This is a genomic window from Cupriavidus sp. 291-E7, assembly GCF_057798835.1.
Map to the genome: position 1 here is coordinate 1 of NZ_JBYOJV010000003.1, position 55715 is coordinate 55715.

General features: G+C 62.7%; 52 protein-coding genes and 2 pseudogenes (1 of these 54 running past the window's edge). 25 read left to right on the forward strand and 29 right to left on the reverse strand.

Going from position 1 to position 55715, the window contains the following annotated elements; translation table 11 throughout:
- The coding region (locus tag AC3FLX_RS05940; RefSeq protein WP_488694740.1) for an autotransporter outer membrane beta-barrel domain-containing protein at positions 1 to 981 on the forward strand (981 nt) is incomplete at its 5' end.
- Positions 982 to 1459: 478 nt separating this feature from the next.
- A complete protein-coding gene (locus tag AC3FLX_RS05945) occupies positions 1460 to 3220 on the forward strand; it encodes a methyl-accepting chemotaxis protein (protein ID WP_488694742.1) in 1761 nt (586 codons plus the stop codon).
- A gap of 75 nt (positions 3221 to 3295) precedes the next feature.
- On the opposite strand, the gene AC3FLX_RS05950 is transcribed toward AC3FLX_RS05945, so the two are convergent.
- Positions 3296 to 3730, reverse strand: a complete 435-nt coding sequence (locus tag AC3FLX_RS05950) for an ester cyclase (RefSeq protein ID WP_488694744.1) — start codon at positions 3728 to 3730, stop codon at positions 3296 to 3298.
- Between the two features lie 85 nt (positions 3731 to 3815).
- Positions 3816 to 4595 carry an SDR family NAD(P)-dependent oxidoreductase gene (locus tag AC3FLX_RS05955; RefSeq protein WP_488694746.1) on the reverse strand — a complete coding sequence of 260 codons (780 nt, stop codon included), beginning with the start codon at positions 4593 to 4595 and terminating at the stop codon, positions 3816 to 3818.
- Between the two features lie 209 nt (positions 4596 to 4804).
- On the opposite strand from AC3FLX_RS05955, the gene AC3FLX_RS05960 reads away from it, so the two are divergent.
- The 6 genes from AC3FLX_RS05960 to AC3FLX_RS05985 all read left to right on the forward strand — a co-directional run bounded on the left by AC3FLX_RS05960 (position 4805) and on the right by AC3FLX_RS05985 (position 10542).
- Complete coding sequence (locus AC3FLX_RS05960; RefSeq protein ID WP_488694748.1) at positions 4805 to 5347, forward strand: VOC family protein; 543 nt, start codon at positions 4805 to 4807, stop codon at positions 5345 to 5347.
- Between the two features lie 175 nt (positions 5348 to 5522).
- On the forward strand, positions 5523 to 6554 hold the full coding sequence (locus AC3FLX_RS05965; protein WP_488694750.1) for a LacI family DNA-binding transcriptional regulator: 1032 nt from the start codon (positions 5523 to 5525) through the stop codon (positions 6552 to 6554).
- Between the two features lie 161 nt (positions 6555 to 6715).
- Entirely contained in the window at positions 6716 to 7693 is a 978-nt protein-coding gene (locus tag AC3FLX_RS05970; RefSeq protein WP_488694752.1) for a zinc-binding dehydrogenase, read from the forward strand.
- Positions 7694 to 7933: 240 nt separating this feature from the next.
- A complete protein-coding gene (locus AC3FLX_RS05975) occupies positions 7934 to 8902 on the forward strand; it encodes a Bug family tripartite tricarboxylate transporter substrate binding protein (protein ID WP_488694754.1) in 969 nt (322 codons plus the stop codon).
- A gap of 55 nt (positions 8903 to 8957) precedes the next feature.
- Entirely contained in the window at positions 8958 to 9470 is a 513-nt protein-coding gene (locus AC3FLX_RS05980; protein WP_488694756.1) for a 2,4'-dihydroxyacetophenone dioxygenase family protein, read from the forward strand.
- A gap of 100 nt (positions 9471 to 9570) precedes the next feature.
- A complete protein-coding gene (locus AC3FLX_RS05985) occupies positions 9571 to 10542 on the forward strand; it encodes a Bug family tripartite tricarboxylate transporter substrate binding protein (RefSeq protein ID WP_488694758.1) in 972 nt (323 codons plus the stop codon).
- Between the two features lie 63 nt (positions 10543 to 10605).
- Here AC3FLX_RS05985 and AC3FLX_RS05990 read toward each other — a convergent pair whose 3' ends face one another.
- The 9 genes and pseudogenes from AC3FLX_RS05990 to urtA all read right to left on the reverse strand — a co-directional run bounded on the left by AC3FLX_RS05990 (position 10606) and on the right by urtA (position 19156).
- Entirely contained in the window at positions 10606 to 11040 is a 435-nt protein-coding gene (locus AC3FLX_RS05990) for a hypothetical protein (protein WP_488694760.1), read from the reverse strand.
- A 213-nt stretch (positions 11041 to 11253) separates the two neighbouring features.
- Positions 11254 to 12480, reverse strand: coding sequence for an MFS transporter (locus AC3FLX_RS05995; RefSeq protein WP_488694762.1), 1227 nt, complete (start codon positions 12478 to 12480; stop codon positions 11254 to 11256).
- Between the two features lie 376 nt (positions 12481 to 12856).
- A pseudogene (locus tag AC3FLX_RS06000) lies at positions 12857 to 12979 on the reverse strand (zinc ribbon domain-containing protein); the annotation flags it as partial.
- Positions 12980 to 13003: 24 nt separating this feature from the next.
- The gene (fmdA, locus tag AC3FLX_RS06005) at positions 13004 to 14236 is read right to left on the reverse strand and encodes a formamidase (RefSeq protein WP_488694764.1); all 1233 of its coding nucleotides are present in this window, start codon (positions 14234 to 14236) and stop codon (positions 13004 to 13006) included.
- A gap of 47 nt (positions 14237 to 14283) precedes the next feature.
- Entirely contained in the window at positions 14284 to 14973 is a 690-nt protein-coding gene (gene urtE / locus AC3FLX_RS06010) for an urea ABC transporter ATP-binding subunit UrtE (RefSeq protein ID WP_488694766.1), read from the reverse strand.
- 30 nt (positions 14974 to 15003) lie between these two features.
- Complete coding sequence (urtD, locus tag AC3FLX_RS06015; protein ID WP_488694768.1) at positions 15004 to 15747, reverse strand: urea ABC transporter ATP-binding protein UrtD; 744 nt, start codon at positions 15745 to 15747, stop codon at positions 15004 to 15006.
- A gap of 12 nt (positions 15748 to 15759) precedes the next feature.
- Positions 15760 to 16896: an urea ABC transporter permease subunit UrtC gene (gene urtC / locus AC3FLX_RS06020; RefSeq protein WP_488694770.1), complete on the reverse strand. Its 1137-nt coding sequence runs from the start codon at positions 16894 to 16896 to the stop codon at positions 15760 to 15762.
- A gap of 26 nt (positions 16897 to 16922) precedes the next feature.
- Positions 16923 to 17837 (reverse strand): urea ABC transporter permease subunit UrtB, encoded by a 915-nt coding sequence (urtB, locus tag AC3FLX_RS06025; RefSeq protein ID WP_488694772.1) that lies wholly within the window; start codon positions 17835 to 17837, stop codon positions 16923 to 16925.
- Positions 17838 to 17860: 23 nt separating this feature from the next.
- On the reverse strand, positions 17861 to 19156 hold the full coding sequence (gene urtA, locus AC3FLX_RS06030) for an urea ABC transporter substrate-binding protein (protein ID WP_488694774.1): 1296 nt from the start codon (positions 19154 to 19156) through the stop codon (positions 17861 to 17863).
- A 222-nt stretch (positions 19157 to 19378) separates the two neighbouring features.
- Between urtA and AC3FLX_RS06035 the strand changes: the two genes are divergently transcribed.
- Both AC3FLX_RS06035 and AC3FLX_RS06040 read left to right on the forward strand, forming a co-directional pair.
- Positions 19379 to 22726 carry a hybrid sensor histidine kinase/response regulator gene (locus AC3FLX_RS06035; RefSeq protein ID WP_488694776.1) on the forward strand — a complete coding sequence of 1116 codons (3348 nt, stop codon included), beginning with the start codon at positions 19379 to 19381 and terminating at the stop codon, positions 22724 to 22726.
- The gene (locus AC3FLX_RS06040) at positions 22710 to 23645 is read left to right on the forward strand and encodes a response regulator (protein WP_488694778.1); all 936 of its coding nucleotides are present in this window, start codon (positions 22710 to 22712) and stop codon (positions 23643 to 23645) included. Before AC3FLX_RS06035 ends, AC3FLX_RS06040 begins: the two co-directional genes overlap by 17 nt.
- Before the next feature lie 25 nt (positions 23646 to 23670).
- Here AC3FLX_RS06040 and aroQ read toward each other — a convergent pair whose 3' ends face one another.
- Both aroQ and AC3FLX_RS06050 read right to left on the reverse strand, forming a co-directional pair.
- Positions 23671 to 24123, reverse strand: a complete 453-nt coding sequence (gene aroQ / locus AC3FLX_RS06045; RefSeq protein WP_488694780.1) for a type II 3-dehydroquinate dehydratase — start codon at positions 24121 to 24123, stop codon at positions 23671 to 23673.
- Positions 24124 to 24143: 20 nt separating this feature from the next.
- Complete coding sequence (locus AC3FLX_RS06050) at positions 24144 to 25208, reverse strand: Gfo/Idh/MocA family protein (RefSeq protein ID WP_488694782.1); 1065 nt, start codon at positions 25206 to 25208, stop codon at positions 24144 to 24146.
- A 92-nt stretch (positions 25209 to 25300) separates the two neighbouring features.
- Here AC3FLX_RS06050 and AC3FLX_RS06055 point away from each other — a divergent pair, with 92 nt between their 5' ends.
- Positions 25301 to 26251: a LysR family transcriptional regulator gene (locus AC3FLX_RS06055; protein ID WP_488694784.1), complete on the forward strand. Its 951-nt coding sequence runs from the start codon at positions 25301 to 25303 to the stop codon at positions 26249 to 26251.
- Between the two features lie 17 nt (positions 26252 to 26268).
- Here the strand turns inward: AC3FLX_RS06055 and AC3FLX_RS06060 are convergent, their stop codons facing one another.
- Genes AC3FLX_RS06060 through AC3FLX_RS06070 form a run of 3 tightly spaced genes read right to left on the reverse strand, consistent with a single transcriptional unit; the run spans position 26269 to position 31362 of the window.
- Positions 26269 to 28239 carry an alkyl/aryl-sulfatase gene (locus tag AC3FLX_RS06060; RefSeq protein WP_488694786.1) on the reverse strand — a complete coding sequence of 657 codons (1971 nt, stop codon included), beginning with the start codon at positions 28237 to 28239 and terminating at the stop codon, positions 26269 to 26271.
- 50 nt (positions 28240 to 28289) lie between these two features.
- On the reverse strand, positions 28290 to 29879 hold the full coding sequence (locus AC3FLX_RS06065) for a GMC family oxidoreductase (RefSeq protein ID WP_488694788.1): 1590 nt from the start codon (positions 29877 to 29879) through the stop codon (positions 28290 to 28292).
- Positions 29880 to 29898: 19 nt separating this feature from the next.
- Positions 29899 to 31362, reverse strand: coding sequence for a coniferyl aldehyde dehydrogenase (locus AC3FLX_RS06070; protein ID WP_488694790.1), 1464 nt, complete (start codon positions 31360 to 31362; stop codon positions 29899 to 29901).
- Positions 31363 to 31523: 161 nt separating this feature from the next.
- On the opposite strand from AC3FLX_RS06070, the gene AC3FLX_RS06075 reads away from it, so the two are divergent.
- Complete coding sequence (locus AC3FLX_RS06075) at positions 31524 to 32153, forward strand: TetR/AcrR family transcriptional regulator (RefSeq protein WP_488694792.1); 630 nt, start codon at positions 31524 to 31526, stop codon at positions 32151 to 32153.
- A 52-nt stretch (positions 32154 to 32205) separates the two neighbouring features.
- Here AC3FLX_RS06075 and AC3FLX_RS06080 read toward each other — a convergent pair whose 3' ends face one another.
- From AC3FLX_RS06080 to AC3FLX_RS06095, 4 genes are all read right to left on the reverse strand, one after another.
- Positions 32206 to 33711 (reverse strand): DASS family sodium-coupled anion symporter, encoded by a 1506-nt coding sequence (locus tag AC3FLX_RS06080; RefSeq protein WP_488694794.1) that lies wholly within the window; start codon positions 33709 to 33711, stop codon positions 32206 to 32208.
- A 306-nt stretch (positions 33712 to 34017) separates the two neighbouring features.
- Positions 34018 to 34248 carry a YMGG-like glycine zipper-containing protein gene (locus AC3FLX_RS06085; protein WP_488694796.1) on the reverse strand — a complete coding sequence of 77 codons (231 nt, stop codon included), beginning with the start codon at positions 34246 to 34248 and terminating at the stop codon, positions 34018 to 34020.
- A 9-nt stretch (positions 34249 to 34257) separates the two neighbouring features.
- Positions 34258 to 34638, reverse strand: coding sequence for a hypothetical protein (locus tag AC3FLX_RS06090; protein WP_488694798.1), 381 nt, complete (start codon positions 34636 to 34638; stop codon positions 34258 to 34260).
- A gap of 348 nt (positions 34639 to 34986) precedes the next feature.
- Positions 34987 to 35217, reverse strand: coding sequence for a hypothetical protein (locus AC3FLX_RS06095; RefSeq protein ID WP_488694800.1), 231 nt, complete (start codon positions 35215 to 35217; stop codon positions 34987 to 34989).
- Positions 35218 to 35271: 54 nt separating this feature from the next.
- On the opposite strand from AC3FLX_RS06095, the gene AC3FLX_RS06100 reads away from it, so the two are divergent.
- Positions 35272 to 36243, forward strand: a complete 972-nt coding sequence (locus AC3FLX_RS06100) for a tetratricopeptide repeat protein (RefSeq protein WP_488694801.1) — start codon at positions 35272 to 35274, stop codon at positions 36241 to 36243.
- 13 nt (positions 36244 to 36256) lie between these two features.
- On the opposite strand, the gene AC3FLX_RS06105 is transcribed toward AC3FLX_RS06100, so the two are convergent.
- The gene (locus AC3FLX_RS06105) at positions 36257 to 37015 is read right to left on the reverse strand and encodes a sulfite exporter TauE/SafE family protein (protein ID WP_488694803.1); all 759 of its coding nucleotides are present in this window, start codon (positions 37013 to 37015) and stop codon (positions 36257 to 36259) included.
- A gap of 177 nt (positions 37016 to 37192) precedes the next feature.
- On the opposite strand from AC3FLX_RS06105, the gene AC3FLX_RS06110 reads away from it, so the two are divergent.
- On the forward strand, positions 37193 to 37627 hold the full coding sequence (locus AC3FLX_RS06110) for a MarR family winged helix-turn-helix transcriptional regulator (RefSeq protein WP_488694805.1): 435 nt from the start codon (positions 37193 to 37195) through the stop codon (positions 37625 to 37627).
- A gap of 32 nt (positions 37628 to 37659) precedes the next feature.
- On the opposite strand, the gene AC3FLX_RS06115 is transcribed toward AC3FLX_RS06110, so the two are convergent.
- Positions 37660 to 38436, reverse strand: a complete 777-nt coding sequence (locus AC3FLX_RS06115) for an enoyl-CoA hydratase (protein WP_488695586.1) — start codon at positions 38434 to 38436, stop codon at positions 37660 to 37662.
- Positions 38437 to 38650: 214 nt separating this feature from the next.
- On the opposite strand from AC3FLX_RS06115, the gene AC3FLX_RS06120 reads away from it, so the two are divergent.
- Positions 38651 to 39985: an aminotransferase-like domain-containing protein gene (locus tag AC3FLX_RS06120; protein ID WP_488694807.1), complete on the forward strand. Its 1335-nt coding sequence runs from the start codon at positions 38651 to 38653 to the stop codon at positions 39983 to 39985.
- A 172-nt stretch (positions 39986 to 40157) separates the two neighbouring features.
- On the opposite strand, the gene AC3FLX_RS06125 is transcribed toward AC3FLX_RS06120, so the two are convergent.
- The 4 genes from AC3FLX_RS06125 to tauA form a co-directional block, all read right to left on the reverse strand.
- Complete coding sequence (locus AC3FLX_RS06125) at positions 40158 to 40991, reverse strand: class II aldolase/adducin family protein (RefSeq protein ID WP_488694809.1); 834 nt, start codon at positions 40989 to 40991, stop codon at positions 40158 to 40160.
- A 100-nt stretch (positions 40992 to 41091) separates the two neighbouring features.
- Positions 41092 to 41949: an ABC transporter permease subunit gene (locus AC3FLX_RS06130; RefSeq protein WP_488694810.1), complete on the reverse strand. Its 858-nt coding sequence runs from the start codon at positions 41947 to 41949 to the stop codon at positions 41092 to 41094.
- A complete protein-coding gene (locus tag AC3FLX_RS06135; protein WP_488694812.1) occupies positions 41946 to 42773 on the reverse strand; it encodes a taurine ABC transporter ATP-binding protein in 828 nt (275 codons plus the stop codon). The genes AC3FLX_RS06130 and AC3FLX_RS06135 overlap by 4 nt, the downstream gene beginning before the upstream one ends.
- On the reverse strand, positions 42749 to 43744 hold the full coding sequence (gene tauA, locus AC3FLX_RS06140) for a taurine ABC transporter substrate-binding protein (protein ID WP_488694814.1): 996 nt from the start codon (positions 43742 to 43744) through the stop codon (positions 42749 to 42751). The genes AC3FLX_RS06135 and tauA overlap by 25 nt, the downstream gene beginning before the upstream one ends.
- A gap of 220 nt (positions 43745 to 43964) precedes the next feature.
- Here tauA and AC3FLX_RS06145 point away from each other — a divergent pair, with 220 nt between their 5' ends.
- From AC3FLX_RS06145 to AC3FLX_RS06160, 4 genes and pseudogenes are all read left to right on the forward strand, one after another.
- Positions 43965 to 45305, forward strand: a complete 1341-nt coding sequence (locus AC3FLX_RS06145) for an LLM class flavin-dependent oxidoreductase (RefSeq protein WP_488694816.1) — start codon at positions 43965 to 43967, stop codon at positions 45303 to 45305.
- An 87-nt stretch (positions 45306 to 45392) separates the two neighbouring features.
- Entirely contained in the window at positions 45393 to 46217 is an 825-nt protein-coding gene (locus tag AC3FLX_RS06150; protein ID WP_488694818.1) for a MetQ/NlpA family ABC transporter substrate-binding protein, read from the forward strand.
- Between the two features lie 31 nt (positions 46218 to 46248).
- Positions 46249 to 47034: pseudogene (locus tag AC3FLX_RS06155) on the forward strand (methionine ABC transporter ATP-binding protein); the annotation flags it as partial.
- Positions 47035 to 47065: 31 nt separating this feature from the next.
- On the forward strand, positions 47066 to 47710 hold the full coding sequence (locus tag AC3FLX_RS06160; protein ID WP_488694820.1) for a methionine ABC transporter permease: 645 nt from the start codon (positions 47066 to 47068) through the stop codon (positions 47708 to 47710).
- Positions 47711 to 47748: 38 nt separating this feature from the next.
- On the opposite strand, the gene AC3FLX_RS06165 is transcribed toward AC3FLX_RS06160, so the two are convergent.
- Entirely contained in the window at positions 47749 to 49005 is a 1257-nt protein-coding gene (locus AC3FLX_RS06165; protein ID WP_488694821.1) for an acyl-CoA dehydrogenase family protein, read from the reverse strand.
- 97 nt (positions 49006 to 49102) lie between these two features.
- Entirely contained in the window at positions 49103 to 49750 is a 648-nt protein-coding gene (gene pcp / locus AC3FLX_RS06170; protein ID WP_488694823.1) for a pyroglutamyl-peptidase I, read from the reverse strand.
- Positions 49751 to 49889: 139 nt separating this feature from the next.
- Here pcp and AC3FLX_RS06175 point away from each other — a divergent pair, with 139 nt between their 5' ends.
- On the forward strand, positions 49890 to 50792 hold the full coding sequence (locus AC3FLX_RS06175; RefSeq protein WP_488694825.1) for a LysR family transcriptional regulator: 903 nt from the start codon (positions 49890 to 49892) through the stop codon (positions 50790 to 50792).
- A gap of 105 nt (positions 50793 to 50897) precedes the next feature.
- Here the strand turns inward: AC3FLX_RS06175 and AC3FLX_RS06180 are convergent, their stop codons facing one another.
- Complete coding sequence (locus AC3FLX_RS06180) at positions 50898 to 51896, reverse strand: GlxA family transcriptional regulator (RefSeq protein WP_488694826.1); 999 nt, start codon at positions 51894 to 51896, stop codon at positions 50898 to 50900.
- A 332-nt stretch (positions 51897 to 52228) separates the two neighbouring features.
- Between AC3FLX_RS06180 and AC3FLX_RS06185 the strand changes: the two genes are divergently transcribed.
- The 5 genes from AC3FLX_RS06185 to AC3FLX_RS06205 all read left to right on the forward strand — a co-directional run.
- The gene (locus tag AC3FLX_RS06185) at positions 52229 to 52825 is read left to right on the forward strand and encodes a carbonic anhydrase (RefSeq protein WP_488694828.1); all 597 of its coding nucleotides are present in this window, start codon (positions 52229 to 52231) and stop codon (positions 52823 to 52825) included.
- Positions 52826 to 52854: 29 nt separating this feature from the next.
- The gene (locus AC3FLX_RS06190; protein ID WP_488694830.1) at positions 52855 to 53472 is read left to right on the forward strand and encodes a glutathione S-transferase family protein; all 618 of its coding nucleotides are present in this window, start codon (positions 52855 to 52857) and stop codon (positions 53470 to 53472) included.
- Positions 53473 to 53579: 107 nt separating this feature from the next.
- The gene (locus AC3FLX_RS06195) at positions 53580 to 54152 is read left to right on the forward strand and encodes a TetR/AcrR family transcriptional regulator (RefSeq protein WP_488694832.1); all 573 of its coding nucleotides are present in this window, start codon (positions 53580 to 53582) and stop codon (positions 54150 to 54152) included.
- A 34-nt stretch (positions 54153 to 54186) separates the two neighbouring features.
- Positions 54187 to 55068, forward strand: coding sequence for an NmrA family NAD(P)-binding protein (locus AC3FLX_RS06200; RefSeq protein WP_488694834.1), 882 nt, complete (start codon positions 54187 to 54189; stop codon positions 55066 to 55068).
- A gap of 23 nt (positions 55069 to 55091) precedes the next feature.
- Positions 55092 to 55715, forward strand: the 5' portion of a protein-coding gene (locus AC3FLX_RS06205; RefSeq protein WP_488694836.1) for an HD domain-containing protein. 18 nt of this gene lie beyond the right edge of the window; the window shows 624 of its 642 coding nt (coding positions 1–624); it begins with the start codon at positions 55092 to 55094; its stop codon lies beyond the right edge, outside the window.

Here is a 55715-nt window from a genome sequence, read left to right on the forward strand (position 1 = left end):
GTGCAGGCCGAGCAGGATGCCGGCAAGCCGATCATCGGCCGCGGTGCCTGGGCGCGCGTGGAAGGTTCGAACACCCATATCGATCCGTCGACCAGCACGACCGGCGCCAGCTACAACGTGCGCATGTGGAAGTTCGAAGGCGGCGTGGATGCACCGGTCATCGAGAACCAGTCCGGCACGCTGGTGGTAGGTCCGACGTTCCACTACGGCATCGCCAACTCCAACGTGTCGTCGATGTTCGGCAACGGCGCGATCGATGCCACCGGTTATGGCTTCGGCGGTACGGCAACGTGGTACGGCAACAATGGTTCGTATGTCGATGCCCGCGCCACGGTGACGTGGTACGACACCGACATCCGCTCGTCGACGCTGGCAACCAAGCTCGCCAATGGCAATCGCGGCAGCGGTGTGGCCACCAGCGTGGAAGCCGGCCACCAGCTCGCGCTGGGCGGCAACTGGTCTGTCACGCCGCAGGCGCAGCTCGCGTGGTCGCAGGTGCGTTTCGACGCGTTCACCGACCAGTACGGCGCCAATGTCTCGCGCGACAACGGCAACAGCCTGGTCTCGCGCCTGGGCGTCTCGCTCGATCATGAGACGAAGTGGATGGCGGCTAACGGCAAGACGCAGCGCTCGCACGTGTACGGCATCACCAACCTGTACTACGACTTCCTGCACGGCACTTCGGCCCGAGTGGCGGACATCAGCGTGGTCAGCAAGGAGCAGGCGCTGTGGGCTGGCCTGGGTGTCGGCGCATCGCTGAACTGGGACGATGACCGCTACACAGCGTGCAGAACTTTGGCGATAGCAACGCGATTGGCGCCAAGTTCGGCTTCCGCTACCGCTGGTAAGGCGTCGGTGGAGCGCATGGCCCGCGTTATCGTGCGCGGGCCAGAGAATCGTCGTGGCGCGTCCCCCTGGCTGGTCGCAATGGCCATCGCCGCTATGGTTCGGGATACCCCGTTCGCATGTAGTGGTTTCTAGCAATCGACTACGAACGTTTTAAAGGTTTGAGCGGTGAGCCACTTCCTTTCGGAAGTGGTTTTTTTGCACGCTTATTGGTGAGTGAACGAACGGCGCTGCGCTCGCGCGCGCCTGATCTCGGGCGATCGTGCCCCGATCCATCGCCGTCGGCGAAGCTCGCGGCCCCGTGGCGAACGGGCTTCCATCCCGCTCTGCAGCGCCTGTTCCTTGTCGCGCGGCACTTTTCCCGAAAGCCGCTACCTATTTTGCTGCGCGGAACCCGCAGCGGACGGCATGTGCGCCGCACAAATTTATCGGTGCAAATAACTATTGACCGGGATGTACCCACCGGAGTCTAGTCACTGAGACTCTCTTCCCATTTTGCTTTCCAGTTGTTGGGTCAGGGAAGGAGAGCGTCGGCGGCAATTAGCCGGCTCGGAAGCGCGCAGCGCGAACGTCCCATATCAATACAAGATCGACGGGAATCGCGATTTGCCGGATGCGGATAGATGCCAGGTTTCTCGGAAGTGAAGCAGTCTTGATCGGCCATTTTGCCCAGGCACCAGACCATTGCGTCCTTGGGCAGGAATTCCTTGGGGAGCATTTGATGAAGTTGGCGGACACACGGGTCAGTACCCGGCTGGTGGCAGGTTTCCTCTTTGTACTCATCCTGTTGGCGATCATCGTTGGCATTGCCTGGTGGCGCCTGCAAGCCAGCTCCGGCGTCATGACGACGATGATGGACGACGTGCTCGTGAAGGAGCGCCTGGCATCCGAATGGGCGGCCAGCACCAATTCCAATGGCGCGCGCACCATGATTCTCGTGGAAACCGCGGACCCGGAGCGGAAGAAACAGATTCAGGCTCAGATCAAGCAAACCAGCGGCAGGATCAGCGAGATTCAGAAGCGGCTGGAAGCGGTCGCGGAAGGGGCGGAGGAAAGCAGCCTGTTCGCAACGATCGCTGAAAAGCGTAGTGCCTATCTTGCCGTGAGGGACCGCGTATTCAAGGAACAGGCCGTCAATGAAGACAATGCCCGCAATCTGATGCGCTCGGGTCTGGAGCCGGTATTGAACGATTACGTGGCCACGATCGGGAAAATGACGGCCTATCACTCGGCGCGCAGCACGCGCATGAGTGAAGAGATCTTGCGCCTCTCACGCGCATCGCAGCAGCAAGTGCTGATCCTGGGCGGCGTTGCGGTGCTCCTGGGCCTGGGCATCGCGTTTGTCATTTCCAGCAGCATCAGGAAGCAACTGGGCGGCGAGCCAGCGTATGCGGTCAAGGTTGCGAACCGCATCGCCGCCGGCGATCTGACCAGCACCATCCGCGCCGCGGGCGGATCGGAAGAAAACCTGTTGAACGCGATGGAAACCATGCAGGGAAGCCTGGTGCAGATCGTCGGCGATGTGCGCAACGGTACGGACACCATCGCCACCGCATCGAACCAGATTGCCGCAGGCAATCTCGAACTCTCGTCGCGTACCGAGGAGCAGGCGGCCTCGCTGGAGGAGACTGCCGCGTCGATCGAGGAACTGACCGGCACGATTCGCCAAAACACCGAAAACGCCAGACAGGCCAGCCAGTTGGCGGTGACGGTCTCGGAAGTGGCGGTGAAGGGTGGGGCCGTGGTGTCGCAGGTCGTGGATACGATGGGATCGATCAATGAGTCCTCCAGGAAGGTTGTGGACATCATCGGCGTGATCGAGAGCATCGCGTTCCAGACTAACATCCTGGCGCTCAACGCGGCGGTGGAAGCTGCGCGGGCTGGCGAGCAAGGCCGGGGGTTTGCTGTCGTGGCGGGGGAGGTGCGCGCGCTGGCGCAGCGGTCCGCGGCAGCGGCGAAAGAGATCAAGACGTTGATCGACGACTCGGTGGCGAAGGTCGATCAGGGCAATCAGCTTGTCGGGGAGGCGGGGGCCACGATGGGAGAGATCGTCTCGGGCGTCAAGCGTGTGACGGACCTCATGGGCGAGATCACGGCGGCCACGCAGGAACAGTTCGCGGGGATTGAGCAGGTCAACCAGGCGATTGCGCAGATCGATGAGGTCACGCAGCAGAACGCCGCCCTGGTGGAGCAGGCATCCGCGGCGGCGCAGTCCATGCAGGAACAGGCGCGCACCTTGGCCCAGGCCGTAAGGGTGTTCAAACTTGAAGCGGGCGCATCGTCGATCGCGGCCCCCGATGCAGCGTCGAACTTCCGCACCCGACCCAGGACCGTGGCTTCAGCACAATGGAAAGAGCAGCGGCTTTTGCGGTGACAGCGGCCAGGTACTCCGGCGTCCACGGGGCTGAGGCTTGGCGTGGACGCCGGGGATGTGTCTTCGCGCGTGCGGTCAGACGAGTCCCAGCGCGCGGAGCTTGGCATCCGTAGCCGAGTACGGACGCTCGCAGATGATCTTGTCCGAGTCCTTGGCGAACTCGAACGTTGCCGCCATGCGGACGCGGAACTTGCGGCCAGTTGGCGGGAAGATCTTGCCATTCGCCTTCAGGTTGCCCAAGTGCGTGCCGGAGAGCCAGAACTCGACCAGAACGGTATCGTCGGCAGCGGCAATGGCGATGATTTCGTTGGCCAGATCCGGGAAGCTCTCGCGCGACGAATCGAAGTAGCCGCGCACCTCTTCTTCGCCGTCGAACACCGCGCCGGTGGCATGCATTTCGTACCTCGGGTGCTGGAAGGTATCGATGACCGCATCCCATTCATGGGTGCATTCCAGGGCCATGTGGTCGCGCACGGTTTGGATACGCGCGGCGTTCAGTGCTTCAGACATTGTTGATACTCCATCATCGAGATTTATGGGGAAACTGCTCGGCAGCGCTGCGCTGCCGAATCTGAGGGATTTGCCGCAGGGCGTTCTAGCGCAGCAGGCGCCAGCCGCCATCGACCGTGAATTCGCCGCCGGTGATATAGCCGGACTCGTCCGATGCCAGGAAGGCGATCAGGTGCGCAACGTCTTCTGCCTTGCCTTCATCGCCAAGTGGAATGCGCCGGCCCGCCGGGCGCGGGTCGACGCCGCCGGCAGCCTGCCGTTGTCGATACTGGTCGAAGATCGTTTCCAGCATGGGCGTGGCCGTCTTGCCCGGGTGGACCGAGTTGCAGCGGATCTGGTTGCCGTTCTCGGCACCGGCCAGCGCCACGGTCTTGGTGAGCTGGGTCACGGCGCCCTTGCTGGCGCCATAGGCCACGCTTTGCGTAGTGGGGTAGTACGCTCCCACGGACGCAAGATTGACGATGGCCCCGGTGCCGTGCTTCCGCATGGCCGCCAGTGATTCCTTACAGCCGAGGAAGGTGCCGTCCAGGTTGACCGACATTACCCGACGAAATTCGGCCAGCGTGGTATTGGCAATCGTTCCATTCACCACGTCGCCAACGATCCCGGCAGCATTCACCAGAACATCCAGGCGTCCCTGCCGGTCAAGGATGGTCTGGACGGCCTGAGACCAGGCCGCTTCGCTGGTGACGTCCAGCGCCAGGAACGTGCCGCCAATTTCGGTGGCCATCTTCTCGCCATTTCCGCCCGCCAGGTCGCCGATGAAGACCGTTGCGCCGCGCTGCGCGAGTAGCCGGGCCGTTGCCGCGCCGATTCCACTGGCACCGCCTGTCACCAACACCACTTTTTCCGAAAACTGGGTCATTCGTTTGTCTCCCATATGGATGTTTAGTCGCTTCTTATCGCAACTTGTGGAGTTTATGAAGAAACGTTTCCACACCGCAGAAACATTGTTGTTCCTTGTGCTATAAAGGAGCAATCATGGTTAACACCAACCTGCATTCGCGTATGCCGCTGCTATAGTGTGAAAACGTTTCTTCAAGAGCGGGCGAGATTTTTTACAAGGAGACAGCAATGAGTTTTCTGTTTGGAGGCGTGCGACAGCTTGGCTACGTCGTGACGGACATCGAGCGGGCGATGGACCACTGGTCGAAGAAGTTGGGCGTTGGACCGTGGTTCTATAAAGAGGATGTGGGCACGACCGAATTCCGTTACTACGGCAAGGTCGCGACGCCGCCCAAGCTATCCATTGCCCTGGCAAATTCCGGCGATCTGCAGATCGAACTGATTCAGCAGCGCGACGATTCGCCTTCGCTGTACCTCGATTCCCTGAAGCGCGGCGGCGAGGGTGCCCAGCACATCGCCTACTGGACGGAAGACCGTTTCGACGAAATCGTTGCCCACTTGCTGGAAGCCGGCTATGTCGAAGGGCATGGCGGACGCATGGGATCGCGCGGTCGATTTGCGTACTTCGTCAACCCGGAACTGCCAAGCGGCATGTTCGAGCTTTCGGAAATGGCTGGCGGCAAGGCGGAATATTTTGCGGAAGTGCGGCAGGCGGGTCTGGCGTGGGACGGCACGGGCGAGCACACCCGCCGTATCGGCGCGCCGCGCTAGGCCGCGAGACGCCACCTGGTAAGCGGATAGGCTTCTCCTGCTGCGCTAGAATGCGCGACGCCCCATCGAACAGCGCTGGGGCGTCAAGAATAGATTGGCTTGGCCATCACCGTGGCTGTGCCGAAAAAGGGAGAAAGTCGATGTTGCGAATGGAGTTGCATGGAGGATGCCAGACATGACGTCGCGCATCACCATTCGAGAGGTCGCCAAGGAGGCGGGCGTTTCCATTGGCACGGCATCGCGTGCGTTGAACCGGGCAGGGCGCGTCAGTGAAGCCGCGATCGCGGCAGTCACGAAGGCGGCCCGCCGTCTGGGATATGAGCCGGATGCGATTGCGCAGAGCATGCGGACGCGCTCCTCCGGCGCCGTAGGGTTGCTGGTCTCCGATCTGGCCAATCCGCTGTACGCACAGATCATTACGGCCGTGGAAGAGGCGCTGCAAGCGGCAGGCTACGCGCTCCTTATCGCGAGCACGCACAACGACGGCAAGCGGGAAAAAAATCTGATTGATCTCTTTCGCCGGCGGCGCGTCGACGGATTGATCCTGGGGCCTTGCGAATCGGAAAATCCCAAGCTGCTCGAGCAGATTGCCGAGCATATGCCGGTGGTCGTCCTGGACCGCGATTTCGGGCCATCCGGTACTGGCGTGCAGGTCGATCACTTTGCGGGCGCGATGCAGGCGACCCAGTACCTGCTGAACCTTGGCCATACGCGCATCGCACTGCTGACGCCCGGAACCATGCTGCGCCCCGGGCGTGAACGCATCGCCGGATTCGAGGCTGCCTATGCGCAACATGGGCTGAAGCCCGTGCCAAAGCTGATACGGTCAGAGAAGTCCGCGATGGAGTTCGCGTTCAGCGAGGCGCTATCGCTGATGTCCGGTCCCGACGCCCCCACCGCGTTTCTTTGTCTGGGTACCCGGATTCTTGCGGGGGTGCTCCAGGGCATGCGCCATACCGGGCGGGTCGTGCCGGGGGACGTCAGCGTGATCAGTATTGGGGATACGGATCTTTCGCAACTGTTCAGTCCGTCGATTACTTCGCTCACATGGGATCTCTCCGTCGTGGGCACCGCCCTTGCGCAACTGATGCTGAAGCGGCTGGAACGAGACGCGGAGGTCGAGCCGGAGTCGATCGTTATCGCAACGCAGCTTGTACTGCGGGAATCGTGCGGGCCGGTCATGGAGCGAAAGAAAGCCAGGGCTTGACCGACGCTCATCAGGTGCGCTGAAGCCGCTTCGGGAGAAGCGGCTTTTTTATTGCGCTGTTTGACTTGCGTTTACCGTAGAAACGTTTCTACAATGATTCGAATTTCATGCGGTGCGATTCGGGTACTGCGTGTAAAGCAATGACTACGGAGAGAGACGTAATGAAAGCAGCAATCCGCGGTGAGTCCGGCCTGGTCTTCATCGAAACCGCCATCCCGCGCCCCAAAGCCACCGAGATACTTGTGAAGGTTCGTGCGAGTTCGCTGAATCGTGCTGACCTGGCTCTGGTTGACGGCAAGGCGCATGGCACGGCCGGCGGGACGGGAACGCCGCTGGGGCTTGAGTGGTCGGGCGATGTGGTCGAAGTCGGCAGTGAAGTCACCGCCTACAAGGTGGGCGACAAGGTGATGTGCTCGGGTCTCGGCGCATTCGCCGAGTATGCCGTGGCTGACTGGCGTCGCGCTTTCCCGTTCCCCTCACAGGATATGGACTACGAGACCGCTGCCTGCCTGTCCGTGGCCTTGCGGACCACGCACACGGCCATGCGCCACGTGGCGAAGCTGGAGGCGGGGCAGACCGTAATGGTGCTGGGTGCTTCGTCCGGCGTTGGCCTGATGGCTCTCCAGGTGGCCAAACACTTCGGCGCGAAACTTGTCATCGGCACATCCACGAAAGCAGATCGGCGCGAGCGCCTTGCGGAGTTCGGGGCCGACGTCGCGCTCGATAGCAACGATCCCGAATGGTCCAGGAAGGTGCTGGCCTGTACCGAAGAGCAAGGCGTTGACCTGCTGGTGGATTTTCTGGCGGGGCCTTTCATCAACGACAGCATGCGCGCGGTGCGTATCGGCGGCCGTATCGTGAACATCGGCCGAATGGCAGGGGAGACCGGCGAGTTCGACTTCGATCTGCACTCGATGCGGCGTATCGAGTATCTCGGTATGACATTCCGGACGCGAACGCTGGAAGACTTTGGCGACATTGCCGGGCGGGTCCAGCGCGATTTCTGGCCCGCGCTGCGTGAAGGCCGACTGCGCTTGCCCATCGATGCGCGCCTGCCGTTGGCCCAAGCCGCGGAGGCCTGCGAAATGATGCGTAAGAACACCCATTTCGGGAAGATCGTGCTGATCCAGGATGCGTAACGCCTGAAGTACGCCAGCGTTAAAGGGGCGTCGCCGCACGCCCCCCGAAGTCTCACGTCCATTGTTGCCGGGCGCCGCGCCGTTGCCGCGACGCCTATCGCACACATCACGCAGTCAGTCACGGGTTAACCACCATTTGCTCAGCCGGACCTGCGACACACAATGAATGGAAACGTTTCTGCAATTCCGCAAAGAGCGGCGGAAAACGTGACAGCCTCACAAAATAGTTGGAGACAAGACATGAAGACATTTGCCGCCCTCACGCTGCTCGCCGCTCTGGTGGCGGCGCCGCTTTCGACCGTACGCGCTGAGGGTGCATACCCGAACAAGCCGATTCGCCTGATCGTGCCGACGGCCCCCGGAGGCGGCGGCGATGTGTTTGCACGGATTCTGGCGGATCAGCTTGGCCGGCGCCTGAAGCAGCCGCTGGTCGTTGAAAACAACGCGGGCGCCGCGGGAACCATCGCAATCGGCCAACTCGCACGGTCGACGCCCGACGGCTACACGATCGGTCTCGGCACGATGACCAGCACCACGCTGGCGCCCGCCGTGTACCACAACCTGCCTTACGACCCCGTCAAAGACCTCACCACCATCGCCCGGGTCGGCACCTCGCCAATCATCCTGGTCGCAACGAAGGACTTTCCCGCGAACAACCTGAAAGAACTCGTCGAAGTGGCGAAGAAGAGTTCCACCCCGTTGCAGTTCGGCACCTGGGGGCTTGGCTCCACCGGACATTTCTGCGCGGAGGTGCTGGCGCAGAAGACAGGCATCAAGCTTGATCACATTCCGTTCAAGGGATCGTCGCCGGTCGTGACGGCCATGCTGGGTGGCGTGGTGAAGGTAGGCTTCCTCGATATTGGCAGTGGCACTTCCGCCGTCAAGACCGGAAAGATCAAGGCGCTGGCGATGTGCACGCGCCGCACCGCCAATTTCCCGAACGTGGCGACCTACAAGGAGCAAGGCGTGGACTTCGACCAGTGGACGGGTTGGGCGATGTTCGCGCCGGCGGGACTGCCCCGGCCGATTGCCGACAAGCTGACCGCCGCAGTCAGGGACACGCTCAAAGACCCTGCCGTCACGAGCAAGATGGCCGATCTCGGCATCACGCCAGATTTCGTAACCGGTAGTGAACAGGCAAGCGTCAATGCGCGCGACGTCCAGGTATGGAAGCGCATCGCGCAGGACGCCAACATCAGGCTGGATTGATGGCCAGGGCGCCGTCACAACGTTATTCCCCACAAAAAATTCTTGGAGATTTGCAATGGCATTGCCGAAGGTTGTGACACACCAGGACCGCCTGCTGTCGGTCAACATCCACGATTCGCACGAGTTTCCCGGGTCCGAGCCGGGTTCCACGATCATCCCGCTGTTCCTCGATCGGGAAAACGGCATCTGGGTGCTGTATGGAAAGTTCGAGCCGGGTACCCGACTGCCTGCGCATTTCCATACGGGTACGGTCCACTTCTTCACCACCAAGGGGCAGTGGAACTACGTCGAATACCCCGAAGATCCGCAGACGGCCGGCAGCTACCTGTACGAGCCGGGCGGCTCCGTCCATACGTTTTCGGTCCCGGCGGACGCCAAAGAGGCCGCCGAAGGCTTCATGGTCGTGTATGGCGCCAATGTCATCTTCGACGAAGAGGGCCAGTTTCAGAGTGTCCGGGATGCCGGTGCGATCGAAGAAGGCATTCTTGCCGCTGCCCGAAAGGCAGGCTTACCCATTCCCCGCTATATCCGGCCGAAAGGGGGTGCGGAGATCACGGGCAATAAGTAAATCCGCACCGGAGCAGCGGATCACCCGTGCGGAGGATGCGACAAGTTTTTCCATAAATAGAAAGCAAAATTAAAAAGCGAAAGCAAACGGAGACATTCCCATGAAGCGAGGTTTGCACTATGGCCTGCTGGCCATCGGCATGTTCGTTGTCGCAGGTGCTGGCGCTGCCGATTCCGGCAGCAACTACCCGAATCGTCCGATCAGACTGATCGTCCCATCCGCTGCGGGCGGCGGTGCGGATGCCTTCGGCCGTCTGCTCGGGGAGCAACTGGGGAAGCGGCTCAAGCAATCGTTCGTCGTCGAGAACATCGCGGGTGCTGCCGGCACAATCGCAATCGGTCAGTTGGCGCATGCGAAACCGGATGGTTATACGATCGCCCTCGGTACGATGACGACGACGACCCTGGCTCCGGCGGTGTACCAGCAGTTGCCGTATGACCCGACCAAGCTGGCGACCATTGCTCGCGTGGGGACGTCTCCCATCATCCTGGTCGCGACGAACGATCTCCCCGCCAACAATCTTTCCGAACTTGTGGAACTGGCCAAACGCAGCCAGAAGCCCATTCAGTACGGCACCTGGGGCCAGGGCTCGACCGGACACTTCTGCGCGGAAGTCCTGTCGCAGAAGGCTGGCATCAAGCTTGATCATATCCCGTTCAAAGGCGGTGCGGCCGTCATGACCGCGATGATGGGCGACGTGATCAAGGTAGGTTGGCTAGATATCGGGTCAGGTACTGCTGCCGTGAAGACCGGGAAGATCAAGGCGCTGGCGATGTGTACGCGGCGCACCTCGAATTTCCCTAACGTGAAGACGTACAAGGAGCAGGGCGTCGACTTCGATCAATGGACCGGCTGGGCGATGTACGCACCTCCTGGAACACCCAAGCCGATCACCGACAAGCTTTCCGCCGCGTTGAAGGAGACGCTGGAGGACGCATCCGTCAAGTCGAAGATGAACGATTGGGGCATCACCCCGGACTACCTTGGCGGTCCGGAGCAAGCCGCGGTGAATCTCCGCGAAATCGAAGTCTGGAAGGGCGTGGCAAAGGAGGCCAATATCAGCCTCGATTGATTCGATGGATTCGATTGATGCTTGAGCGGATGGAGCGGCGACAGGCTTTGTCGCCGCAAGAGACTACGCCGCGGCCAATTCGCTGGCGGCTTCGCTAGCCAGTGCGACTTCCGTCTCGTCGGTCACCATGCTTTCCGTTATCGCGTTGTCGACTTCGGAAACCATATCGCCCAGACCAATGGCAACCGTGACATTCGGCGTCCAGTTCTTGCGGTCGGCGCTGGCCTCCGCAAACGTGGTCACCGTCGCGGTGTAGCCCTGCGTTCTGAGGTCGTCGGCAAGGCGTTGCGCTCGCGGTTCCAGCGCTGCTTGCGGATTTTCTTCGTTGATATCGAGTACCAGGCTGGTCTCGAACTCTTCCTTGCCCCTCTGGATCGCCGTCTGCATTGCCTTGAGTTGCTTGTTCGCGAGCGCGACGAGCTTGCTGTACCTGGATTCTTCCTGGCTGGCGCGCAGTGCCTTGGCGGCGTTGATGATTTCGGTGCGGTCCACGAACATGATTACCTTTCGAGGTGGGGGAAAGAAGGCGCGGTCGCCGCACGGGCTTGGCTACGGGAGCCAGCTTTTCCGGGGTGCGGCGACAACTGTATAAATATACAGTGGTTGCCCGCTGGCCCGCAAGAACTAAAAAGGGGGAAAGTCAGTGGCGGCCGAGCATCTGGCGCGTTGCCTCGGCTTGTTCAACGTTTGCGCCGACTGGCGCGGATTCCGTCAGTTCGACGGTTTTATGTGCCTGAAGGCGGCCAGAAGGGTCAGGTCATAGCCGATCTTCAACAAGCCGCAGGCCAGTAGTGGCGCACCCGTCCAGCCTAGTGCCATGAGTCCACCAGCAAGCACCGGGCTGATGGCGGCGGCGAGACTGCGCGGCACCGCCGTCAGACTTGCTGCCGCGCTTCGCTCGGCGGGGGTTACCACTGCCATCACGAACGCCGTCCGCGTTGGCACATCCATTTGAGACAGTGCGCTGCGCGCCAGCAGCAACAGCAACGTCAGCGGCAACGACGGCGCGAATGCGGCGGCAATCAGAAACGCGCTGGACGGGATGTGCGTGAACACCATCGTGTTCAATAGCCCGATTTTGCGGGCGAGCGGGACGGCCGCAAGCTGGGACGCGGTGGTCAGTAGTCCCGCCCAGAAGAAGAACTGTCCCGCCGCCCCGGGAGACAAGCCGAAACGCTGCATCAGCCAAAGCGATAGCAGGGCATTGACGACCAGGCCACCCGCGAATGCGTCCACGCTGAACAGCATCGCCAGCCGCACGACAATGCGGCGTGACGGCCCCAGCGGCGCGGGTGTCGACGTCGACTGCGGATGTGGATCGGGCAGCCTCGCATAGAGTGCCCAGAGTGCGATGCCTGACACGGTGTAGACGGCGAACATCAGACGCACGGCGTCCAGAAACGACAGGCCGGCATGGCTGGCGATCCAACCCGGAATTGCGGCGGCCAGCGCCCCAAACGCGGCGGACAGGGAACCCGCAAGGCCGTAGCGCGCGAACAGCGCTGTGCGTGAATCGGGCGTCGCGGCCTCGGCCAGTCGTGCCTGCTCCAATGGCAGGAACACGCTGACGTCCCCCGAACTTGGGTTCAGGGTGCCGACGAAGGCGATGATCAATAGCGGCCAGAGCGATGACTGGCACGCAAAGGCCGCACCAGTGACCGCCATCAGGACGGCCGCGGACATCAGCAGGCGCCGTTGCTGGAAGCGATGCCCGATGAGTCCGACCAGGATCGTGGCAAGCGCGGAGCCGATCAGCGTGGCGCTACTGATCAGCCCCACCGCGAGTTGGTCGAAGCCGAGGGCTAGCAGGTACGCGGGCAGGAGCACTGCAATGAAGCCATCGCAGAAGCCACGCAACGACCGTCCGGCAAGCAGCGGGATGATGCTCGCGTCGGTTCGGGGCGGCAGCACAAGACCTGAAGGCGTGGAGCGATTCACGCGGCACCCATTGGGGAAAGATTGAACAGGAGTCGTTCGCCCAGCTTAGTGGGTCGTAGTCCCCGTTTCAACGCTGTGGAGATCTCTACAGATATAGCGAACTCACCGCGCAAGTGCCTGACATATCGCATGTTCCGGCATCGACTGCGCCTTCAGTCGCGGGCGATGCCGAAAAACGCGCCGATCAATGACTGATCATCCAGGGCCTGCCTTCGGATTGCCTGACCGCGTCCGGCGGCCTGGCCACCTTTGCCGTCTTGCAGCACCCACATCCGGCGCCATGCAAGGTCCTTTCCTTCGGTGACGATGCGCTGCGCTCGTTGAGCGAGTGGGCAGCACGGGCCGCCGTGCTCAGCCTGCCGAGCGCAGGCGCGGCTATCAGCGCGCGCGGGGCGGCCGTGCCGCAGCCGGGGCAGGGCGCCGGCTCGTCACGCCGCGTCATCGGACGTAGCACGGTGAACGTGCCACAGTCATCGCATTGATAGTCATAGGTAGGCATATCGGCTCCGGCAGGGCGGCGGTGTCAGGTAAGGTCCGGCGAGAGCGGCAGATCCACGGTGCCCTGGATCATCTTCGTGGGTCCGCTCGCGCTTGGCCGAATGTCGAAGTCAAAGATCTGCGTCGGCAACCATAGCGTGGCGCAGGCGTTCGGCACATCGACCACGCCACTGATGTGGCCCTGGACCGGCGCGGTTCCCAGGATCGAATACGCCTGCGCGCGCGAGTAGCCGAATTTGGTGAGGTACTCGATCGCGTTGAGGCAGGCCTGGCGGTAGGCGACGTTCACGTCCAGGAAATGCCGCTTGCCCGATTCATCCACCGAAATGCCTTCGAAGATCAGGTAGTCGTTATAGCTCGGCGTGATCGGGCTGGGTTTGAAGATCGGATTGCGAATGCCGTACTTGGCCATGCCGTCCTTGATTAGCGTGACGCGCATGTGGACCCAGCCGGCCATTTCGATCGCGCCACAGAACGTGATTTCGCCATCGCCCTGCGAGAAGTGAAGGTCGCCCACCGACAGGCCGGCGCCGTCCACGTAGACCGGGAAATAGACCTTGGCACCGCGCGAGAGATCCTTGATGTCGCAGTTGCCGCCATGTTCGCGTGGGGGCACGGTGCGGGCGCCCGTGGCTGCCGCCTGGTTGCGCGCATCGCCCTGCAGCTTGCCCATGTGCGCCGTGGCGGCGAAAGGCGGATTGGCCAACGCCGGTACACGGTTCGGGTCCGTGGCAAGCAGATCGGCCTCGCGCTTGTTCCAGGTCTCAAGCATGGCCTTGTCGGGCAGGCAACCAATCAGGCCGGGGTGAATCAGTCCGGCAAAGTTCACGCCGGGGATATGGCGCGAAGACGTGAACATGCCATGAAAGTCCCAGATGGATTTCTGCGCCTGCGGGAAGTGGTCGGTCAGGAAACCGCCGCCGTTCTGCTTCGAAAAGAAACCATTGAAGCCCCACTGACTGTCGGGCTTGGCACCGATGTCGAGCAGGTCCACCACCAGCAGGTCGCCGGGCTCCGCACCTTCGACGCCCACGGGGCCGGACAGGAAGTGGACGATCGACAGGTCGATATCACGCACGTCATCGGCGGAATCGTTGTTCTTGATAAAGCCGCCTGTCCAGTCGTAGGTCTCCAGAATAAAGTCGTCGCCTGGCTTGACCCAGCACGTCATGGGGATATCGGGGTGCCACCGGTTGTGGACGTTCGGATTCTCGTAGGGCGATTGGGCGAGATCGACCTGGATCAGCGTATCGGTCATGACATTGCCTCCTGGTTAAGTGCGGGGATGGATAGAAGCTGGCGGGATCAGACGGACAGGTATTCGCGGATGTGCGCCACGTCGGTGCCGTGACGTGGCGTCTCATGTACGAAGCGTCCGCCCTCGATGACGAACAGGCGGTCCGCTACATCCAGCGCGAAACTCAGGACCTGTTCGGAAAACACGATCGTGATGTCGCGCGTGCGCCGGATTTCGTTGAGCGCTCGCGCAATGTCCTTGACGATCGATGGCTGGATGCCCTCGGTAGGCTCATCGAGCAGCAACACCTTCGGGTTGGATACCAGCGCGCGCGCGATGGCCAGTTGCTGCTGCTGGCCGCCGGACAGGTTGCCGCCTTTGCGGCGACGCATATCGAACAGCACCGGGAACATGGCAAAAATCTCGTCGGGAATGCGCCGCGTCTTGCCCTGCTCCATGCCGGTCAAGATGTTTTCCTCGACGGTCAGGTGCGAGAAGATCATGCGTCCCTGCGGTACATAGCCGATGCCGGCGCGCACGCGCCTGTAGCTTTCATCGCGCGAGACGTCGTGGCCGTTCACGCAGACCTGGCCCGTGCGCAACGGAAGCATGCCGATCATGGCCTTGAAGAGTGTGGTCTTGCCCATGCCGTTGCGGCCCATGATGGCAACGGTCTCGCCTTGCGCGGCGGTGAACGAGACGCCGTGCAGCGCCTCGCTCTGGCCGTAGTTCACTACCACGTTGTCGACGGTCAGCATGTGAATGTCCTCCGTTCCATTGCGGGGCGCTCAGTGGCCCAGGTAGACGTCAATGACGCGCGGGTCGTTCTGGACCTGCGCCATCGATCCTTCCGCCAGGATCTTTCCCTGGTGCATCACGGTGACCTTGTCCGCGATCTGCTGTACGAAATCCATGTCATGCTCGATCACGATCACGGCGCGTCCCTTGCTGATGCGTTTGAGCAGCTCCGCCGTGAGTTCGCGTTCGCGCACGCTCATGCCGGCGATCGGCTCGTCAAGCATCAGCAATTGCGGTTCCTGCATCAGCAGCATGCCGATCTCCAGCCATTGCTTCTGGCCGTGGGACAGCTGCGCGGCCTCGCGGTCCAGCGCGTCGCGCAGGCCGATCTCGGTGGCCACGTCGTCCACACGCTGGCGCACCTCATCACTTGTGCGGAATGCCAGGGCGCCAAAAACGCCGCGTCCGCGTGGAAACGACACCGCCAGGTTCTGGAACACGCTGAGGTTTTCGTAGATCGAAGGCGTTTGAAACTTGCGGCCCACCCCGGCGCGCACGATCTCGTACTCGGGCAGACCCGTCATTTCACGGTTTGCGAACTTGATGCTGCCGCCGCTCGCGCGGGTCTTGCCGCACACCAGGTCAAGTAATGTGGTCTTGCCCGCGCCGTTCGGGCCAATAATCACGCGCAGTTCGTCCCGGTCGACATACAGCGTAAGGTTGTCGATGGCCTTGAATCCGTCGAACGACACGGAAAGGTCCTCCACAGCCAGCATGAAATCGGTGTTGCTCATGGTCGCTCCCGGTCAGGCCGTCTTCGCCGGCATGTCTTTGGCAGGCCCGGTTCGTTTGCCGGTGCGGCGGCGGCCCAGGTACTTGTGGTAGAGGCCGGCCAGTCCGTCGGGGAATGCAACGACCACGCCGATGAATAGCGTCGCCATCAGGAACAGCCACAAATCCGGGAAGCTCTCCGAGAAGTAGGTCTTTCCGGCATTGACCAGCAGCGTGCCCCAGACCGCGCCAACCAGACTCATGCGGCCGCCCACCGCCGCGAAAATCACCATTTCGATCGATGGCACGATCCCGACGAACGAGGGCGACATGAAGCCGACCTGCAGCGTGAACATGGCGCCGCCGATGGCGGACAGTGCAGCGGCCAGGCAGAACACGAAGACCTTGAACATCGAGACGTCGTATCCGGAAAACCGCACGCGGTCCTCCTTGTCGCGCATGGCAAGCAGCAGCACGCCAAGCTTGGTGTGCTGGATCCAGCGACATAGCAGCATCGTGCCAAACAGCAGCGCAACGTTGACGAAGTAGAGAACCAGCTTGGCGTTGTCGGTGCGGATGTCCCAGCCGAGCATCGTCTTGAGGTCCGTGATGCCGTTGACGCCGCCTGTATAGCCCTGCTGGCCGATGATCAGTACCGACAGAATCAGCGCCACGGCCTGCGTGATGATCGCGAAGTACACGCCACCCACGCGGCGCCGGAACATGGCGAAGCTGACGACAAAGGCCAGCAGCACAGGCACGGCGATCACACCGATCAGCGCAAACGGCAAGTGCCGGAACGGCTCCCACCACCAGGGCAGCGCGGTGAGCTGGTTCCAGTCCATGAAGTCGGGAATGCCGGGCGTGGACTGGATCGCAGTGCTCTTCGGGTCAGAGGCTTCGAGCTTCAGGAACATCGCCATGACATAGCCGCCAAGGCCGAAGAAGACGCCCTGTCCCAGGCTCAGCACGCCGCCGTAGCCCCAGAGCATGACCAGCCCGACCGCCACGAAGGCGTAGCACAGGTATTTGCCGATGAGGTTCAGGCGGAAGACGTCGAGCGTCAGTGGCATGACGACCACCAGCACCAGCGCCAGCAGTGCGTAGCCGATCCACTCGCCGCCGAGCGCGCCCACCCGCTGGCGCAGCGGAAGTGATTTCGTGGGAGACATTGTCGAACTCCGTGAAGGGGAAAGGGTCAGCGCCGCACCGCCGGTGCGAAAAGGCCTTGCGGGCGGATCATCAGGATCGTCACGATCAGCAGCAGCGTCAGCACGCGCGCCATCGAACCTGTCATGAAGAACTCGGTGATCGATTGCGTTTGGGCGATACCGAAGGCCGATGCCACCGTACCGGCCAAACTGGCCGCGCCGCCGAAAGTCACTACCAGGAAGGAGTCGACGATATATAGCGCGCCGCTGGTGGGGCCGGTCGAGCCGATGGTGGTGAATGCCGCGCCCGCCACGCCCGCAATGCCACAACCGATGGCGAACGTCAGTCGGTCCGTTTGCTTTGTATTGATGCCGGCGGCATTGGCCATCGCGCGATTTGCCGTGGTGGCGCGCACGCGCAGCCCCCACCGTGACCGATACAGAGCCAGCCACACCAGCCCGGCCACAGCCAGCGTCAGCGCCATCACGAACAGACCGTTGATTGGAATATCCAGGCCCGGCGCCGGCGCCCACGAACCCATGAGCCAGTCGGGCAAGGTCGGGCTGACTTCCTTGGGGCCGAAGATCGAGCGGAACATCTGCTGCATGCCTAACGAAAGGCCCCAGGTAGCCAGCAAGGTATCGAGCGGGCGCTTGTAAAGGTGCCGGATCAGCGCCCATTCGGCCAGCCATCCGGCAACGAACGCGATGCAGAAAGCCGCGCCGATGGCCAGCGGGAAGTACCAGCCCATCCATGTCGGCGCCAGCCGTTCCACTGTGGTCGATGCCAGGAAGATCGTGTAGGCGCCGATGGTCATGAACTCGCCGTGGGCCATGTTGATGACGCCCATCTGCCCGAAGATGATGGCAAGCCCGAGCGCCATCAGCAGCAGCACCGAGAACAGGCTCAGGCCCGCAAAGCCCTGCATAAGGCCGATGTTCAGCATGTCGGAAAGATTCATGACCGTGCTCCCGCGTTGATGTTTTACTGGTAACCCTTGGGGAACGGGTTCGGCGGAATCAGCTGCGGCGATTCCGCCACGACCTTGAATTGCCCATCCAGCTGGGCCAGCCCGACGCGGGTCTTGCTCCAGAGGTGATGGTTCGGGTCGACCTTTACATACCCTTCCGGCGCGGTCTTCAGTTCGATGCCGGGAGATGCCGCCACGACCTTGTCGATATCGAAGCTGCCGGCCTTTTCCACCGCGGCCTTCCATAGCCACGGCCCGAGATAGGCCGCCTGCGTGACGTCGCCGATAACGGACTTCGCGCCGAACTTGGCCTTGAAGGCGTCCACGAACTGCTTGTTATTGGGGTTGTCCAGCGACTGGAAGTACTTCATCGCGGCGTAGTAGCCGGCGATGTTCTCGCCGCCGATGCCAAGCACTTCGTCCTCGGTCACGGAGATGGTCAGCAGGAATTGCTTGTCCGCCGTGATGCCGGCTGCCTTGAGCTGTTTGTAGAACGCCACGTTGGAGCCACCAACCACGATGGCGTAGATGCAGTCGGGCTTGGCGACCTTGATCTTGTTGATCAGCGAATTGAAATTGGTGTGGCCCAGCGGGTAGTATTCCTCGCCCACCACCTTGAGCTTCTGGAAATTCTCGATGTGCTTGCGCGCGATCTTGTTCGACGTGCGCGGCCAGATGTAGTCCGATCCGATCAGGAAGAAGCTCTTGGCATTCTTCTGCTTGGCGGCCCAGTCCAGACCCCAGATGATCTGCTGCGTGGCTTCCTGCCCGGTGTAGATGACGTTCTTCGACTGCTCCAGACCTTCGTAGAAGGTGGGGTAGTAGAGCAGGCCGTTTTCCTTTTCGAAGACCGGCAGCACGGCCTTGCGCGATGCGGAAGTCCAGCAGCCGAACACGGCCGCGACGCGATCGTTGACAAGCAGCTTCTTCGATTTCTCGGCGAACGTGGGCCAGTCCGACGCGCCATCCTCCTTGATGATCTTGATCTTGCGCCCCAGGATGCCGCCGGCCGCGTTGATCTGGTCGATGGCCAGTTGCTCGGCCTGGATCGAACCGGTCTCGGAGATTGCCATCGTGCCCGTGGCCGAATGAAGCTGGCCGACCGTGACCTCGGTATCGGTCACCGCCAGCTTCGTCGTGTTGACGGCCGACGTGGGCAGGTTGGCGCCGTAGGCCTGCGTCGCCATGCCAGCCAGCGGCAACGCTGGCAGCGCGGCGAGGCCCTGCATGAGGCGGCGCCGGTTCAGCGATACCGACTGGCTTTCATCGGACGCCGCCGGAGACGACCCGTTTTCGTTCTTGTCACGCATGTTCAACGCTCCTAGGAGGGCAGGTGAGGGTGGGTGCTGCGTTGGGCGGATCTTGCGGCGGGCGTACGCAGGACGGAATACGTCATTCAACGTACAGGCGGGTACATGCAGGCTCGTGGGTTCGTGGCAATGCGCGGGCGCCTGTGCCCGCAAACGGGGACAGCGCGGACACGGCACAGCTTTTGCATTCGTACGCCGGTTCGACCTTGCCAAATCCCCGATATGTCGAGTGCCCGCCCACCCGTGCAGCGCATCAGCAAGATCCGGCGCGACTACAACCGCTGGGTCGCCGACGAGACGCTTGAGGACTACGCGTTGCGTTATGCACCAAGGTCGTTCCGCAAATGGAGCGCCTTTCGGGTAGCCAATACCGCTTTTGGTGCAGTGGCATTCCTGGCGCTGGAAGCCATCGGCGCGGCCATTACGCTGAGCTACGGCTTTACCAATGCGATGTGGGCCATCGCCGCAGTGAGTGTTGTCATCTTCCTCACCGGGCTGCCCATCTCCTACCATGCGGCGCGTGATGGGCTGGACATGGACTTGCTGGCGCGCGGCGCCGGATTCGGCTACCTCGGGTCCACCATCACGTCGCTGATTTATGCGACGTTCACCTTCATCTTCTTCGCGCTTGAGGCGGCCATCATGGCGCAGGCCTTCGAGCTGCTGTTCGGCCTGCCGCGCTGGATCGGCTACCTGTTGTCGTCGGTACTCGTGATACCGCTCGTCATGCACGGCGTGACGCTCTTGTCGCGTATCCAGCTATGGACGCAGCCGCTCTGGCTGGTGCTGCTCCTGCTGCCCTATGCGTTGATACTGTGGCGCGAGCCGCAGCATTACACGGCCTTCCTGACGTTGAATGGGCGCCTGGCGGACGGCGACGGTTTCTCCTGGCATGCCTTCGGTGCCGCCGCAACGGTGGCGGCCGCGTTGATCGGACAGATTGCCGAGCAGGTGGATTTCCTGCGGTTCATGCCACCGCTGACGCGTAGCAACCGGGTTCGCTGGTGGAGCGCGCTGATTGCCGCCGGGCCGGGCTGGATCGTCCTCGGTGCCGCCAAGATGGCAGGCGGCGCCTTTTTGGCGTTTATCGTGTTGCAGTCGGAACTGCCGATCGCTCACGCGCTGGAGCCCACGCAAATGTACCTGGCAGGTTTCGCGCGCGGACTTGGCAGCGGATGGCCGGCGTGGGCACCGGTGCTGCTGACGGGGCTGCTGGTGCTGGTCTCGCAGACCAAGATCAACATTACCAATGCCTACGCCGGATCGCTGGCGTGGTCGAATGTGTTTGCCCGGCTCACGCACAGCCATCCCGGGCGCGTGGTCTGGCTGGCATTCAATGTGCTGATCGCCGTGATGCTGATGGCAATGGGTGTGTTCGAGGCGATGGAGCAGGTGCTGGCCCTGTATGCGCATCTGGCCGTCGCCTGGGTCGGCGCGATTTTTGGCGACCTGGTCATCAGCAAACCACTGGGCCTTTCGCCGCACCATGTCGAATTCCGGCGGGCATACCTGTTCGATATCAATCCAGCCGGATTCGGGAGTATGGCGCTGGCGTCGGGACTTTCGTTGCTGATGCACATGGGCGTGTTCGGCGACATGCTGCGGCCAGCGTCGATCGGCGTTTCGCTGGTGTTGTCGACGGTGTTGCCGCCGTTGATCGCGCTGGTGACGCACAGCCGCTATTTCATTGCGCGTACGCCGGTGGACTTCGGCGAGCGCCACAAGATTGTCCGTTGCGCGATCTGCCGCAATCCATTTGAACGCGAGGACATGGCGGGTTGCCCCGCGTATCGGGGGCCGATCTGCTCGCTATGCTGCACGCTCGATGCGCGATGCGGGGATCGCTGCAAGCCCGGCGCAAGCGCGCAGGAACAGATCGCCACGGCGCTCACACGCGTACTGCCGGCTGGCACGCCACCGGTCACGGCGCGCCGCATCGGTCAGTTCGTGCTGGTGCTGGCCGGCATGGTGTTCGCGTTCGGCACATTGCTCTGGCTGCTCTATACCCAGGGGAAGTTGACGAGCCAGCTCGCACCGGCTGCGGTGCCAGGCTCCGCGCTATTCCTGAAAATCGGCGCCGGGCTGGCATTGCTGGCAGCGGTGGCCGCCTGGTGGCTGGTACTGGTCAATGAAAGCCGCACCGTCGCGCAGGAGGAATCGGAACGCCAGAACCTGCTGCTGCAAAAGGAAATCGACGCGCATCGCCAGACCGACGCACTCCTCCAGCATGCCAAGGAAGTGGCCGAGCAAGCCAATCTGGCCAAGAGTCGCTTCATCACCGGCATGAGCCATGAAATGCGCGCGGGCCTGAACTCGATTCTTGGGTACTCGCAATTGCTGCTGCGTGCGCCGACGCTGCCGATGACGTACCGCGAGGATGTGCGCACCATCGGTCGCGCCGGAGAACACTTGTCGAGCCTGGTGGACGGTCTGCTGGAGTTGTCGCGGATCGAAGCCGGAAAGCTGCGACTGGAGCTGGAGGCGGTGTCGCTCGAATCCCTGTTCGATGATCTGGTACGGATGTTCCGGCCGCTAGCCACGGCGCGCGGCCTGGCGTTCCACTATCGCGTTTCGGGAAAGCTCCCCTTGCACGTGCATGGCGATTCAAAGCGCTTGCGGCAGATCGTTATCAATCTGGTCAGCAATGCAATCAAGTTCACGGAGCAGGGGTCCGTCACACTGGCCGTACGTCACCAGCGCGAGCTGGCCACCATCAGCGTCAGTGACACCGGCGCCGGCATCTCCATCGAAGACCAGTCGCGCATTTTCGATCCGTTCGAACGTGGCACCCAACACGACGACCGCGAGGGAATCGGGCTGGGACTTGCGATTGTGCGGCTGCTCGCGGAATTGATGGGTGGCGATATCCACGTACGCAGCGTGCCGGGCGAGGGCAGTGAGTTCATTGTGCGTCTCTACCTGCCGGCTGTGTCTGCCGTGGCGGCCCCCGGCAAAGCAGCGCCGTCGATGCCGCTACCAGCGAACGCACGCATTCTGATCGTCGATGACCGCGCCGAGCATCGCGCCGTGCTGCGCGGGTTCCTGGCGCCACTGGGTCTGATGGTGCACGAAGTGTGCGAAGGCGCGCAGGTACTGCCCACGTTGCGCGAATGGCGTCCGCATCTGGTGTTGCTGGACCTGAATCTTCCTGATGCCTCGGGTTGGGAGCTGTGTCGACAGATTCGCGCCGAGCCATCGGCGCCGGAGGTGGTCATCGTGTCCGCCAATGCGCACGAGAATACCGAAGAGGCCCGTCACATGCATGGTTGCGCCGGCTTCATCAGCAAGCCCGTACGAGCGGCCGAACTGATCAGCATCGTGCATCGGGTGCTGGCGGCGGTGCCGGTCCCGGTGCCACAGGCGGCGCCGCCTGATCCCGAAATACTGCGAGAGCTGCTGGCGATGGGCGCGACGGGGCGCTTGCGCGCCGCGGAAGCGCATTTGGCCGAGATGGCGGAGGGCGATGGCGCTGTTGCAGCCTGGGCGCTCCAGATGTTGCCACTGGCGCGCACGGATGCCGCTGCGCTGACCGAGTCCCTAGGTGAGGCACTACATGCAACCCGATCCTGATAACCGGCACGCATCCTCCGCCATCGCAACACGTGTGATGGTGGTGGACGACAGCCCCGACGCCCGTGGCTTCCTCAGCCGCGCGCTGGGTGACGAAGCCATGCTCGTACACGCTGCGTCCAGCGGCAATGCCGCGTTGGATGCGTTGGCGTTCTTTGTGCCTGATGCCGTGTTGCTCGATGTGGACATGCCGGGCATGGATGGCTTTGCAACGTGCGAAGCGCTGATGGGGCGCCACGCCGACCTGCCCGTCATCTTCATGACCGGCCTGGGCGACACCAGTCACATCGTCCGGGGATTTGAAGTCGGTGCGTGCGACTATGTCACCAAGCCCGTTGTCATTGCCGAAGTCGTGGCACGAGTGCGTTCGCACGCCAGCAAGGCGCGATTGGCGCGCAGCGCGCGCGAGGCGGTATTGAGCAGTGCGACGCCGATGTTCGCGGCGGACGTGAACGGTCGTTGGCTCTGGAGCAATGGGACCGCCACGCAGCTGCTGCAGGCTCAGGGTTGGCAGGTCCCGGCAGCGGGGGCGGCGTTGCCGCTACCGCTGGCCGATGCATTGCAAGCGCTAAGGCTCACCGTGCAGATCGCTCTCGATGGTCTGTGCCTGCGCCGGCTGACCGGCCAGGACTCGGACTGGATGGCGATCGAAATGACGTCGGCCGTACCGGCGGGAGGGCCCGCATCAGAGGCGGCCGTCGGCAAGTGCGGCCCGTTGCTGACAGTCCGAGAGGCCGAGGTCATCACCTGGGTGGCGCGCGGCAAGACCAATCGTGACGTCGCGGAGATATTGGGGATGAGCCCGCGTACGGTGAACAAACACCTTGAGCACATCTACGAGAAGCTGGGCGTGGAGACGCGAACAGCCGCTGTGGCGGCGGCGCAGCGGCACGTCGGCCAGCTTCAGGCAACGGAGTAGGCCGGAGGCAAGGAAGCGCGGCTCGCTATCCCGCCTTCGTTGCCATCGTGGCGGTCACTGCGGCGCGCAAGGCAAGCAGATAGCTATCGACGCCGAATCCACAGATCTGCCCTTTCACAATCTCGGAAAACACGGAGTGATGCCGGAATGGTTCGCGGGCGTGGATATTGGACATATGAACCTCGACCACCGGCACGGTCAGAATCGCCAGCGCGTCTCGAATGCCGTAGCTGTAGTGGGTCCACGCCCCGGCATTGATGAGTACCGCATCGACACCATCGACGAAGGCCTGGTGAATGCGTTCACACATGTCGCCCTCATGGTTGATCTGGTAGCTGTCAACGGACACGCCCAGTTCGCGTCCCAATGCATGCAACTGGCTGTCGATTTCCGCAAGCGTGATCGTTCCATACTGAGTGGGATCGCGCTTGCCGAACATGTTGTGATTGATTCCGTGCAGCATCAGTATCGTTGTCACGTTGTCTTCCTTTTTCATCGCTACGCGGTTGCGCAATCACGTGCCGTGGTGACGATCTCGCCCGTACGGGCAGCCTCGGCGATCGCTTCCGTGATGCGGAGGTTTTGCAAGCCGTCGTGCACCGTTACGAGTGGCAACGCCGTGCCGGCGATGACGTCGCAGAAGTGGTCGAGCTGCAATGCAAGCGGGTCGGCGCGTTCGACTTCCTCGGCGCCGATCTGGAACGGCTTCCACCACGAGCGGTCTTCCTTGCGTGCGTAGGTCTTGAGGCGCATCGTCGGAACGGACAGCGAACCCATGTCACCCGCGATGACGTAGCAGTCTTCATCGCCATAGGAGGGATAGCTCTTGTTTTCCTGAGACGTCTGTTCCCAGCTACGCGCGGCGGCGGCAGTGTCGGACAGCAGGAAGGTGCCGATCGCACCGCACGCGAAGCGTAGATTGATCGCGACCGTGTCCTCCACCGGAAACGCGCGCGTTGCGTGCGACGCCAGCGCTTGAACCGCGACGATCTCGCCGCACAGGGAGCGAAGGTTCCCGATCTCGTGAATCATGTTGATGAGGATCGGACCGCCACCCACCTGACGACGCCACGGCGCAATGTCGAAGTAATCGTCGGGCTTGTAGAACACCGCGCTTCCCATCACGCTCACCACCTTTCCGAGCCGCCCCTGCCCGATGATCTCGCGCGCCTTGGCGAGAATCGGGCTGTGCGCGCGGTGATGACCGACGAGCAACGGGACACGACTCTGCTCGGCGGCGGCAAGCAGCCGTTCACCTTCCGCAAGGCAATGGGCCACCGGCTTTTCGATCAGGGCCGGCACACCCGCGGCGATGCATTCCAGTGCCTGCTCGACGTGTAACTGGTTTGGCGTGGCGAGGACGATTCCGTCCGGATGGCGTTCGTTGAAAAGCTGATCGAGCGTCTGGTAGTACGGCACGCCGGCAGTGTCCGCGATCTCCCTGGCAGCGGGACTCGGATCGACGATGGCCGCGAGCTGACAGCGGTTGCTGGCCAGTATCAGTTCGATGTGGCGTCGGCCGATGAGTCCTGCCCCGGCAACAGCCAGCTGAATTTGTCTCATGTGATCTCGGGGTGATCTTGGGCGCCCCCATTGGACGACCTCGTGATTTGAGACTAGATTACTCATGACTCTGACAACGATAATCAGCGAAAATGGAAAATCACCATGCGCTAATAGCCAACAATGACGGCTTCCTGCGTGATCTCCAGCTCTTCTGCACGGTCGCTTTGCGATCCAGCTTCATCACGGCATCGACAGAGACCGGCATTTCGCCGTCGCACGTAAGCAAGCGCATCGCCTTGCTGGAGGCGACGCTCGGGGTCAAGCTGTTTTCGCGTACAACGCGGCGTGTGACGATCACCAGCGATGGCGAAGCAGCGTTCCAGTGGGCGCAGAAAATCCTTGATGACGTTCAGGGAATGACTGACGCGCTGGCGGGTCCCAAAGGCGATCCGCGCGGTCTTATCCGCATCAGCACGAGCTTGCGGCTTGGGCGCGAGCATGTGTCGCCGATACTCTCGCTATTGCGGCAAAAGTTCGGCGGACTCGAAGTCTGGCTGGAACTGCTCGACCGCCGTGTCGACCTTGTCAGCGAGAGTTTCGACATCGACGTTCGCGTCGGCGAGGTTGAGGAGCCTCATCTGATTCCGCACAAGATCGTCGATAGCGCCCGCATCCTGTGCGCGGCGCCGGCGTACCTGGCTCGCAAAGGCAGCCCCAAATGCCTGGCGGACCTTGCCCAGCATGATTGCCTGCCGTTTCGCGGGCGCGACCAGCGCTTTGGCGTATGGCGCCTGACAGGGCCGAATGGGGAAGAGGCTGTGAAAGTAACGGGGCCGGTCGCGTCCAATCACAGCGATATCGTCCGGCAATGGGCGCTCGAAGGCTATGGCGTCATCATGGCCTCGGTGTGGGACGTGGCATCGAGTCTTCAGTCAGGCGCACTGGTGCGTATTCTGCCCGCCTACTCGCAGCGTGCCGATGTCTGGGCCGTGACATCGGCACGTTCATCCTCCTCGCCAAAGGTCCGGGTCTGCGTGGATTTTCTCAAGGAACAATTGACGAGCGGGCCTTTCGCGTTGGTCGTGCAGGGCTTTGCATGAACGCGGCGGCCCGCGCGCTACGGCGTCACCAACTCGAACTTCGGATCGAACTGGTCGAGCATGCCCAGCCATGCCTGCAACGCGGTTGGGTCGCCGTCGATCTTCGCATGACCGGCCTGCACGGCCGCCTGTAGCGTGGTCTGGCCAAGGAGCGTGCCGATCAGCACCGCGCGCGGCGCAGTCAGCGTGACTTGCGCGTTCGCGTGCTGTCGTCCGGACTTGTAGAGGAAGACTGAGTTCTCCGCGCTGAGCGCGTATTGCTTGCCGGTATCGGGCTGCACCCAGTTGATCCGCATATCGTGGCCCACCGAACGATCGCTGTTGAGCCGCACCGCGAGCAGGTCGAGCAGCATCGAATCGGTCATGGCGCGCACCATATCCGGGCTCGACGTTTGCGTGCCCTGGGCCTTGGATACACCGTTGCGCAGTTCGTGGGCGCCCATCAGATAAGCGCTGCGCCACGAGGCGGATTCCGCCTGATAGCCAAGCTGCTCCAATGCATCGGCTTCGAGGTTGCGGGCTGCCTGGTTGCCGGGATCGGCGAACACGACATGCTTGACCACTTCGGCCACCCAGCGATAGTCGCCTTGTGCGTACGACTGGCGCGCCTGGGCCAATACCTTGTCCGCGCCGCCCATGAATTTCACGTAGCGCTGCGCCGACTCTTCGGGCGGCAGCGGATGCAGGTCGGCCGGATTGCCGCTATACCAGCCCAGATAGCGCTGATACACGGCCTTGGCGTTGTGGTTGACCGTGCCGTAGTAGCTGCGCAGGTCCCACTGGCTGGCCAGGGTCGGCGGCAGTTTCAGGCGCTCCGCGATTTCGGTCATCGTGTAGCCCTGATTGGCCAGGCGCAGCGATTGATCGTGGATGAACTTGTAGCCGTCACGCTGGCGCGAGAGGAATGCCGCGATATTCTGCTGGCCCCACTTGGGCCAATGGTGCTGGGCGAACAGTACTTCGGTGCGGGCGCCAAAGCGGTCGGCGGTCTCGTCCAGCGCGCGCCACCACTGGTTGGCGTCACGCACCTGCGCGCCCCGGATCGTGTACAGGTTGTGGAGGTTGTGGGTGGCATCCTCGGCGGCACACAGCGCTTTCCATTGCGGGAAGTAGACCAGCATCTCGGCCGGCGCCTCGCTGCCGGGCGCCATCTGGAATTCCATCCGCACGCCGTCGATCGTGCGTGTCTCGCCGGACTTCGTCACGAGTTCCGTGGGGGCGATCAACGTGATGGTGCCCAGTGACACGGTCTTGCCCAGGCCGGCATCGACCTGCCCCTTGGGACCCTTGGGCAGCAGCGCACCATACATGTATTGCGCCCGTCGGCTCATGGCGTTGCCGGCGTAGATGTTCTCGCTGACCGCTTCCTCCATGAACCCTTCCGGCGCCAGAATTCGAACGCGGCCAGCTTTGACGTCGGCCTCGTCGACCACGCCCTTTACGCCGCCAAAATGGTCGGCGTGGCTATGCGTGTAGATCACGGCCACGACCGGCTTGCGCGGGCGATGCTTGTAGTAGAGATCGAGCGCGGCGTGCGCCGTTTCCGACGTCAGCAGCGGATCGATCACGATCAGGCCGGTGTCGCCCTCGATCAGCGTCATGTTCGACAGATCGAATCCGCGCACCTGGTAGATGCGGTCCGTCACCTGGAACAGGCCATGTTTCAGGTTGAGCTGGGCCTGGCGCCAGAGACTCGGGTTGACCGTGGCCGGCGCTGTCTGGTTTGCCAGGAACGCATAGCTGTTCAGATCCCATACCACGCGGCCCTGGGCGTTGCGGATTTCGCCGGCTTCCAGCGTGCCGATCCATCCGCGCTGCGCATCTTCATAGTCCTGGCGATTGGCGAACGGCAGTTGCTGCAGCACATTGGCATTGGCCGTCTGCGTGGCCGACGTGGCATCGCCGGGTACCGGCGGGGCTTCGATAGCCAGTGCATTGCCAAACATCAGTGCCGCGACGGCGCTCATCACGGCGGATTTGCGAAACATGTCAGTCTCCTTTTTATCTGTCTATTCGTGCGTTTGGGCGACGGCGGGGCCTAGCGCCAGTCCTGGGCGATCATGTGCGCGCCTTTCTCTCCGATCATGATCGACGGTGCATTGGTATTGCCGCCGACGAGCGTGGGCATGATCGAGGCATCGACCACGCGCAGGCGCTCCATGCCGCGCACGCGCAGGCGATGGTCGACCACGGCCGCTTCATCGTTGCCCATGCGGCAGGTGCCCACCGGGTGATAGATGCTGTCCGTGCGCTGGCGCAGGAGGTGCACCAGTTCGTCGTCGGAGCGGACGTTCTTCACATAAAGTTCGCGTGGCGCGTAACGTGCCATTGGTCCGCTGGACATGATCTCGCGCGAGAGCTTGTAGCCCTTGAGCAGCCGCGCCACGTCGTCGTCGTCGCCGAGGAAGTTGGGATCGATACGCGGCGCCGCCAGCGGATTGGCCGATTGCAGACCAACCGATCCTCGGCTCTTTGGGCGCAGCACGCATACGTGGCAGCTCATGCCGTGGCCCAGGTGCTGCTTGCGGTTGTGGTCGTCCACGATGCCGGTCACCCAGTGAAGCTGGACGTCAGGGCGCGCCAGCGTCGGGTCCGTGCGCAGGAACGCGCCAGCCTCGCCAAAGTTGCTGGCCAGCAGACCCGTCTGGTGCTTGCGATATTCGAAGAATGCGCGCGTCATCGTGGTGGCACCGCGCAGCGATAGCCCCATCAGCGTCTTGTCGTGCGTCTTGTAGGGCAGCACATAGTCGGGATGATCGACGAGCCCCTGGCCCACACCCGGCAGCGCGTGACGCAGCGGAATGCGGTGCGGCTTCAGTGCGGCCTCGTCGCCAATGCCGGACAGCAGCAGCAACTGCGGAGACCCGAACGCGCCGGCGGCCACGATGGTTTCGCGCTTGGCCATCACGTCCACGGGCCGGCCCTTGACGCGGACGGTGACCCCTTGCGCCACGTTGCCGCGCAGGATCAGCCCGGTGGCGTGCGCGCCGGTCAATACCGTGAGATTGGGCCGATCCGCGCGCAGCGGATGCAGGAAGGCTACCGCCGCGCTACAGCGCCGGCCATCGCGGATCGTCACGTGATAGTGGCCGACGCCTTCCTGGTCGGCCCCGTTGAAGTCGTCATTGACCTGGTGGCCCGCGGCGCGTCCGGCTTCGACGAATGCGTGCGTGGCGGGATGGGCATCAAGCTGGCTGACGCGCAGTTCGCCGCCGGCACCGTGATAGGCGCTGGCGCCGCCAAAGAAGTCTTCGGACTGACGGAACCACGGCAGCACATCGTCATAGGCCCAGCCGGGATTGCCCAGCGCGGCCCAGTCGTCATAGTCGGTGCGATGGCCACGGATGTAGATCATCGCGTTGATGGCGCTGCTGCCGCCGAGCGTCTTGCCGCGCGGCTGATAACCGAGGCGGCCGTTCAGGCCCCGTTGCGGCACGGTCTTGAAGGCCCAGTTGACATGGCGCGTGGGCAGGATGCCGATGATGCCGGCCGGCGTGTGGATCAGCGGCGAGCGGTCGGTCGGGCCTGCTTCGATCAGGCAGACGCGCACGGCGGGATCGGCGCTCAGGCGGTTGGCCAGCACGCAGCCGGCCGAACCCGCGCCCACGATTACGTAGTCGAATTCCATGATGTGAACGGTGTGTGGATCAGTCCTGGCGCGCCGGGGTATGCGTGGGCGCGGTGGGTTGGTGGGAATGTTGGGAGGGAGCGGCGGGCGTGGCGCCGAGGAACAGGCGCAGCGCCATCCGCTGGACGAACGTGCCGTATGGGGGATGGAACAGTTCGATCGGGAACCACTGGCGCTCCGCAAACACCGCCTTGGCATGCGACAACTCGCGGAAGCCTTCCGCGCCGTGATAGTTGCCCATCCCCGAGGTGCCGGTTCCACCAAACGGCAGGTCGTGATTGAGCACGTGCCAGCCCCAGTCGTTGAGGGTCACGCCGCCGGCGTGGGTCCGCTGCAGCAGCGTTTCGGTCTCGGCCTTGTCCTTGCCGAAGTAGTACATCGCCAGCGGCCGGGTACCGGCACGGACGTGCGCGATGACATCGCCAAAATCGCGGTACGTGAACACCGGCAGGATCGGACCGAAGATTTCTTCCTGCGCGATGCGCATCCTGGGCGTGACGCCAAGCACGACGTGCAGCGGCAGCCGTCGTCCGTCTTCCGGCATGGCCGCGCGCATGACGTGGGCACCGTGAGCGCGGGCGTTATCGAGCAGTTCCTGCATGCGCCGGTAGGCGCGCTCATGAATGACCGATGTGTAGTCGGCGCCGTCGGCCGGGAACAACTGCGCGGCTTGGGCGATGACTTCGGTGGCAAAGCGGGCGGCGTCGGCCTCGGGTACCAGGGCGTAGTCAGGCGCCACGCAGATCTGGCCCGCGTTGACGGTCTTGCCATGCGCGATGCGCCGCGCGGCCGTTGACAGGTCTGCGGTGCGCGACACGATTGCCGGCGACTTGCCGCCCAGTTCCAGCGTCACCGGCGTCAGATGCTCGGCAGCGGCGCGCATGACATGGCGGCCGACCTCGGGGGACCCGGTGAAGACCAGGTGGTCGAACGGTAGTGCCGTGAACTGGCGCGCGACGTCGGCATCGCCTTCCACCAGGGCCACTTCGTCTTCAGCAAATACGTCGGCCAGCAGTGCGCGCAGTGCGGCCGAGGTGTGCGGCGCGAACTCGGACGTTTTGATCATGCAGCGATTGCCGGCGGCCAGCGCGGTTGCCAGTGGCCCCAGCGCCAGATAGATCGGAAAGTTCCACGGCACCACGACGCCGACCACGCCCTTGGGCTGGTATCGGACGCTCGCGCGGTTACCCAGGAACAGCCATTCCACATGGCGGCGCGAGGGACGCATCCATCGGCGCAGGCCGCCGAGCAGGTGATTGATATGGAGGACGGACGGCAGCACATCGACCGTCATCGTCTCCGCGTGCGCGCGCCCGCCGAAATCACGATCCGCGGCAACGGCCAGGTGGCCGGCGTGCTCGCGCACGGCAGCCCGCAACTTGCGCAAGGCCGCCTTGCGCGTGGCGAGTGATGGATAGGGCGTGTCGGCAAACGCCGCCCGCTGCGCGGTGAGCAGATTTTCCAGTTCTTGCGGCGTTGTCATCACAATAAAAGCCCTTAAATTAAACTGAACGATCAGTACAATTTCAGTGTCGGGTTGATGGCAACCGCATGTCAAGGCTGCATGGCGGGACTTAGGGCAAGTCCGGAGAGGCGCTATGGCGCCGCTGCTACAATTTGCGACACCTTCAATCGGTGAATTTGATGAGCGCAAGTGAAACCGGCGACGCTGTCGCCACCCCGTCTGGGCCGACGAAGTACCGCCGGGGGTTGGAGACCCGCAATCGCGTGATCACGCTCACCAAGCAGCTGATTGCCGAGCATGGCTATACCGAAGTGACGCTCGACCGGATTTCGGCACAGGCCAATGTGGCAAAGAGCAGCCTGCTGTGGCATTTCGGCAGCAAGGAGATGTTGCTGGCCGAGGCGGCGATCAGCCTGTTCCAGGAAATCGAACTGGAGCTGGATCCGCTGGATCTGGTCGGCAAGTCGACCACCGAGCGCGTCGATGAAGTGTTTGCCCGCGTGGCGGACTACTTCACGCGCAACCCCGAAACCAAGGGGGTGGTGCTGGCATTGCTGTTCTCCGCCACGACGCCCCAGACCGTGCGCGAGCACATCCGCGAGGGATGGGACGGGCACGTTCGGGTTCTGGTGGATGCGCTGGGCACGGCGGAGCGGCCGCTGCCGGTGCCGATGGCGCGCACCGTGCTGGCGCTGTTCCACGGGGCCTATTGCCACTGGTACGCGAATGGACGTACCCAGCCGATCGAAACCTACTTCGATCCAGCGCGCGAACTCGTGATGCACTGGCTGGTGCAGCCAGCGGCCTGATCAAGGTTCAAAGTTGCGGCGGAATGCGCGGTCAGGCTGCGGGACCGCTGGTTCACCAGTAGCCCAGAACCTTCCACCAAAGGCCGCCGGCCACGGTGAAGATCAGCAGGTTCACCACGCACATCACGAATCCGACACGCCACCAGGTTCCCATCGAGACGTAACCGCTGCCGAAGATGATTGGCGAGGTGCCCGTCGCATAGTGAGTCAGCGTCATCATGATCGCCGAGCCTGCCGCCATCAACAGCATGAACGGCACCACATAGGCGGGCGGGATGAGGTGAACGCCGACTGTCAGGAAGGCGAGCATCATGGCGCTGATATGAGCGGTAGTGCTTGCGAACAGATAGTGCGAGAAAACAAAGACCGCCACCAGGATCGCGGCCGTGCCGCCCCAGCCGACGCCGCTGGCCTCGATGGCGTTGCTCATGCCCTTGGAGAACCAGCCAATCACGCCTTGCTTGTTCAATTGCTCGGCCAGCATGATCAGCGCGCCGAACCAGATCAGCGTGTCCCAGGCGCTCTTTTCCGATAGCACGTCATCCCAGTCAATCGTGCCAGTGATGATCAGCGCGAAAAGACCGACAAAGGCGACAACCGTCGGGTCCAACGTGAACGCCGGCCCGAATATGAATGCCGGAATGTTGGCCCACAGCACCAGCAGCAGCGCGAACGTCCCCATCATGACTTTTTCTTTTGGCGACACGGGACCCATCCTCGCCATTTCATTGCGCGCATACTCGACGGCATTGGGTGTGACCTTGAGTTGCGGGGGTGATAGCACGTAAATCACCAGTGGCATCGCCAGCATGCACAACAGACCGGGCAGCAGCATGCAGAGCGCCCAGCTTGTCCAGCTCAGGTGCAGATTCTGATTGGTCGCTTTGGCGATGTAGTCCACCACCAGGGGATTGGGGGCGGTGGCGGTGACGAACATCGCGGAAGAAATCGGATTGGCGTGATAGTTGACCAACGCCAGGTAGGTGCCGACTTTGGCTTCCGTACCTTTGGCCGGGTCCGAGTCGAATGCATTGGCGATCGACTTCATGATCGGATGCACGATGCCGCCGCCGCGCGCGGTGTTGCTCGGCGTGAACGGTGCCAGCACCAACTCACAGGTGGCCAGGCCATATCCGATGCCTATCGTTCGCTTTCCCATTAGCGAGATAAACATCAGGCCGATGCGGGTACCCAATCCAGTCTTTTTTAGTCCGCGAGAGATCAGGATCGCCGCGACGATCAGCCATATCAGCGGATTGTCGTAGGCGGTCAGGGCATCGGCGATCGCCCCTTTGGACGAGGTCGACGTAACCTGCGACAACGACAGGATCACGATGGCCATTAATGCCATTACCCCGATCGGCATGACCTTCAAAATGATCGCGACGATCGTTGTCAGAAAGATGGCAACCAGGCCCCATGCCTTTGGCGTTAGCCCTTCTGGCACAGGTATCAACCACAGAATGATCAGGACGGCCGTAGCGATCAAAGCGGGGCCGAGCCGAAACGGGACAACGCTGTTGAAGTAGCGGAACACCGCTTTTAATGTTGTGAGCATCCCAATCCATCCCAGAGAGGTTTGAGGGAGTCAATGTCCTTCCACGCTATGGTTTATATGACCTTTTTGGTAGAAATGCCAGTTGTAGAGCGCTTTATATGGGCGTGCTCCGTCGGCTAACCAATAGCGCAACAGAAATCCGTTTCGATTCGGTAGAACAGGCAGCAGCACTACGATGCTGCAATGTCGATAACCTCGATAGTCATGAATGACTACGGATTGCGCCAGGCAGTAAGGCAGGTAACGAGGAAATACTGAATCGTCTTCGACGGTATTCGCAGAATCCGTCAAGTGCGACTGAGCGGGTCACCACGGCTGTTGTTTGCTTCCCTTGATGTTGCCCGCAACGCCGCCCGCGATGGCGCCGATCGCCGCGCCTGTCCAGCCACTACCGCCTGCAATGGCAGCGATACCCGCACCCGCCGCGGCGCCTATGCCGGCACCGGTCACGGTGCCTTGCTGCTGCGGTGTCATGTTCGTGCATCCTGCAGCGCCGGCGGCCACCAGAATGACGGCAAGCGATTGAAATCGTTTCATGGCATCACCTTACTTCTTGGGCTGCAGACCGGGAACAACCATTTCGAACCAGATCGTTTCAATGACCGGCCGCTGCAACTGGTCAGGATGTGTCGCGTACCAGCGATCCACGCCCTGGCGCACTGAGTCGAGCGAATGGCCCTTGATTCCTCTTGCGAAGCGAGGAATGATGCTTTGCGAGTCGGGCGGTGGCTTGCCTTCGTGAAAGGCGATATCAACCTGGACCAGATTGGCAATGCCTACGAGGTACGCCTTTTTTGCCTGTTCAGAAGAGTCTGTCCAGTGCTTGCCGGTAATTAGCGGAATGTCATCGGCGCGGGAGCTGGCCGACAAGGTTAGTGCCATTAGTGCCGTAGCCATCACTGCAAGCCGGCTTAGTCTTCTTGCCATTGCGGTCTCCCTTAGCATTTCAGCGTTGCGTTACCCCACAGCAGCAGTGCTGGTGTTCATATTAGGCGCTATTCGGGTATCCGGGTCCGGTGTGAAAGGTGGGGGTCGTTGCGAATCAAGCCAATGCAGTTGTTCGTGTTTTTCGGCTGTCGGACTCACGGCGTTTGAGACATGTACCATCCTGCCGCTCCTCCGCATAGACTTCTTCCCATGATAGGTGCGGTACACGAAGAAGCAGCGGTGGGTCGCGGCACCTTGAGACGTGTCGAAGTCCCGGACGTTTTGGGGTGTCAGCGCGAGGAGTGAGCCATGCTCGAAGATCGTTTTGGGTTGCAGCTGTCCACGACGTCAGCGTTGGCACGCGATGCGTACATTGCCGGCGTCGATAGCGTGATAGCCGGTGTTGCCGGGTTTCGAGAGCACCTTGCGGAATCGCGGAGTCATGACCCGTCCTTTGCACTCGCAACGATTGCGCTGGCGCGAGGCCGTTTTCTCGATGGCGAGGTTGTGGCTGGCCGTGAACTGGCGGCGGCGGCCCGCGATCAGGTAGCCAACCAATCGCCCCGGGAGCGCAGTCACGTCAACGTACTGGCACTGGGTATCGACGGTAAGCCCACGGAGGCCATGCGGGCCATGCACGAACATCTCGAGAATTGGCCGCGAGATGTCATGGTGCTGGCACCGGCCACCAGTGTCTTCGGTCTCTACGGTTTCAGCGGAGATCCGGACCACGAGGAGAAGCTGTACCAGTTCCTGTCGTCGCTCGCATCGGCCTATGGGCAAGACTGGTGGTTCGACGCGGTTCTGGGCTTTGCCGCCTGCGAAACCGGACGGCTGGATGAAGCCTGGACGCTGTTGGAGCGCGCACTTGCGGGAAATCCTCGCCATGCGCATGCCGCTCACTTTCGGGCGCACGTCATGTACGAGCGAGGCGAATCGGCGGAGATCTTTGATTTTCTCGACGGTTGGATGCCCCGGCACGATCCACGTAGCCTGACGCATTGCCACCTCTCGTGGCATGTTGCCTTGGCCGCGCTGGCTGTAGGCAAGCTCGATCGTGCGTGGCAGGCGTTTCGAAGCGGCGTGCGCCCAGGCGCGGCCTGGGGGCCTCCCATCAATGTCGTGACCGATGGCGTGTCATTTCTCTGGCGCGCGGAGCTGGCGGGTTTGCCGCGCGACGCGGATGCCTGGCGCGAACTTCACGCCCACGCCCTGCGGTGCTACCCCAAGGCGGGTCTGGGCTATGCAGACACCCATGCACTGATCGCCTGCATCGTCGCTGAAGACAATGCATCTCTAAACCTACGGCTTTCCGAAATCAGCGAGCGCATCAAGGCGCAAAACTACCCGGTGGGAGAATCCGTAATCCGGATCACGGAAGGGTTTGCAGCGTATGCCGCCGGAGATTGGGAAGGCGCCATTCAGGCCCTCACGTCCGCATGGCCGCTCACTGTACGCATCGGAGGAAGCCGCGCCCAACGGGATCTCGTGGCGCTGACGTTGGTCGCCGCCTATCTCAAGGCTGGGCAGCCTGATGCCGCCCGGGCGATGATCGAGAGCCAGCACGGCAGGAGCGCAGCGGTCGTGGTGGCTGGGTACAGTTGAGCCTCCGCAACAGCTAGTGCAGGTACCCTGCGACGCCGTCCCACAACAGCTTTAGCGCGGTGACAACCAGCAACGCATAGCACGCACGATACATCTGGCGCTGATCCAACCTTCCATGCAAGCGCCAGCCCAGCCAGACGCCGGAAGGCACGGCGAGCAGACTGATGGCCATCAGCGTCCAGACGGCGCCCACGGGCCGGGCTAGTGCCAGCCACGGCGCTGCCTTGAGGATGTTGCCTACCGTAAAGAACATGCTGGTGGTTCCCGCATAGACCTGTTTGCTGAGGCCAAGCGGCAACAGGTACATGGCAAGCGGCGGACCGCCAGAGTGCGCGACCATCGTGGTGATCCCCGACGTCAGCCCCGCGGCGACGGCCTTGGGCGAGGAGCGCGGCTGCACCGCGACGCTTCCGCCACGCAGCAGCCACAGGCCGACAAACGCCAACGTGACCGCTGCCATGACGATGGATATCGCGCGGTGGTCCAGCACCCGAAACAGGAAGTAGCCGACGCCAATGCCGGCCACCAATCCAGGCACCAGCAAAACCAGGTCAGGTCTGGACCATGTGGAGGGCTTCCAGTAGCGCAGGCTGAAAAGATCCATCGCGATAAAGAGTGGCGCAAGCAGACCGCCTGCTTCCACGGGGCTCATCACGAGCGATAGCAGCGGAATACCGACGATGGCAAAGCCCCCACCGAAGGCCCCCTTCATGAAACAGATCAGAAAGACTCCGGCAAAGGTGACAAGGATGGTAGTGACGTTCAGTTCCATAACGGTCTTCGACAAGGACTATCAGCAGGAAACCATCGTAGGTGGGGCGATCAATACAATCAAATCATTGTCATGGATACAACTTACCTGGCCGTCCATGTAGCGCCCCAGGGATGTCTATGGCGCATGATATGATTCGCACGCGAAATAAACCGATCAACGTTGCCGGCCCTGAACATGAAGCATCGCCTCGTATATCTTCTGAACGTTGGGCAGCGTCGCCTGCAACGCTGGTCACAAGCGCGTGCCGCGCGTGGTGGCGTAACGGCGGCGCAGGCGGGGCTCTTGTTCTTTCTGGGCACGCACAACGGCGCGTTGATGAGCGAGGCCGCGGCCGCGCTGGACCTGGGAGCGCCAGGCATGAGTGGCCTGGCTGACCGCACGGAGAGAGCTGGTTTGATCGAGCGGCGTGCCGACGAGAACGATGGCCGCGCATCGCGCCTGTGGTTGACGGATGCAGGACGCTCCGCGCGTCAGCGCTCCAAGGCCGGCATGACGGATCTCAACGCCAAATTGACCGAAGGCTTTACCGAAGCGGAGATCGAAGTGGTGGCGCGATGGCTGACCAGCCTGCAGACCAAGTTTCCGGTCGCCGAAGACGGCGATGCCTAACCTGATCCGTGGCTGATCAGCGTGAGACGGGCTTAGTGCTGGGTGACCTTCGAGAAGTCCGGCTTGCGCTTTTCGGCAAAGGCCGCGAACGCCTCTCTGGCTTCGGCGCTCGTCAGCCGCTCCTGGAACTTCGCGCTCTCGCTATCCATCTGCGTAACCAGCATCTCGGCCTGGCGCATCAGCGCCTTCATGGCGCTCAGTGAACCCGCGGGCTTGGCGGCGATGCGTTCGGCCATCCGGCGCGCTTCGGCGCGGAGCTGGTCATTGGCGCAGAGCTTGTTGGCAATGCCCCAGGCCAACGCGGTTTGCGCGTCGAGCGGATCACCCATTGCAAACATCTCGAATGCCCTGGCGTGGCCGATACGCAGCGGCAGCAGGTAGCTGGACGCCGCTTCCGGCACCAGTGCGAGGTTTACGAACGGTGTGATCAGTTGCGCATCCTGCGCCAACAGCACGTAGTCGCAATGCAGCAGCATCGTGGTGCCGACGCCGACCGCCTTGCCTTGGACGGCCGCCACGATGGGTACGGTCGACTTTGCCAGCGCATGCAGAAAGCGGTGGACATGGCGTTCGCTGGGCCCCTTTCCCGCCGCAATCGCGGCGAACTCGCCCACATCATTCCCCGCGGTGAACATATCCCCGTCTCCCTGCATCAGCACAACGCGAACGCTGCTGTCATGCTCGGCGCGCTCGATGGTGTCAGCCAGGGTCCCGTACATCTCGTTTGTCAGGGCGTTCTTCTTGTCCGGTCGGGCAAGCGTAAGGGTCAGGACGCCTTCGCTCAGATCGACACGAATCTCTGCGGTCATGGTGGTCTCCATATGTTTAAGTTCGCATGCGAAGTATATGGATAATTTGCATGCGAAGTAAACCGCGAAGATCCATATTCGCCACGTTGCCGGTTGGTTTTGTGCGATGAGCGGATGCTTCTAAGGGGACGTTGGCCTCCGCAAGCCTGTTGTCTCGGGATATCGCCGGGCCGATAATCAGCACATTCCGACAATTGTCGTGCATCCATCCGCCATGCCTCGACACCGCTACAAGCAACTGGTCGACCAATTCGCCGCAGACATCCAGGAAGGCCGTTTGCGTCCTGGCTCCCGCTTGCCCACCCACCGCGAACTTGCCGCCCGCGAAGGTTTGGCGCTGGTCACCGCGACGCGCGTCTACGCGGAACTGCATGTCATGGGGCTGGTGAGCGGCGAGACCGGCCGGGGGACGTTCGTAAAAGAAGTGCTGCCGCGCGGACACGGTATCGACCTCCAGCCGTGGAGCGATGACACCGTTGACCTGAGCTTCAACAATCCGTCGATGCCCGGGCAAGGCGACCTTCTCAGGACGGCGCTGCGCGAACTGGCCGGTGCCGGCAACCTGGAAGCCTTGCTCAAATACCATCCCCCTGGCGGCCGTGCGCGTGACAGGGAGACGATGGCCCGGCATCTCACCGCACGCTGGTTGCCAGCCACGCCGGAAAACACGGTGCTGGTAAGCGGCGGCCAGCACGGCTTGACGGTTGCGGCGATGGCGTTGCTGGAACCCGGCGACGTGGTAGCGGTCGACGCGCTGACTTACCCCGGCTTCAAGCTCACCGCCGAAGCCTGCCGGCTGGAGCTGGTAGCGATTCCGGCGGGGACCAACGGTCCGGACCTCGATGCGTTGGCCGGGCTGTGCCGGCGACGCCGGGTACGCGCCGTGTACACCATGCCGACGCTGCACAATCCGCTGGGCTGGGTCATGAGCGCGCGGCGGCGGCGCGATCTGGTCGCCATCGCGCGGCAGCACGGACTGATCGTGATCGAGGATGCGGCATACGCCTTCCTGGAAGCGGACGCTCCACCGCCTTTGGCCGCATTGGCGCCGGAGACTACCGTGTATGTGTCGAGTCTTTCGAAGAGCGTGGCAACCGGGCTGCGCGTCGGCCCGGTCTGCGCCCCGCTGGCCTGGATTCCAAAACTGGAACGCGCGATCCGGGCGACCACCTGGCTTACACCGACCACGATGACGGCGATCGCCTGCGGCTGGATCGAGGATGGGACGGTTGCGCGGCTGGAGGCGGAGAAGCGGCGTGACGCCGCAGTACGGCAGGGCATAGTGACCGAAGTCCTGGGACACCTGAATCCCATCCGGCATCCCGCGTCCTACTTCGTCTGGCTTCCGATCCCCGAGGAGGCACGTGCCGATGCCATTGCGAAGACATTGTTGCAGGCGCGCGTTTCGGTATCCACCGCTCACCCCTTCGCTGTGTCAAAGCAGGTGCCTCACGCCATTCGGCTGGCACTCGGCTCCGTCAACGTAGACACGCTGCGGCAAGCGCTTGCGACAGTGGCCAGGGTGGTGGACGAACACGCGTACCGATAGAGGTTGTCTCCCGCCATTTCCCAGGTCACACCGGCTGACCGATTTATCGGTCCCGCAGTGCAAGGCGCCAGAAGACGCCGATGACGTTCAGCGGGTAGACGAAAGGGGACATGAAATCGCCCCTGCCCGGCAAGCGGGACAGGGGCGTAAAAAGGCGTGGAATACGGTGCGGTCAGTCCAGCAGATCTGGTTCGGCTTCCACCAGCCCCGCATAAACGGATTCGAATGCGTGGAGCGATCCTTCGTTGCCGCCAACCTGCCCGTGCGTATGGCGCGCCGTGGCTTCATCGATCGGTTGCGGCGTACCGGCGGCTTCGGCAAGCAACTGCGTATGGGCGGCGTTTTCCAGCGCGATGTACCACCAGGCGGCCGCTTCCACGGTGGGGCCGGCGGTCAGGATGCCGTGATTCTTGAGGATCGCCGCCTTGTGTGTCTGGCCATGACCCTTGTCCAGAGCCCGCGCAATCCGCTCGCCTTCGGCGTTGTCCACCACCATGCCGGTGAAGTCGTCGAACAAAACGTGGTCTTCGAAGAAAGAACAGGAATCCTGCGTCAGCGGATCGAGTCTGCGTCCGAGCGTGGACCATGCCTTGCCATAGGTGGAATGCGTGTGCGCGGCGGCGGCGATATGAGGGTGGGCTTCGTGAATGGCGGCGTGGATGGCGAATGCCGCCTTGTTTAGCGGCCGGTTGCCAACCACTGTTTCGCCGCGCGTGTTCACGAGCAGCAGATCGGACACGCGGATGCGCGAGAAATGCACGCCTAGCGGGTTGACCCAGAAGTGATCCGGAAACTCCGGGTCACGCGCGGTGATATGGCCGGCAAGTCCCAGATCGAAACCGTGGCGAGCGAAGATGCGGAATGCGCCGGCCAGCCGTTCCTGCCGGTGCCGGCGTTCCGCCTCGACGGTGGGGCGATCCGGCAGGGGGTCGAACCAGAATTTCTGCTGAGGTTGGGCGTTGGGTGTAAATGTGCCACGGCGCTCGAACGGGAATACGGAACTCATGTCAGGCCTTTGGGGAGGGAACGTCGCATGAACGTACGCCGCCCGGCACGGAAACGGAACGAAGCTTTCGGCACGAGGATATGACGCGGGTGCCGCGCGGCTAGCGGTGGGTGTGCCAGGGCACCAGCCATTGTCCAAGCCGGCGCATGGCCAGATCGAACAGCCACGCGATAGCGCCGATCAGCACGATGCCCATCACGACAACGTCGGTCCGCAGGAAGTTCGACGCATTGAGCACAAGCTGACCCAGGCCCGCGGTGGCAGCCACCATTTCGGCGGCGACCAGCGTGGTCCAGCCGAAGCCGATGGCAATGCGCAGGCCGGTGAGTACCTCGGGCAGTGCGGCGGGCAGCACCACATGACGCACCAGCTGCCATCGCGTGGCGCCCATCGATTGCGCGGCGTGCAACTGCTCGGTCTGCACGCCGGCCACACCGGCGCGTGTGGCGAGCGCAATCGGCGCAAAGCACGCCAGGTAGATCAACAGCAGCTTCGCGGTCTCGTCGATGCCGAACCAGATCACGATCAGCGGCAGATACGCCAGCGGCGGCAATGGCCGATAGAACTCCAGTACAGGGTCGGCGATGCCGCGCGCCACCCGGCTCGTGCCCATCAGCAGCCCCACCGGCACCGCCGTGATGGCGGCGAGCAGGAAGGCGCCAAACACACGGGCCAGGCTCCATGCAATGTGCTGCCACAACAGAAGCCCCCCTTGCACATTGCCGTCCCATGCCTGCACCGCCGCATGCCAGACGGCAGAAGGTGGCGGCAGGAACAAAGGTGGAATCCAGCCCGCACTGGTGATTGCCAGCCAGAGCGCCAGCAACGCGACGATGGTGGCGGCCGTGATGGTGCCGGTACGGCCGCTGCCCAGGCGCGGGAGCACCTGCGCCGCGCGGATGGTGGCTTCGGCGGCAAGCGGCACCGTGGCGCGCACGGTTTCGTCGGCGTGGCTCATGCGAGTTGCCCGTGAATCAGGTGGAGAAGGCGCTCGCGCCAGGCGATGAATTCGGGCGACGCTTTCACGGCCCGGGCATCGCCGGTCTCGATATAGCGCTGAACGAATGGCAGCGGGAACTCGTGCGCGATGCGGCCCGGCCCGGCCGACATCACAATGACCCGGGTGCCGAGAAACAAGGCTTCTTCCACGCTGTGGGTGATGAAGAACACGGTCTTTCCGGTAGCTGCCCAGACCTTGGCCAGCACCTCCTGGACCGATTCGCGCGATAGCGCATCGAGTGCGCCCATCGGTTCGTCCATCAACAGCACACGGGGATCGTTGGCCAGCGCGCGTGCAATGCCCACGCGCTGCTGCATTCCGCCCGATAGTTGATAAACGGGCGCGGTGCCGTGTCGCTCAAGGCCCACGAGACGGAGTTGATGCTGCGCGTGCGCGATGCGTTCGTCGCGGGGGATGCCACGGAACCTGAGCCCGAGCGCGACATTGTCCTGCACATTGAGCCAGGGCATCAGCGCATGTTTCTGGAATACGACGCCCAGCCCTGGACCGGGACCGGTGACAGGTTCTCCGTCGAGCAGGATGCTGCCGGTGGACGGTCGGACGAATCCGGCCAGACAGTTCAGCAGCGTGGTCTTGCCGCAACCGGACGGCCCGAGTGCCACCACGAACTCGCCCGGATTGATGGTCAGGTCGACGCCGGACAGCGCCAGCGAGGTATGTTCGCGAGACGAAGCGAAGCGCACCGCCACGCGGCGCGCTTCGATGCGGCCGCCCGCTCCGGGGCTGGCCTCGTCGCTTACTGCGCGAGCTTGCGTACCCATGTCGCGTTGACGCCGGTGGCATAGTCGGGCAAAACGGCCTGGATGGTGCCCTGGCTCTTGAGGAATGCCGCGGTGGCTGCCAGCGATTTCGCGGCGCCGCCGCCAAGCCAGGCCGCCGAGGCTTGCTGCTGTGGCGTCGGGAAATCGTACAGCGCCAGGCTGGCCGGTACGTCGACGGCCTCGGCGCCCGACCACTTCGCCACCGCCTTGACCTGGGGCGATTCCGGCGTCCATGCCGCCTTGTTGGCACGGTAGGCCGCGTCGGTATCGGCCAGAATTCTGACGAATGACGTCAGGAACGCGTCGTTGTCCCGCGCGAACGCCTTGTTGACGACGATACCGTCGAACGTGGCCTTGCCGGTTTCCTGTGCGATCCTGCCCGACGTGGTAAGGACATGGCCATTCTTCTTGGCCTTTGCCAGTACGGGGTCCCAGATGAACGTCGCGTCGATGTCGCCCCGTTCCCACGCGGCTGCAATCTCGGGCGGGCGCATGTTGACGATCTTCACGCTGCGCGGATCGACCTTGGCCGTCTCCAGGGCCAACAACGTGTGGAAATGCGACGTGGATACGAATGGCACGGCCAGGCGCTTGCCCTTGAGATCGGCCAGCGACTTCACATCGCTGCCATTGCGCGTGACCAGCGCTTCGGCGTCGTTGATATTGTCGAGAATCCAGAACAGCTCGATACCGAGTCCCTGCGACAGGCCGGCGGCAATCGGCGCGGAGCCGGCTTCGCCAATCTGCACCGAACCCGACGCCAGCGCGCGAATGACATCCGCGCCGCTGGCCAGCTTGCGGAACGTGACCTTGTAGCCGGTTTGCTTCTCGATGGTCTGGGCATCCTGCGCATAGCGCCAAGGCACCACCATGTCCTGGTATGCGATCACGACTTCCTTCGATTGCGCGATGGCGGTGCCGGCAATCAGCAGCGCGGCGCAGGCCATCATCGTCTTCAGCAAGCTCTTCATGGGCGTTGGGTCAGGGCAGGAAAGAAGGCCAGTATAGAAATCGGTGCCAGTGGCGCGAACGAAGTTTTCGGCCAATGCTTATCCGGTTTTCGCGTGCCTGCCCGACGGAGGACGACGCACGGCATATCGATATCGGCTTTCGTTCGTTCCCGTCCGTGAAGGGCTTCCTTATGCTCGTCTGCCAGACACCATTGCCAACGCTCGCCCGCTTCTCGCCACCATGCCCGCCGCCTCGCCTTCGCCCCAGCTTCACCTGAATCTCAACGCGCTGCATTCGGGCTTCGTGCCGTCGGCCTGGCGCCTGCCCGACAGCGATCCGCGTGCGTTTGTCGACGTGCAGCACTACGTCCGGCTGGCGCAGATCGCCGAAGCGGGCAAGTTCGATGCCATTTTCCTGGCCGATAACGCATCCATCGCCGACCAGATCAATTTTCGGCCCATCACCGCGCTGGAGCCCACCGTGCTGCTTGCGTGCGTGGCAGCGGCCACGCGCCATATCGGGCTGGTGGCAACTGCCTCGACCAGCTACAACGAGCCGTACAACATCGCGCGGCGCTTTGCCACGCTCGATCACGTCAGCGGCGGGCGGGCTGGCTGGAACGTCGTGACGACGGCCGATGGCGGGTCCGCGCGCAACTTTGGTCGCGCGGCGCCGCCGGATCATGCGCAACGCTACGCGCGTGCCGACGAGTTCACGAGCATCGTCAAGGCGCTATGGGATAGCTGGGAAGACGGCGCGTTTGTGGGTGACCGTCAGTCGGGCAGCTTCGTGGACACGGCCCGCCTGCAGCCCATCGCCCATCATGGCCCGTTCTTCGATGTGCAAGGGCCGCTGAACCTGCCGCGGCCGCCGCAGGGGCATCCGGTGCTGTTCCAGGCCGGTGGGTCGAACGATGGCCGCGAATTGGCCGCGCGGCATGCGGAAGCCGTGTTCTCGGCATCGCAATCGCTGGAGGAGTCGCGCGAATACCGCCTGGCGCTGAATCAGCGTGCCGAAGCCCTGGGTCGCGGGCCTGGCGCGATCAAGGTCCTGCCGGGGCTGACGACGATCATCGGTGCCACCGAGGCGCAGGCACGCCAACGACGCGATGCGCTGGTCGACCTGATTCCGTGGGACTACAGCCTGAACCGGCTGGCCGGCACGCTTGGCATTACGGCCGACCGGCTGTCGCTTGATGCACCGTTGCCGGATGGGCTCGCGCTGCCGGCCAATGGCAATCACACTTTCTTTCGCGCGACGATTGCGATTGCGCAGCGCCAGAACCTGACGGTGCGCGCGCTGATCCGTGAGCTTGCGGGTGGGGGCGGGCACCGCGTAATCGTCGGCACCCCCGAACAGATCGCCGATGACATCGAGCACTGGTTCCGCAGTGGCGCGGCCGACGGGTTCAACCTGATGCCCGATGCCTTGCCCGATGGTGTGCGGGACTTTGTGGACGGCGTGGTGCCGATCCTGCAGCGCCGGGGCCTATTCCGCAAGGACTACGCGGGCAGTACCTTGCGCGAGCACATGGGGCTGGCCCGCCCGGCGGGCAGGACGGCCTCGCGCGCGGCGGCGTAGTCCGCATTTGCTATGTCGGATTACTTCGTGGACCAGGGCAGGAGGGTTTCATAGACTGGTGCTTCCCAAACTCTCGCACCTCTCATCATGAAACGACGCTCCGCCCTTGGTGTCATCGCTACGCTGGCTCTGGTGCTGGCAGCCTTGCCGATTGCATCGGCCTACGCCCAGTCATCGGGCGGCAAGCCGCTGAAGGTTGGCGTACGCGGCGGTGTGGACGAGGAGATCTGGGAAGTCGTGACCCGCGAGGCGGCCAGGAATGGCCTGAAGGTTGAGACAGTGATCATCACCGGCACCGCGAGCCCGAACGAGGCGCTGAACAACGGTGACCTCGACGCCAATTCGTTCCAGCACATTCCATTTCTGCGTGACCAGATCAAGCAGCGCGGCTACAAGATCACTAACGTGGGCGACACGCTGATCTCGCCGATCGCGTTCTATTCGCGCAAGGTGAAGTCGCTGGAAGCGCTGCCGAACGGCGCCCGCATCGGTATCCCGAACGATCCGAGCAACCAGACCCGTGCACTGGTGATCCTGCGCGATCACGGCCTGATCAAGCTGAAGGACGGCTTCGATCCGTACACGGGCACCGTCTCGCTGGCCGATATCACGGCCAATCCGCGCAAGCTCGAATTTATCGAAAGCGCATCGGTGGTGCTGCCGCGCGCGCTGCCCGACGTGGACGCCGCCGCCATCGTCAACACGTTCGCCTACCAGGCCGGCCTGATCGCCACGCGCGATGGCATCGCGGTGGAAAAGCGCGAGAACAATCCCTACGTCAACGTGATTGCCGTGCGTGAGAAGGACCGGACCGCACCGTGGGTGCAGCAACTGGTCAAGTCCTACCAGTCGGAGGCGGTGCGCAAGTTCATCCTGACCAAGTATCAGGGGTCGGTCATTCCGGCGTTCTGAGGCGCCGGCGAAAAGGGAAAGGGACTATTGCATGCACACGATTTCGCAATTGCCGACGCGCGACCCGCACATCGTGTTCGATCAGGTTGGCAAGACTTACGCGGGCGCCGCCGCGCCCGCGCTGGCGGACGTTTCGTTCACGATCGAACGCGGCGAGATATTCGGCATCATCGGCCGCAGCGGCGCGGGAAAGTCGACGCTGCTGCGGAGCATCAACATGCTGGAGCGGCCTGACCGTGGTCATGTATGGATCGACGACATCGACATCGGCAAGCTCGACGAGGGTGGCCTGGTCCGGCTACGCAGGCGCATCGGCATGATCTTTCAGCACTTCAACCTGATGTCGGCGAAGACCGTCTTCGACAACGTGGCACTGCCGCTGCGCGTGGCGGGCGTGCGGCGCATCGAGATCGACACCCGCGTCAACGATCTGCTTGCGACAGTGGGACTCGCGGACAAGGCCCACGCCTACCCGGCGATGCTGTCGGGCGGACAGAAGCAGCGCGTGGGTATTGCGCGTGCGCTGGTACACCGTCCGGAGATCCTGTTGTGTGACGAAGCGACTTCCGCGCTCGATCCTGAAACAACGGAGCAGATTCTGGCGTTGCTGCGGGACATCAACAAGCAGCTCGGGCTGACCGTGGTGCTGATCACGCACGACATGGCCGTGATCGAGGAAGCATGCGACCGGGTGCTGGTGCTCGATCATGGCCAGGTGAAGGAGCAGGGGCCGGTATGGCGCGTGTTTGCCGACCCGCAGGCCGAAGCCACGCTGTCGCTGCTGCGCCCGCTGCGCAAGCGTCTGCCTGCGAACGTACATCCCGCGGAGGTATCCCATCGTGTTGCCAATGGCTGAGAAGTACCTGAAGGCGTTCGGCGAAACGCTGCTGATGACCGGCAGCGCCTGCCTTGTGGTGTTTGTCGTCGGCATGGCGCTGGCCATCGTGCTGACCGTTACCGCGCCTGGCGGTCTGGCCCCGAGGCCGCGTACGAACCGCGCGCTGTCGGTGCTGGTCAACATGTTTCGTTCCATCCCTTTCATCATCCTGCTGGTGGCCATGCTGCCGGTGACGCGGCTGATCGTCGGCACGACGATGGGCACCTGGGCTGCCGTGGTACCGCTGAGCGCGCATCTGATTCCGTTCTTTGCGCGGGTGTCGCAGGTGGCGCTCAATGAAACCGACGCGGGGTTGATCGAGGCGGCGCGCGCTATGGGCTGCCGACGCTGGCATATCGTGCGGCATGTGTTGTTACCGGAGGCGCTGCCGGCGCTGATCGGCGGCGCTACGGTCACCGTGATTGCGATGATCGGGTCGTCGGCGATGGCAGGTGCCGTGGGGGCGGGTGGCCTCGGCGATCTGGCGATCCGCTATGGCTACGAGCGCTATGAAACGGCCGTGATGTTCAATGTGATCGCAATCCTGGTGGTTCTGGTAACGGTGGTGCAGTTCGCGGGCGAGCGGCTGGCTCGCAGTTTCGATCACCGGCGATAGCAACGCCGCCATCTCCTTTGGGGAGTGGCGGCATCCCGTCAGAACAGCCCGGTCGTGGGAGGCGGTTCGTCCTTCAGCAGCCATGCGCCCACGGCGGCTGCTTTCCATTGGCGCGGATTGTGATTGGCGACAGTGCGCGCATTGCGCCAGTGGCGATCCAGGTTGTACTGGCGGTCGCAGGTGGATGCCCCACCGACATCGAACGCCAGCTCCGCACTCTTCAGCGCGGCCGCCACGGCGAAGTATTGCGCCTGAGCGACGTCGATCGACGCCTGCGTCAGCGATGCGTTACTGAGGTTGTCCGCCCAGGCGGCGTCAATGGAGTCGGCGGCGCGCAGCGTGGCGGCTTCGGCTGCAAACACTTGCGCGGCAATCTGGCCAATCGTTTCCTGCACGTAGGGATCGTCCACCGATCGCTCGGCCGAACTGTGCTTGATCGGCCGGGCCTTGTTGCGCGCAAACCAGACCGCGTCGTCCAGCGCGTTGCGTGCGATGCCGGCTTCCGTGGCGGCCAGAAAGAGCTGGAAGACCGGCGAGACCGGATTGCGGCGGTCGCGTGGCAGGTGGCTGGCGCGCAGCTCTTCCGGCGCGACGCGCATGTTCGTAAATTGGGTGGTGCCGCTGGCAGTCAACCGCTGGCCGATGGTGTCGAAGTCATCGACCAGCGTCATGCCGGCCCGGTCGCGTGGCACCGTGAAGTGCGTTTCCTTGCCGGCCTCGTCCACGGCGATGGAGCTGATCCAGTCGGCGTAGAGCGCGCCGGTGCTGTAGTACTTGGTGCCGTTGACGACATAGTGATCGGCCTCGCGGACGATGGTGGCCTGGATGGCGCCATGCTTGCCGCCGCGCTCCACACCGCCATTGCCGACGATCTGTCCGCCCAGCAGCCGGTTAAACCAGCGCTTGCGATCCGCTTCATTGTCGTGGCCCGCGAGCAGGCCTTCGATGAGTCCGAAGTTGGGCCGCAATGCCTGGGCGAGGTTGGCATCGACGGCGGCCAGTTCCTGCACAAAGCGGATGGCATCGCGCATGCTGCCGCCGGGGCCGCCATACGCCTTCGGGATGCGGAACGTCAGCAAACCGGCATTGGCTACCTGGCGCGCAAAATCAAAGGGCAGTTCGCGGCGGCTCTCCCGCTTTGCGGCATCCCGCGCGATGTCGGGCAGCAGGGCCTGGGCGCGCTGGCGAAGTATTGCCACATCGGCGGCCGGAGGCAGCGGTTGTGGCGTCGACGTTGGCGCTGCGGTGGCCGTGTCGATAGCAATCGCGGAGGCAAGGGAGTCTTGAAATGGCATGCGGTTGTCCTTCGGGTTTCTCGTCGAATGAGCACGAAAGACATCGTGCAGCAATTCTCTCGACGGGTAACGACCGATTCCGCATGCCCTTATGCGGCTAGTGCGTGGCGCCCCCGATTTCCTTGAGATCGATGGAGACTTCCAGCGCCGTAGCCACCATGATCTCGATGGCTTCGATCAGAACGCGAACATCCATGCTTGGCGCGCCAGGATGCGCGGCGGCCATCGGCGGCAGGTAGGGCACGTGAATGAAGCCCCCGCGCAGCGCCGGCCGCTCGGTCGCGATGCAATGCAGCAACGAGTAGAAGATGGCATTGCAGTTGTAGGTGCCCGCTGACTGCGAGACCGATGCGGGGATGCCCGACGCGCGCAGACGGCTGACCATCGCCTTGATCGGCAGCGCGGAGAAGTAGGCGGCGGGACCACCGTCGATCACTGGTTCGTCGACGGGTTGCCGGCCGGCGTTGTCGGGAATGCGCGCGTCCACGACGTTGATCGCCACCCGTTCGATCGATACGTCGCTGCGTCCGCCCGCTTGTCCCAGGCACAGGACGACGACGGGATCGACCTCCGCGATGGCGTCCAGCAGCGCCTGCCTGACCTCGGCAATCACGCAGGGGAGCTGACGGGCCAGTACGCGTGCGCCGCCGATCACGCGCTTATCGACGGCGCGCGCCGCTTCCCACGAAGGATTCAGGGTTTCACCATCGAATGGCTCGATGCCGGTGACAAGTACGGTTTGCATTGGACGCTGCCTGCGGGAAGGTCGAAAAGGGGAGGGAAGGCGTTTGATGGTACCGGCGGCGTCCGGATTCTTGAAATGGATATTGAATATCCATTAAATTCACAGAATGAATCTTTCTCGCATCGACCTGAACCTTCTCGTGGCATTCGAGGCGCTGTATCAGACGCGCAGTGTCACGCTGGCCGGCAAGCGCCTGAACCGCGCCCAGCCGTCGGTCAGTAATGCGCTGACCCGGCTGCGGGCGTTGTTTGGTGATGAGCTGTTTGTGCGCAGCCATGCGGGGATGGAGCCGACGGAGCTGGCGCACGCGCTGATGCCGGGGATTTCGTCAGCGCTTGATCATGTTCGCCAGGCGATGGGCCAGTCGGTTGCCTTCGACCCAGCCGCGCCGGCCGGGCGCGGCTTTACCATCGCGGCCACTGACTACGCCGACATTGTTCTTCTGCCGTATGTCATTGGCCGGCTCAGGCGGCAGGCGCCGGACGTTGATCTGCGGATCATGGCGCTCGACCGGGCGGCCGTCTTCGAGCAGCTCGACCAGGGCGTTGTCGACGTTGCGATTGGCGGACACCTGGCCGCGCCGAAGCGCATGGTGCAAACGAAGCTGTACGAGGAGGACTTTGTCTGCATCGCCAGCCGTTCGCATCCGAGGCTCCGCGCCGGCGGCCGGCGGCGCAAGATTGACCTGTCGACCTATCTGCAGCTGCCCCACGCGCTATTTGCTCCCGGCGATAGCGGGTCCAGACGCGGGGTCGTCGACGGCAAGCTGGACAAGCTCGGTCGGCAACGGCGTGTCGCGGCGACCTTCTCGCACATCGTGGCATTGCCGCTGGCGGTGGCGCACAGCGATCTGGTCGCGACCGTTGCCCGGCGGGTGGCGCAGCGGCTGGCCTCCCCCGACGTGCAGATCCTTGAAGTTCCCGAAGAACTTGCCGATACCGGCTTCGACATCGAGCTGATTCACAACCGGCGCACGCAGGCCGATGCCGCAGCCGTGTGGCTCAGGCAGGAGATTCGGTCCGCGGTCAGTGAAATGCGTTGAGGGCGGGGTTGTGTGTCAGGCCAGATGGCAGCGCACCCGGTGGTCGGTTCCGTACGGCCGCAAGGCCGGTGCGGGTGCGTGGCGAAAAAGGGCGTCTTGCCGCCCTCAGACCTGCGTATGTCCGAACCGCCGGCGATAGTCTTGCGGCGATACGCCAAAGGCTTTCACGAAGGCGCGGCGCATGCGTTCGTCATCTCCAAAGCCAGTCCGGCGCGCGACGACCTGAATACCATCGGGCGCCGATTCCAGAAGACGCCTGGCTGCTTCCGTGCGGATCTTCTCGACAGCGCGTGCAGGGCTTTCCCCCATCTCGCGTTGATAGACGCGGGCGAAATTGCGCGGACTCATCCGGGCTGCCTCGGCTAGTGCCGTCACAGATAAATCGCCTTCAAGATTGGCGCGAATCCACACGTGAAGGTCGTCGAAACGGCCGCGCGTGTCGCGCATTTGCTGGCGGAGTTCCACGCTGAACTGCGACTGGCCGCCGGGCCTTTTGAGGAACAAGACCATGCCGCGCGCCACATTGAGTGCTGCCATGTGGCCCAGATCGTCCGCAATCATTGCCAGCGCCATGTCGATGCCAGCGGAAACGCCGGCGGACGTCCAGATATGCCCGGAGGTGACAAAGATCGAGTCGGGCTGGACGTGTATGGCCGGGTGCAGGCGTGCCAACCGGCTGCAAGCGCCCCAGTGCGTCGTCGCATCGCGGCCGTCGAGGATGCCGAGTTGGGCAAGGACGAATGCGCCGGTGCAGATGGAGCCGAGGCGGCGCGGGCGGCCGAGATACGCTGCCAGCCGGGCTCTGAGCGACGCGGTGGCATCGGCAGGCATGACAAGGTCCGCACCCGCAATGAGCAGCGTGTCGACGGATTCGATGGCTTCTTCATCGAGTCGAAGCGTTTCCAGCTTGACGCCTGTATCCGTCGTGACATGCCCGCCGGTCTCCGAGACCAGGACGACGTGGTAGGCAGCACTGCCATCGTCGAAGCATGCATCGTTGAACGCCTGCAGCGGACCAGAAACGTCCATCAGCTTGGCGCCCGCATACGCGACGATTACGACTTTGCGCGGTGCTTGTCCTTGCGCGGTGTTGGTATTCGACATTGAGTCACTCGTTGCTGGCGGAGCCTGTACCGCGCAAGATTCGCGCGCGTGGTCGCAGCTTATGGCATCCGGTCTGGTGGCAGCAATGACAATATGCCCTCGTTATCCGCCAATGGTCCGTAGCCCGCGCCAGGGTGCTGTCCGCTCCATATATCGTTGGTGCTCGGTCGTGAGTGGTAGCGGTTACCGGCGTCAGGGTCACGAATTTTGGCGGGAATCGAGGAGTCGATGTCATTTGCGCCACGGCATGTCCAACTTAGACTGGGTCGTAACAGCAACTCGATTGGGCTTGCTGCCTTTCACCCAGCCAAACCGAATACGTGGAGCAAGAGATGACGAAGTACAGTGAATTCGAGTTCAGGTCACAACCGTGGTTTGATCCGGCGTGGTTCGACCGGTCGAACTTCCAGGGCTTCAGCCAGTTCATTCCGATGAAGACAATCGTGATCCACTGCTTTGACCCGCGCGCGTCCGAGATTCCGCAGGCCGTCGCTGCGTACTTCGGCGACGAGGTCTACCCTGGGGAGAATATTCTCGACGAAGCCGGCAACCGGGTTGGCAACACGCGGACACTGTTTGCCGTCTCGAATGCAGGGGGGCGGGCCCTTTCTGCCTTGCAATCAGTTGCGACGATGGACTATCTCTTCCAAGTCCAGAAGGTGGTTGTCGTGCACCATTCCTTTTGCGGGGCAACCGCCTTTGCGCCAGAGACACTTATCGACGAGTTCCACGATCATCATCACGCGGATATCGGGACAATGTTCGATCACGAAAGCCTCGCCATTTCGCATTTCGAGGATTCGATCAAGCACGATGTGGCGCTGCTGCGCGCGAGTCCGGCAGTACCCAAAAACGTGCAGCTTTACGGGTTCTTCTACGAGATCAACTCAGGCGAGCTGACTGAGGTCGCCCGGGATATTCCGGTATAGCCCGCCATTTACGCTTGAAGGCCCATCGTATGCCTAACCTGATCGAACTCTATGGCGCTTTGACCGGCAACTGCATTCGTGCGGCGATTGCGCTGGAAGAAGCGGGCGTTTCGTACGCGGTGAAGCGAATCGACCTTGCCGCGGGCGAGCAGCAGGGTGCCCAACATCGGGCATTGAATGCCTTCGGCAAGGTGCCGGTTCTTGTCGAGCATCGAAACGAAGGGCCATTCGTACTGACGCAATCGAACGCCATCATGTTCTTTGCGGCGGAGCGATCCGATAGTCGGCTCCTTCCCGTGGATCCGGTCGCGCGAGCCAAGGTGTACGAGCGGTTCTTCTACTTCCTGACTGACGTCATCGCGGTCAGCCACGGTGCATTCCGGCTTGAGCGGATGGGCATGAGCGCGGCCATTGCCACACCCGTCAACGTGGCGGCATTGGAGGCGCTTGTCGCGTCGGAACAATTCCTTGACGCGGGACCGTACATGGCGGGCCACGACTTTTCCGTGGCTGACATTTCCGCATTCACTATCGCCAACGCATTTCGTGACGATATCGCTTGGACAAGCCATCCTGGCCTCGCGCGCTGGTTTGATGCGGTCGCGGCGCGGCCTGCTGTGGTGCGCGGCCTGAACGCCTTCGCGTAAGCCGCTGGCGGCACTTCCGGGCGGCTGATCATCCCTCCTTGACTTCTAAATAGATGGTGACTAACATCTATTTAGATGGTTAGCGATTACACACATGAGGTGCCGAGATGAGGAAAACAAAGGTTGAGACAGCGGAAACCCGGCGGCGCATTGTCGACGCCGCTGCCCGGGAATTCCGGCTGAACGGCATTCAGGCAACGGGGCTGAACGACGTGATGACGCCTCTGGGCCTAACGCAAGGCGGCTTCTATCGCCACTTTGCTTCCAAGGACCAACTGGTGGCCGAAGCGTGTGCTCGGGCGATGACCGAAGTGATCGACGGGTTGGCAACAGTCGTTCGCCAAGGCCAGCGGGCCAGCGGTTTTGCGGCCGTGGTGGAGGCCTATGTATCCGAAGCCCACCGCGACACGCCTACGGGCAGATGCCCGCTGGCAGCAATGGGAAGCGAACTGGCGCGGGCCGACAAGCAAACGCGGGCAGCGGCCGCACAGGGCTTTGATGATCTGGTGGATGTACTTGCCAGGCAGTTGCCGCACAAGCCGCAACAAGAGGCGAGGTCTGCCGCCGTTTTCACACTGGCGGCAATGATTGGCGCCATCACGATGGCAAGAGTCGTTGAAGATACCGACGCTTCAACGGCGATTCTGGAGGATGTGAAGCAGCACCTCGGGGCGATGTAATCCTGTCGGACACATTCACAGATTGGAGCAATTCATGGAACAGCGTAAATACCTGATCACTGGCGCCACGGGCAAGACCGGCGTCCATACCGTGCAATTCCTGCTGAATGCGGGCCACGCCGTTCGCGCCTTCGTGCATCAGGAAGATGATCGAAGCGCCGCGCTGCGCGAAGCAGGGGCGGAAGTCTTTGTCGGTGATCTTCTTGAGCATGACGACGTCATTCGCGCGATGGACGGTGTCGATGGCGCCTACCTCTGCTATCCGGTCCGCCCTGGCTACATCCAGGCGACCTCTTACTTCGCTGATGCAGCGCGTCGGGCAGGCGTCCAGGTCGTGGTGGAGATGTCGCAGATCTCGGCACGAGAAGATTCCAAGAGCCACGCCGCACGCGATCACTGGATTGCCGAACGCGTTCTGGACTGGTCTGGCGTGCCGACGGTGCATATCCGCCCGACCTACTTTTCCGAATGGCTGACGTTTCCCTGGGTGCTCGATCCCCTGGTGCAGGAAGGCAAGATCACGCTGCCTTATGGGGAAGGGCGGCATGCGCCGATCGCCGCCGAGGATCAAGCGCGTCTGATTGCCAGCATTCTGGCAAAACCTGACGGCCATATTGGAGAAACCTACACCCTCTTTGGTCCGGTGGAACTGAACCAGCAGGAGATCGCCGAGGAAATTGGCAAGGTGCTGGGACGTGAAATCACCTATGCGCCTTCGACGCTAGAGCAATACCGCGAGCATCTGCGAAAGTACGACCTGCCGGAGTTTCTCATCCAGCATTTCCTGGAAACCGCTGTTGATTACCAGAACGGAATCTTCTCCGGCACCAATGGCGTTATCGAGGAAATTACGGGGCAGGTTCCACAGACCGTAGCCGGATTCGTACAGGCCAATCGCCAGGTGTTTCAAGCATAAGCACCGTCGATAAGGAGAAAGAAGTGAGTATCCCCGTCACCATCGGCGGCCTGATCGCTCCGGATTCGGAATTGTCCCGGAAGGCCTCATCGCTCGTCGAAACCGTGCACTCGAAAGCCATGCTTCACCATGTTCACAGGACCTGGTGGTTTGCAGAATTCCTTGGTCAAAAGCGCCAATTGAAGTACGACCGGGAAGTCGTCTACCTGGCCTCTGTGCTGCACGATCTTGGATTGACAAAGGAATGCGTTGCCGATCAGCGATTCGAAGTCGATGGTGCCAATGCCGCCAGCCGAATCTTGCGCGGACACGGATATCCGGAGTCCAAGGCCGATCTGGTCTGGCAGGCCATCGCGCTGCATTCCAGCGGCGGTATCGCCGAACGGATGGCGCCCGAGATCGCCCTGGTTTTCCTGGGCGCACATGTCGACGTAATGGGGTTGCACTACGACGAGATGACGCCGTCATTCGTCGATGATGTTTTGCAAACGTATCCACGGTTGGGATTCAAGGCGGCATTCCAGCAGGCGCTGGCCGAAGTTGCCAGAAAAAAGCCGCATACCACAATCGGCACGGGACTCTCCGATATCGGCCACCGGCACGTGGATGGATTCTGCATCCCGGACGTGTGCGACCTGATCGATGGT

What these genes read in the sequence shown, in the direction of transcription:
- AC3FLX_RS06135 (WP_488694812.1), bottom strand. Translation starts at nt 42,773, where the DNA reads ATGGGTACGCAAGCTCGCGCAGTAAGCGACGAGGCCAGCCCCGGAGCG.
- AC3FLX_RS06160 (WP_488694820.1), top strand. Translation starts at nt 47,066, where the DNA reads ATGGCTGAGAAGTACCTGAAGGCGTTCGGCGAAACGCTGCTGATGACC.
- AC3FLX_RS05980 (WP_488694756.1), top strand. Translation starts at nt 8,958, where the DNA reads ATGGCATTGCCGAAGGTTGTGACACACCAGGACCGCCTGCTGTCGGTC.
- AC3FLX_RS06200 (WP_488694834.1), top strand. Translation starts at nt 54,187, where the DNA reads ATGGAACAGCGTAAATACCTGATCACTGGCGCCACGGGCAAGACCGGC.
- AC3FLX_RS06060 (WP_488694786.1), bottom strand. Translation starts at nt 28,239, where the DNA reads ATGTTTCGCAAATCCGCCGTGATGAGCGCCGTCGCGGCACTGATGTTT.
- AC3FLX_RS06120 (WP_488694807.1), top strand. Translation starts at nt 38,651, where the DNA reads ATGCCTCGACACCGCTACAAGCAACTGGTCGACCAATTCGCCGCAGAC.
- AC3FLX_RS06040 (WP_488694778.1), top strand. Translation starts at nt 22,710, where the DNA reads ATGCAACCCGATCCTGATAACCGGCACGCATCCTCCGCCATCGCAACA.
- AC3FLX_RS06050 (WP_488694782.1), bottom strand. Translation starts at nt 25,208, where the DNA reads ATGAGACAAATTCAGCTGGCTGTTGCCGGGGCAGGACTCATCGGCCGA.
- urtC (WP_488694770.1), bottom strand. Translation starts at nt 16,896, where the DNA reads ATGTCTCCCACGAAATCACTTCCGCTGCGCCAGCGGGTGGGCGCGCTC.
- tauA (WP_488694814.1), bottom strand. Translation starts at nt 43,744, where the DNA reads ATGAAGAGCTTGCTGAAGACGATGATGGCCTGCGCCGCGCTGCTGATT.
- AC3FLX_RS06075 (WP_488694792.1), top strand. Translation starts at nt 31,524, where the DNA reads ATGAGCGCAAGTGAAACCGGCGACGCTGTCGCCACCCCGTCTGGGCCG.
- AC3FLX_RS05965 (WP_488694750.1), top strand. Translation starts at nt 5,523, where the DNA reads ATGACGTCGCGCATCACCATTCGAGAGGTCGCCAAGGAGGCGGGCGTT.
- AC3FLX_RS06150 (WP_488694818.1), top strand. Translation starts at nt 45,393, where the DNA reads ATGAAACGACGCTCCGCCCTTGGTGTCATCGCTACGCTGGCTCTGGTG.
- AC3FLX_RS06080 (WP_488694794.1), bottom strand. Translation starts at nt 33,711, where the DNA reads ATGCTCACAACATTAAAAGCGGTGTTCCGCTACTTCAACAGCGTTGTC.
- urtB (WP_488694772.1), bottom strand. Translation starts at nt 17,837, where the DNA reads ATGAATCTTTCCGACATGCTGAACATCGGCCTTATGCAGGGCTTTGCG.
- AC3FLX_RS05950 (WP_488694744.1), bottom strand. Translation starts at nt 3,730, where the DNA reads ATGTCTGAAGCACTGAACGCCGCGCGTATCCAAACCGTGCGCGACCAC.
- AC3FLX_RS05960 (WP_488694748.1), top strand. Translation starts at nt 4,805, where the DNA reads ATGAGTTTTCTGTTTGGAGGCGTGCGACAGCTTGGCTACGTCGTGACG.
- fmdA (WP_488694764.1), bottom strand. Translation starts at nt 14,236, where the DNA reads ATGACCGATACGCTGATCCAGGTCGATCTCGCCCAATCGCCCTACGAG.
- AC3FLX_RS05970 (WP_488694752.1), top strand. Translation starts at nt 6,716, where the DNA reads ATGAAAGCAGCAATCCGCGGTGAGTCCGGCCTGGTCTTCATCGAAACC.
- AC3FLX_RS05955 (WP_488694746.1), bottom strand. Translation starts at nt 4,595, where the DNA reads ATGACCCAGTTTTCGGAAAAAGTGGTGTTGGTGACAGGCGGTGCCAGT.
- AC3FLX_RS06085 (WP_488694796.1), bottom strand. Translation starts at nt 34,248, where the DNA reads ATGAAACGATTTCAATCGCTTGCCGTCATTCTGGTGGCCGCCGGCGCT.
- AC3FLX_RS06110 (WP_488694805.1), top strand. Translation starts at nt 37,193, where the DNA reads ATGAAGCATCGCCTCGTATATCTTCTGAACGTTGGGCAGCGTCGCCTG.
- AC3FLX_RS06090 (WP_488694798.1), bottom strand. Translation starts at nt 34,638, where the DNA reads ATGGCAAGAAGACTAAGCCGGCTTGCAGTGATGGCTACGGCACTAATG.
- AC3FLX_RS06070 (WP_488694790.1), bottom strand. Translation starts at nt 31,362, where the DNA reads ATGACAACGCCGCAAGAACTGGAAAATCTGCTCACCGCGCAGCGGGCG.
- AC3FLX_RS06185 (WP_488694828.1), top strand. Translation starts at nt 52,229, where the DNA reads ATGACGAAGTACAGTGAATTCGAGTTCAGGTCACAACCGTGGTTTGAT.
- AC3FLX_RS05990 (WP_488694760.1), bottom strand. Translation starts at nt 11,040, where the DNA reads ATGTTCGTGGACCGCACCGAAATCATCAACGCCGCCAAGGCACTGCGC.
- AC3FLX_RS06130 (WP_488694810.1), bottom strand. Translation starts at nt 41,949, where the DNA reads ATGAGCCACGCCGACGAAACCGTGCGCGCCACGGTGCCGCTTGCCGCC.
- AC3FLX_RS06145 (WP_488694816.1), top strand. Translation starts at nt 43,965, where the DNA reads ATGCCCGCCGCCTCGCCTTCGCCCCAGCTTCACCTGAATCTCAACGCG.
- urtE (WP_488694766.1), bottom strand. Translation starts at nt 14,973, where the DNA reads ATGCTGACCGTCGACAACGTGGTAGTGAACTACGGCCAGAGCGAGGCG.
- AC3FLX_RS06115 (WP_488695586.1), bottom strand. Translation starts at nt 38,436, where the DNA reads ATGACCGCAGAGATTCGTGTCGATCTGAGCGAAGGCGTCCTGACCCTT.
- AC3FLX_RS05985 (WP_488694758.1), top strand. Translation starts at nt 9,571, where the DNA reads ATGAAGCGAGGTTTGCACTATGGCCTGCTGGCCATCGGCATGTTCGTT.
- AC3FLX_RS06180 (WP_488694826.1), bottom strand. Translation starts at nt 51,896, where the DNA reads ATGTCGAATACCAACACCGCGCAAGGACAAGCACCGCGCAAAGTCGTA.
- AC3FLX_RS05975 (WP_488694754.1), top strand. Translation starts at nt 7,934, where the DNA reads ATGAAGACATTTGCCGCCCTCACGCTGCTCGCCGCTCTGGTGGCGGCG.
- AC3FLX_RS06065 (WP_488694788.1), bottom strand. Translation starts at nt 29,879, where the DNA reads ATGGAATTCGACTACGTAATCGTGGGCGCGGGTTCGGCCGGCTGCGTG.
- AC3FLX_RS06035 (WP_488694776.1), top strand. Translation starts at nt 19,379, where the DNA reads ATGTCGAGTGCCCGCCCACCCGTGCAGCGCATCAGCAAGATCCGGCGC.
- pcp (WP_488694823.1), bottom strand. Translation starts at nt 49,750, where the DNA reads ATGCAAACCGTACTTGTCACCGGCATCGAGCCATTCGATGGTGAAACC.
- AC3FLX_RS06100 (WP_488694801.1), top strand. Translation starts at nt 35,272, where the DNA reads ATGCACGAACATCTCGAGAATTGGCCGCGAGATGTCATGGTGCTGGCA.
- AC3FLX_RS06125 (WP_488694809.1), bottom strand. Translation starts at nt 40,991, where the DNA reads ATGAGTTCCGTATTCCCGTTCGAGCGCCGTGGCACATTTACACCCAAC.
- AC3FLX_RS06190 (WP_488694830.1), top strand. Translation starts at nt 52,855, where the DNA reads ATGCCTAACCTGATCGAACTCTATGGCGCTTTGACCGGCAACTGCATT.
- urtD (WP_488694768.1), bottom strand. Translation starts at nt 15,747, where the DNA reads ATGAGCAACACCGATTTCATGCTGGCTGTGGAGGACCTTTCCGTGTCG.
- AC3FLX_RS06105 (WP_488694803.1), bottom strand. Translation starts at nt 37,015, where the DNA reads ATGGAACTGAACGTCACTACCATCCTTGTCACCTTTGCCGGAGTCTTT.
- AC3FLX_RS06055 (WP_488694784.1), top strand. Translation starts at nt 25,301, where the DNA reads ATGGAAAATCACCATGCGCTAATAGCCAACAATGACGGCTTCCTGCGT.
- AC3FLX_RS05945 (WP_488694742.1), top strand. Translation starts at nt 1,460, where the DNA reads ATGCGGATAGATGCCAGGTTTCTCGGAAGTGAAGCAGTCTTGATCGGC.
- AC3FLX_RS06165 (WP_488694821.1), bottom strand. Translation starts at nt 49,005, where the DNA reads ATGCCATTTCAAGACTCCCTTGCCTCCGCGATTGCTATCGACACGGCC.
- urtA (WP_488694774.1), bottom strand. Translation starts at nt 19,156, where the DNA reads ATGCGTGACAAGAACGAAAACGGGTCGTCTCCGGCGGCGTCCGATGAA.
- AC3FLX_RS06195 (WP_488694832.1), top strand. Translation starts at nt 53,580, where the DNA reads ATGAGGAAAACAAAGGTTGAGACAGCGGAAACCCGGCGGCGCATTGTC.